This window comes from Heliomicrobium gestii (genome assembly GCF_009877435.1).
In the GTDB taxonomy this organism is placed as follows: domain Bacteria; phylum Bacillota; class Desulfitobacteriia; order Heliobacteriales; family Heliobacteriaceae; genus Heliomicrobium; species Heliomicrobium gestii.
This window is the reverse complement of sequence record NZ_WXEX01000011.1, coordinates 1-57671: the sequence shown is the minus strand read 5'-3', so window position 1 is coordinate 57671 and position 57671 is coordinate 1. Positions and strand designations below refer to the sequence as shown.

The following is a 57671-nucleotide window of genomic DNA, read 5'->3' as shown; positions in this document are numbered from 1 at the left end:
GACGCCCGGCGGGACAGGGATATAACCGGTGACTTGACGGAAGGAGACGTTGCGGAACAGCACGGTGCCGTTGGGCAGGGTGATATCGACGGCAGGGGCGTTCGGTGACAGGTGGGCGAAGCGGATGAAGACGGAGTCAGGCCGGCGGGGCAGTCGGGGGTCGTTGATGGGGAGGAGGCTGAGGTTGGGGAGGAGGCCGACTGCGGCTGCCGTATAAATCGAGCGATCCGGGATATCGACGACGGTGCCGATGACCGGCCTTGTCCGGGTCCCCGTCGGGTAGACGTCGATCCGGTAACGGCCGGGCAGGACGGGGAAGTACTGGGTAAACCGGGCGTAGGGAAGCCTCTGGATGATCAGGACGTCATTGGCGTAGACGTCCACCGGCGGCGCGTTGGGCGCGGCATGGAGCACCCGGAGGTAGGCGCGGCCGTCGACCGACGCGGAGAAGCCGTCGTGAGGGGATTGATACGGATCATCATACATGTGTATGTCACCCTTTCCACCGATATGCGCGCATGTTACACTCATAGCCTTATGCCGCTGCGGTGGAGAGGGTGAATTACTTTATGTGGCGGCCGATCTCCTCCAGAAAGGCGTCGCCGTACCGATCCAGCTTGGTGTCGCCGACGCCGCTGATGGCCCGCAGCGACGCCCGGTCGAGGGGAAGCCGCTGGGACATCTCGCGGAGGGTGCTGTCGGGAAAGACGATGTAGGGAGGGACGCCGTCCCGGTCGGCAATCTCTTTGCGCAGCCGGCGAAGGCTCTCAAAGATGTCGCTGTCGGCTTCCAAACGGCTGGCGCGCTTACGCACCTTGAGAAAGACCTTTTCGTGTCCCTTTAACACAGGGACGGCTTTTTCCAGCAGGCGCACGACGGGGAAGGCGCCCTCAGTGACATAGAGGTAACCTTCGGCGGTGAGGATGCTGATCATGTCGGTGATCTCCTTGATCGTGTACTCTCGCATGATCCCATAGGTGGACAGGCGGTCGCAACCGGACTGGGCCACTTTCTTACTTTTCGATCCCTTGAGAACCTCGGCGACCAGGTTCATGCCAAATCGCTCCTGCATGCGAACGATGCAGGAGAAGATCTTTTGGGCTTCCGTGGTGATGTCGACCGGTTCGACGTCATCGGCGCAACTGCTGCAGTTGCCGCAGCGCTCCGGCGCTTCCTCGCCAAAGTAGTTGAGGATATGACTGCGCAGGCAGCGCGGCGTGTGACAGTAATCGATCATCGACTGGAGCTTGCGATGCTCCATCGATTTGCGCTCCGGTGTGGCCTGGTTTTGTTCGATGAGAAACTTTTGCGTGTTGATGTCGCGGGCGCTGAAGAGCAGGATGCATTCGGCCGGCTCGCCGTCTCGTCCGGCCCGCCCCGCTTCCTGGTAGTAGGATTCCATGTTTTTTGGCATGTTGTAATGGATGACAAAGCGCACGTTCGACTTGTCGATGCCCATGCCGAAGGCGTTGGTGGCCACCATGATCCGGCTGTCGTCGTAGAGGAATGCTTCCTGAGCCTGCTCCCGCTCCGAATCGGCCAATCCGGCGTGGTATTTGCCGGCGCGGAAGCCTTTGCGGAGAAGGTATTCCTGGAGGAGGTCCGCTTCCTTGCGGGTCGCCGTATAGATGATGCCGGCTCGTGTCCGGTTCGCCTCCAGGTACTGGGCCAGAAAATCTTTTTTATTTTCGCCTCGGATGACGCGGAAGGACAGGTTGGGACGGTCAAAGCCGGTGGCGAAGACATGGGGTTGTTGCAACCCCAAGTGACGGATGATGTCTTCCGTCACGGCTTCAGTGGCTGTGGCGGTAAAGGCGGACACGCGGGGTCGGCGGGGGTAGTCAGCGACCAGGGAGGCGATGGAGAGATAGCTGGGGCGGAAATCGTGACCCCATTGGGAGACACAGTGGGCTTCGTCGACAGCGATCAGCGAGACAGGCAACCGCTGCAACAGGTGGCGGAAATGAGGAGATTCCAGCCGCTCCGGCGCGAGGTAAATCAGTTTGAATTCGCCCCGGTTCATCCGGTGGACGCGACTGTCGACCTCCTCGCTGTCGAGGGAACTGTTGATAAAGGTGGCGGCAATGCCGAGGTTTTGGAGGTTGTCCACCTGATCCTTCATCAATGCGATCAGCGGGGAGATGACCACAGTCAGCCCGGGCAACAGCAGCGCCGGAATCTGGTAGCAGATCGACTTGCCGCCGCCGGTCGGCATGATGCCCACGGTGTCGCGACCGGTGAGCAGGCTCTCGATGATCTTTTCTTGGCCGGGTCGGAAGGCGGTGTAGCCGTAGTGCCGGTTCAGCAGTGTCCGGGCCTGTTGCAGCATGCAAGTCACTCCATATCGTTCATCATCCGGTGATGGACGGTCTTACCTTTTACGTGATGGTTTGGAATTCACCGCCCATGCTATCGCTGAACGACGTCGTTAGGCGGTAGGCATTGATCGGTGTATCAATGTCATTGATACATCAAGTTTCGATATATCAATGATCAATGACGACTCGGCTATTCAACATGATGATTTCGACGTAAATAGGCTGCAATCCTGCTTTGTGGCAATAAGTGGAAAATAGTAGCTTGACGATCCTTTCTCCCCATACTACACTTAAAGATGTGTCTGACCCCGGACAAAAAAGACGTACAAGGCGCTTGGCGAGGGGTTGCTCTTGCCATGGGGTTTTTGAATGACAAGATGGAGTCGGTTAATATGCAGATTATCTTCGTCCGCCACGGGCAAACGGACGAAAACATCATACCGCTTGGGGCTCGCTTTACGATTGACACATTTAACGCCATGATGTCCGGATCGCCATCGATGGTGCGGTTGAACACGACGGGAATCGGTCAGGTCGAGGCGGTGGCCCGCAGGCTGCGCCCCGTCCCGGTGGTGGTGGCGAGCCATTTTCAACGAGCCCAGGAGACGGCGACCATCCTCGCCCGAGCATGGGGCGCAGAGGTGGTTACCATGGAAAGCCTTGGCGAAATCGTCCTGTCCAAGTTTCCCGGCAGCGGGAATCGACGAGCGATCCCCTTCTGTCTGCTCATCGCCATGACGGTGTGGCGTCACGCCTGGCCCTTTACGCAGGGCGAGGAGACGCTCTACCAGGCCTTTCGGCGCGCCCGGCTCGCTTGGACACAACTGTTGGATGTGGCGAGGGAGCGGGGATCGATCGTCGTCATCTCCCATCAGGGGTTTCTCCGCATCCTGTTGTGGTATCTCCGGTTGAAACGGGGCTGCCGGGTGCGAAAAAAAGACCTGGGTAACGGCGGCATCTCCATCGTCGAGGTGGGGGAACCGGCGGAGATGACAGGCCGTCACCGGGCGTACGGGGCGGGAAGGACTGAGACGACCCGAGCGGCGCGAGTCGTGCTGCCCCAAGAGGGGGAAGGGCGGGATGAGCCTGCCCCAGTTGCCGGCAGCGCGGCCATCGCCTCGGGTGGGGCGGCGGCGGTCCTGTTGGAAGGGGTTGCGTGCATGGAAGGCGTCTCCGCAAAAAGGATCGCAGCCAAGCGGGCTCTGTTAAGGAGGGACCGGCGATGAACGCTATTGCTGTGGCGATCGGCGGTTTTCTGGGGGCGCTGGCCCGCTTTTTTATGGGAACATGGATGGCGCCTTTGGCCGATCAGACCGGTTTCCCCTGGGGGACCTTGACGATCAACCTGCTGGGCGCTTTTGTGCTCGCTTTCTTTTTGACGGTAGCCATGGAGGTAGTGGCGATCAAACCCGCCCTTCGGCTCGGCTTCGCCACGGGGTTTTTGGGCGCTTTCACCACTTTTTCCACCTTCGCGCTCGAGAGCGTGCGCATGTTGGAGGCGGGCGAGGCTGCCTTGGCGGGGGCCTATGTGTTGTCCAGCCTTGTTCTGGGTGTGCTGGTCAGCGCTCTTGGAACGCGCGGCGCTCGAATGATGAAGGAAAATCGTCCCGCTGCGCTGGAGGTGGACCGATGACGCCGTGGGATTTGTTTTCGATCGGCGCCGCCGGCGCCTTGGGCGCCCTTGCGCGTTATGGCGTCGGCGTCGCTGTCGCGCGACGGACTTCCCTGGCTTATCCGCCATCGACCTTTTTCATTAATATCGCGGGTGCCTTTTTGCTTGGTCTGTCAGCGGCTCATGCAGCAAGCAACCCAGGCATTCAATCGATCGAAAAAAATGTCTTTCAGATCGGCTTTTTGGGCGCCTTTACCACTTTTTCGACCTTCACCGTTGAGGCCGTCCGGCTGATCGAGGACGGGGAATGGTTGCGCTGCGGCGTTTACGTCGGCGGCAGCGCCATTGTGGGGTTGCTGGCCTGCGCTTTGGGGTTTCACGCCCTGTAAGGCCCTGCGAGTGGCTGGAACTGTGGATGTTTTTTTGGAAAATCCATCTTTACAGGCGAACATGTTGCGATTATGATAATAAGCGCAACCAATCAATTTCATAAAGTGTTCACAGGTGCCCGCAAGGGAGAATAGGGAACCGGGTGCGAATCCCGGGCGGTCCCGCCGCTGTATGGGGGAGCCGGCTGCAAGAGGCCACTTCGCAAGAGGGAAGGCGCAGCCAGCGAGGAACCCGAGCCAGAAGACCTGCCTGTGTACGGTCTAAGGGTCTCTTTCCCGGCAAAGGAGACCCTTCAGGGATGATGGCAAAGTCCCCGGATCCGCTATGGATCTGGGGGCTTTTTTTATTTGCCGGACAGTCGGGAGACAGAAAAAAGGAGGCTGAACGGAGTGGAGATTACCCAGCGCGAGGCAGCCCTGCAGGGCATGATCACGCCCGCGATGGCTGAGGCGGCCCAGCGGGAACAGGTGGAGCCCGAGGCGATCCGCCGGGGGCTGGCCGATGGAACCATCGTCTTGCCCTACAACCGCAAGCGGGCCGAAAGACGGCAGGCTGTCGCCTTTGGAAAGGGCTTGCGCACCAAAGTCAGCGCTTCTATCGGACTGCCCCTGGAGGGCGGATCCGAGTCGGAAGAGCGTAAGAAGCTAGAGGTTCTGTTGGCGGCAGGGGCAGATGCGGTCCTGGATCTGTCCATCGGAGCCGGCGTCGATCGCCTGCGGGAACCGGAGGCTGAATTGAAGGACTATCTGGCCCTCTTTCGCCGGCATGTGCTGTCGACATCCACAAAACCCGTTGGCACACTGCCCCAGTATGAGGTCTTTGCCTGCCGGCGCGACGCGAGGCGGGGCGGCATTCTTGCCACAACGGTGGAGGAGATGTTTGACGCCATGGAGCGTCACGCCGCCGAGGGCGTCGACTTCTTTGGCCTGCACTCGGCGATGACCTTAAAGGCGTTGGAACTGGCGCGGCGGCAGGGCCGGCTGACCCATATGGTCAGTTGGGCCGGCGCTTCGCTGGCCGGCTGGATGCTTCATCACCAACAGGAAAACCCGTTTCACCGCCACTTTGACCGAGTGCTTGACATCTGCCGGCGTTATGATGTGACCCTCAGCCTGGCCGATGGGTTGCGACCCGGTTCGGGCCACGACTCGCTGGATCGGGCGCAGGTGCAGGAGATGGTGATCCTGGGCGAACAGGTCCGGGCGGCCCGTGACGCCGGTGTGCAGGTGATGGTAAAAGGGCCGGGCCATGCGCCCCTGCATCACTGCCACACGACGGTTCAACTGCAGAAACAGCTCTGCGAAGGGGCGCCCTACTTCATCTTCGGGCCCCTGGCGACAGACGCTGCGCCCGGTTATGACCATATCACCTGCGCCATCGGCGCCGCCTTGGCCGCCTCTGCCGGCGCCGACCTGATCTGTTACGTCACCCCAGCGGAACATGTTCGCTTTCCGACGGTGGAGGATGTCCGGACCGGCGTCATCTCGGCCCGCATTGCCGCTCATGCCGCCGACGTGGCCAAAGGGTTCGCCGCCGCTGTCGAGCGCGACGCCGCCCTTTCCCAGGCGCGGGGCTGGCAGAACCGGAAGGCGGAACAGAGGCTGGCCCTTGATCCCGATGGGCTTGTGTCGACCAGGAGCGCCGCCGGCACGCCGGTAGGTCCGGCAGCCGAGGCGGCCGCCGGATCGGAAGACATGGCAAAAGAGATCAACTGCCATGCCTGCGGCGATGGCTGTTCCCGCCGAGTTCTGGCCGAGTATTTCAGAACGCCCGTTGAGTTCTGCTAAGACATAGAAGGCGCTCATGTCATGTTAACAGGCAAGGCGACTGACCGGAGCAAACCGGTTCCCAACATAACGAAGGAGGAATCGCCATGACAAAGAAAACCCAAGCTGAATTCGCCCGCAACGGCATCATCACCGCCCAGATGGAATACGTGGCCAACCGTGAAAAGGTCTCACCCGAAAGGATCCGCCAGGCCATCGCAGAGGGAACCATGGTCATCCTGGGAAACAACAGCCGCCCCAATGTGGATCCTGTCGCTGTAGGCAAGGGCATCCGCACGAAAGTCAACGCATCGGTGGGCTCATCGTCAGACCTGATGGAAAGCGAGGGTGAACTGGATAAGCTGCGGGCCGCCGAGAAGGCCGGCGCCGATACGATCATGGATCTCTCCTCAGGCGGCGACATTGAGGGATTCCTGCGCCAAACCATCGCCAGCACAGGGTTGCCTGTGGGCACTGTGCCCCTGTATCAGGTCGCGAAAGAGGCGATTGAACGCTACGGCTCTGTGGTCGCCTTGACAGAGGAGGATATCTTCACCGCCATCGAAAGACATGCCGAAGCCGGCGTAGATTTCATGGCCTTGCACTGCGCCTTGAACATGGATGTGATCGACCGGTTGCGCCGGCAGGGCCGGGTGACGGACATCGTTTCCCGAGGGGGCGCTTTCATGACCGGTTGGATGCTTCACCATGGCAGGGAAAACCCGCTCTACGCCCGATTTGACCGTGTGCTGGAGATCGCCAAGCGCTATGACATCACCCTCTCCATCGGCGACGCCATCCGGCCCGGCGCCATCGCCGACTCACTCGACCGGGCACAGATCCAAGGGCTGATCCTGGTGGGCGAGTTGGTTCAACGAGCGCTGGAAGCCGGCGTCCAGGTGATGGTCGAAGGCCCCGGCCATGTGCCGGCCCACCATATCCAGACGACGATCCAGATGCAAAAACAGCTTTGCCACCAGGTTCCCTATTTCGTTTTGGGCACACTGGTAACAGACATCGCCGCCGGATACGACCATATCTCCTCCGCCATCGGGGCGACAATGGCTACGATGGCGGGCGCCGATTTCATCTGTTACGTCACCCCGGCGGAACACCTCCGGCTGCCGACGGCGGAGGATGTTCATCAGGGCGTCATTGCGGCCCGCATCGCCACCCATGCCGGCGACATTGCCAAAGGCATCCCCGGCGCCGCCGACTGGGACCTGGAGATGTCCCGCGCCCGCAAGGCCCTCGATTGGCGCCGCCAGATCGAACTCTCCATCGATCCGGACCATGCCCGGCAGGTGCGTTCAGCTCGCAATGCCGATGACGCGCCGGCCTGTTCCATGTGCGGGGAACTTTGCGCCATGAAGGTGGTCAGCCAGTACCTGGGCAGCGACGCCGTTGAGGGATGCTAGACGAGGTTGATAGGTAACGAGAGTGATAGGTAAGGACGAGGGAGGATAGGTAAGGACGGGGAGGATTCGGAGCCAGCCTGTCGAATAATCGCAAGATATGTATTTCACGATAAGACAGAGGAGTGCTGATGATGATCGAACAGGCCCAACCGAAGCGGAAACGTCCTAACCGCCTGCTGGCTTTGGCGCTGGCGGCGCTGTTCACCCTCCAGGTGGTTTTGCTGGCCGGCTGCGGCAACACCGGCGAATCCAAGGCCGCCGATCCGAAGTCCACACCGGCCCCGTCCGGCGCTGCCGCTGGACCTGTCAAACTGGGCATCCTGCCCATCGAAGACAACCTGCCCTTTTATGTGGCCGAACAGGAAGGCTTGTTTAAGGCCCGTGGCGTCGATGTGACCCTGGTGCCCTTCAGTTCTGCCCAAGAACGGGATGCGGCCATGCAGGCCGGTCAGATTGACGGCGAGGTCGCCGATCTGGTGGCGGTGGCGCTGTTGCAAAAGAGCGGCACCCCCGTCAAAGTGGCGGCTGTCGGCCTCGGCGTCACCGCCAAAGAAGGCCGATTCGCCCTGCTGGCGTCGCCCAAGTCGCCGGTGCAGCGCCTGTCTGATCTGAAGGGCGCCCAACTGGCCATCTCGGAGAACAGCATCATCGAGTTTGTGGGCGACCAGCTCCTGGCCGAGGGCGGGCTCCAACCGGGCGACGTCAAGAAAATGGCCATTCCCAAAATCCCGGTGCGACTGCAGATGCTCTTGAGCGATCAGATCACCGCCGCCATCCTGCCCGATCCGTTGGCGTTCCTGGCCGAACGGCAGGGGGCGAGGTTGATCGCCGATGATACGCAGAAAAACATCTCCCAGACGGTGTTGCTGTTCCGCAAGGACAGCGTCGAGAAAAACCGGGAGGCGATCAAGAAGGTCGTCGCCGTCTACGGCGAGGCCGGTCAGGCGCTGACGGCCGATCCGGTCAAATACCGTCCCCTCGTTGTCGCCAAGGCGAACATCCCGAAAGAGATCCAGGACAGCTACCAGTCGCCCACCTTCTCCAAGCCTGTTCCCCCCAGCCGGGAGGAGCTGACGCGGGTGATGGATTGGATGGCGGCGAAAAAACTGCTGGAGAAACCCTATGCCTATGAGGATCTGGTCGATCCGTCGTTGGCGCCATGATTGTCGCCAGGGATCTCCGGTTGGCTTACCGCCAACCGGGGAACAATGTAACCATATTGGATGACTTTGACCTCACCGTTCCCGAGGGGGAGCGTTGTGTCCTGATCGGACCTTCCGGTTGCGGGAAGAGCACCCTGCTGCTGCTGCTGGCGGGGTTGCTCCGGCCCAGCGGCGGCCGTAACGACAACGGCGACCGCGGCGACACCGCGAGTAGCAACAAAGCCAGTAGCAACACCGGCGACCGCAGCAACGCCGGCGACCCGAGTGACACCGGCGGTCGCCATGGGGGCGGCCGGTTGGATGTGGGCGGCCGCCCACTGGCCGGCCCCCGGCCCCAAACGTCGCTGATCCTGCAGGACTTCGGTCTCTTCCCCTGGAAGACGGTCGAAGAGAATATCGCCCTGGGCTTGCGGATAAAAGGGTTGGGGGGGCGAGAGGCCGTCGAGCAGGTTCGTCCCGTGATCGAACGGCTCGGCCTGGCGGGAACAGAGCGCCGCTATCCCCGCCAACTCTCCGGCGGGCAACGGCAACGGGTGGCCGTGGGCCGTGCCTTGGCGACACAACCGGACCTGTTGCTGATGGATGAACCGTTTTCTTCGCTCGACGCGTTGACACGGGAGTCGCTCCAGGATCTGATCCTGGAGATCGCCGGCCGCGATGGGCTGACCATCGTCCTCGTCACCCACAGCATCGAGGAGGCCGCCTTCCTCGGCCAGCGCATCCTCATCCTCGACGGCCCCCCGCTGCGGATCATCGGCCAAGTGGAAAACAGCGGCGCCGGCGCGCCGGACTACCGCCGGCAAAAGGGATTTCACGCCGCCTGTGACGAGATCCGCCGGCTCATGGTCACCGCTTCCGAAAGGAGGGAGGGACGATGAGGCGATTGCGCAGCGGCCTGGCGATGGTCGGCGCCGCCCTTGTCCTGATCGCTCTTTGGCAGCTGCTGGCGCAGGCCGTTCACAACCCCATGCTGCCCACGCCGGGCGAGGCCTTCCGTGCTTTTGGCATATCCTTTTCAGGCCCCTTGCCGAGCCACCTTTGGGCCAGTACCTTTCGGGTGCTGGTCAGCCTTTTTCTCTCGATCCTGCTGGCCGTTCCCGCCGGTCTCTTTCTGGGGAGAAACCCGAAGGCCGATCGCTGGGTGGCGCCGGTCGTCTTTCTCACCTATCCCATCCCGAAAATCGTCTTTTTGCCGCTGGTGCTGCTCTTTCTCGGCATCGGCGATGCCTCAAAGGTCTTTCTGATCACCCTGATCGTCTCTTATCAGATCCTGGTGACGACGCGGGACGCCGCCCGAAGCGTCCGCGAATACGACCTGCTCTCCCTCCGTTCCCTGGGGGGCAGCGGCTGGGACCTCTATCGCCATGTGATCATCCCCGCCTGTGTGCCCGACATCCTGACTTCCTTGCGCATCAGCATGGGAACAGCGGTGGCCGTTCTCTTCCTGGTGGAATCTTTCGCGACCACCGAGGGGCTCGGTTACTACATCATGGATGCCTGGAGCCGCGCCGCCTCTGCAGAGATGTTCGCCGGGATCATCGCTATGGGACTGCTTGGATTCGCCTTGATCCTGCTCGTCGATCTGGCCGAGGCATGGCTCTGTCGCTGGCAGGCGGCTGAACAAGATATGGAATAAAATGGATGACAGATTGACAATGCTTTTGCCTTTCCGCTAAAATATTGAGTGTGCAGCCCCGTTTTATTCCATTGTTCAGCGAAGGGAAAGGAAAGGTGAATTCATGTTCTATTCCGCCTATGACCTGATCGTCGTGCCCTTCTTTTTCCTGGCCCTGTATGCGCAGTACAAGGTGTCCAGCACCTTCAGCAAGTACTCAGAAGTTTCCGCACGCGGCGGCAACACAGGCGCCCAGGTGGCCAGAGGGTTGCTCGACGCCAACGGTCTCCATCACGTGCCCGTCGAGATGGTCGAAGGCCGGCTTTCGGACCATTATGATCCCGGAGCAAAAGCGGTTCGGCTGTCGCCTGATGTCTATCACGGGTACTCGGTCGCATCGCTCGGCGTTGCCGCCCACGAGGTGGGCCATGCCATTCAGCATGCGAATGACTATGTGCCGCTATCGCTCCGCCATGCCTTTGTTCCCGTTGCCAACATCGGATCGTCGCTGGCCTTTCCGCTCATCCTGATCGGCTTTTTTCTCCATTGGAGCGGCATGATCTTGTTGGGAATCGTCTTTTTCAGCGCCGCCGTGCTCTTCCAGGTGATCACCCTGCCGGTGGAATTCAACGCCTCGAACCGGGCCATGCAGATGCTCGCTCATTACAATTATGTGGGCCGTGATGAGGTGGGTCTGGTCAAAAAGGTCCTCGGCGCGGCCGCCCTGACCTATGTGGCCTCAGCGCTCGTGGCGGTGGCCGAACTGGTTAAGTATGTGTTAATCTTCTCCTCGTCCAATCGAGACGAATAGGAAAGACGGTTCTCAAAGGCCCTCCGCCGCTGGCGGGGGGCTTTTCACTCCCTGCGCCTTCACCTATAATTGAGACGAGGTGGGACGCGCAATGAAGATACGATTGGCCGGTATTGTGACAGACAGCTTTGTCGACGGCCCGGGGGTGCGGGCCACCGTCTTTGCCCAGGGATGCCCGCATCAGTGTTCCGGTTGCCACAACCCCCATACCCACGACCCGCTCGGGGGTGTCGAAATGGAAGTGGAGGAGGTCCTGGCCGAGATCGACCGGGCACGCCATATCCAGGGGGTGACGTTTTCCGGAGGGGAACCCTTTGAACAGGCGACTGCCTTCGCCGAACTGGCCCGCCGGATAAAAGCGACAGGAAGACATCTGGTTCTTTACTCGGGATACACCTTCGAAACCCTGCTGGAGCGAAGCCGGAACGACGGCGATGTCTTTGAACTCCTTTCCCTGGCCGATTGGCTCGTCGATGGCCCTTACGTCGAATCCCTGCGGGAACTGTCGCTGCCTTTTCGGGGATCCAGGAACCAGCGGATCCTTTTGAGCAAAGAATCGATGGCCGCCGGCCGCGCCTTGCAAGCTATGGCATAGCTTGATTTTTTTTATACAGAGGGGGATATCCATGGCGGAATCTACCCGTTGGGAACAGATCGACGACGGAACGCTCAGCTACTACCGCTTTGGCTGGCCCGCTGGCGCCGTTCACGCCTTTTCCACTCGCAGGGGAGGCTTCAGCGACCCGCCCTATGACGGGCTCAATGTGGCCCTTCATGTGGGCGATGAGCCAGGCCGGGTCAAGCAGAACCGCCAGGCCTTGTCCCGGTCGCTGGGGTTGCCCGAGGGCGACTGGGTTTGTGTCAACCAGGTCCACAGCGACCGGATCGTCTGGGTCGGTCCAGGGGAGGATATTGACGGAGCGATTCCTGCGACGCCGATCGATGCTGACGCCTTGGCCACCGAGGCGGCCGGCGTGCCTCTGGCCGTCTTCGGCGCCGACTGTGGTCTGTTGCTGTTTTATGATCCCCAGGCCCGGCGCATCGGCGCGGTCCATGCCGGGTGGCGAGGCACCGTTGCCGGTTTGCCGAAGAAGATGGTGGAGGCTTTTGTCGCCCGGGGCAGCCGCCCTGGCGACATCCGAGTGGCGATCGGCCCCCAGATCGGCCCTTGTTGTTACCCTGTCGGCGATGATGTGGCCGCGGCCTTTGGCGAACGATGGGCCTTCGCTGAAGCGGTTCTCGGACCGCGCGACAGTGAGGGCAAGCGAGCGCTCCATCTGGCCCTCGCCCAGCGCCTGCAGTTGGTGATGTCTGGGATCGAGGAGGCCCATATCGGGGAATTGGGCCGGTGCACCTCTTGTACAGATACGCTGTTTTCCTATCGCCGCGACAAAGGGCGAACCGGTCGCCAGGCTGCACTGATCATGCTGAAGGCCTCTGGGCAGTCGTAATTTTTGCCGCTGAGGTTTATCGATAAGGAGGAACTATGGCAAAGATCCTGGTTGTGGAAGATGATCAACACATATTGGAACTGGTTCGCTTCAACCTGGAAAAGGAGGGCCACGCCGTCCAGGCGGCTGTCGACGGGGAGGCGGCCCTGGCGTACCTGCAAGAGGAGCTTCCGGACCTGATCATCCTCGATCTGATGTTGCCGCGCCTCGATGGACTTGAACTTTGCCGGCGGGTCCGGTCGCGGAACCATTCCTCCCACCTGCCCATCCTCATGTTGACCGCCAAAGGGGAAGAGGTGGACAAGGTGATCGGCCTCGAGATGGGGGCCGACGACTACATGACCAAGCCCTTCAGCCCGCGCGAATTGGTTGCCCGCATCAAGGCGCTGTTGCGGCGCACCTCCCGGGGAGATGGGCGCACCGGCGGTCCCATGCAGGTAGGCGAGTTGACCATCGACGCCGATCGCTATGAGATCCGAGTGGGGGGCGTCAAACAGGACTTGACGCCGAAGGAGTTTGAACTGCTGCGCTGGCTCGCTTCTCATCCCGGAAAGGTGTTCACCCGCGAGTTTTTGTTGGAACGCATCTGGGGATATGATTTCTTCGGTGACAGCCGGACCGTCGATGTCCACATCCGCCATCTGCGGCAAAAGGTTGAAAAAGATCCGGGCAATCCCCGGTACATTGAAACGGTTCGCGGCGTCGGGTACAAGTTTCGCGACCCGGAGGTCTGATCATGGCCAGCTTCCGGGAGGAGGGGCGCTCCAGGTCAGAAGGTACAGAGTTCGTAGCGGCGCGACACAGCCTGCGGTGGCGAATCACAGCGGCCTTTGTCGTCCTCGTGCTCTTGCCGTTGGGTTGGATTTACTACTTCGCCATCGATGTGTTGGAAACCCATCCAGGTTTGCTGGCCACGTTGGTCTTCTTTTTCGCTTTTTCCACAGGCGTCGTCTTTCAATGGGCGGGGCAACTGGCCAAAACCTTGGAGGAATACACAGGGATTGTTCGCCGGTTGGAGGCGGGCCATGGGGCGAGCCACTACTGGATGGATCAGCCCGATGAGTTGGGTCAACTGGCCAAGGCGATCTATGAGACGACGGAGAGCGTTCGCCACAAGATCCACCAGTTGAGCCAGGACAAAACGAAGTTTGAGACGATCCTGGAATCGATGGTCGAGGGCGTCGTCGGCTTTGATCACATGGGCCGCATCCTGTTGATGAACAGCGCCGCCGAGCAGATGTTGCGGATTCAATCGGACCGTGTCCGGGGCAAGCTGCTTCTGGAGGCCTTCCGCCATCGGGAATTGGAGAGCTTGCTCATCCAGGCCTTGAACACGGGCGAAGTCCAGAAAAAGCAGCTGCAGCTCTGGCCGAACAAACCGCAGACCTTCCGGGTGCAGGTCGTTCCCGTTTGGACTGAACAGCGACGTCTCCTGGGGGCGGCCATGGTGATCGATGATGTGACCGAGGTGCGGCGACTTGAACAGATGCGCACCGAATTTGTGGCCAACGTATCCCATGAACTGCGGACACCGCTCACGTCGATCAAGGGCTTTGTGGAGACGCTCCTCGATGGCGCCCTGGACGACGCCAAGGTGGCCAAACGGTTCCTTTCGATCATCAATGAAGAGACCCAGCGCCTGCAGCGCCTGATCGAGGACCTGTTGCAGCTTTCGCGGATCGAGAGCCAGGCAGGGCGGGCGGTTGAGGACCAAGCCTTCCTGGAACCGGAGATGCAACGGGTGCGCAATCTTTTGGAGCCCATCGCCCTGGAAAAACGAATCACCCTCCAGGTGGATGTGCAAAAAAACCTGCCTCAACTGCCGCTTTCGCCGGACAACCTGAAACAGGTGCTCGTCAACTTGACAGAAAATGCGATCAAATACACCCCCGAGGGCGGTCGCGTCCATGTCCGGGCCTTTCGTCAGGACCAAAACGTCACCCTGGAGGTGCAGGATACAGGGATCGGCATCCCTGAAGAAAGCCTGCCGCGGATCTTTGAGCGCTTCTACCGCGTCGACAAGGCCCGCTCGCGCGAGATGGGCGGCACCGGTCTCGGGTTAGCCATCGTCAAACACATCATCGAACGCAGCGGCGGCCGGGTGACCGTTCATTCTCAGGTGGGTGCCGGATCGATTTTCACCGTTTCCTTTCCCGCCCTCCAGGAATAATGAGCACAATCACAATATATCAATTAACAATAAAATAACATCTCGTTTATCTATTGATAAAATCGAAGTCTTATTCTTCCTTAGGGAGAAGAAGACTTCTTTTTTCTTGCCGCCAATTGATTGAAAAATAGGATGCAGACATGTTTCTCAGGCTGCTTTGTGAAACAGCATGAAAGGGGGAAACGAGGGTGATGACAACGTTTTGTCCGGAGGCTGAAAATGAACTCTCGGTGACCCGCTCCATCGCCGCCTTGCCCATTGGACGTTTTACCGAACCGGTGCAGATGATGGAGCAGCAGTTGAAGCTGCGGGTCATCCAGTTTTTGGCCCAGCAGGCGAGAGCCACAGCCGGTCTGGAAACCGGCGCGGAAGGCATCGTGACCGCGAGCCCGCCCGAAGGGCATGAAACAATCAGGAGGCAAACGGCTTGGGCACCATCGATATGCTAGAAGGTTGGCTGAGAGGCCTTGGTCAGCCTTACTCCCATGAGTTGTGTTTTTTCCCCTCGACTGTGTCCAGCGCCGAGGTCCTCAAGCAGATCGAGCGGGGATTGGAAAATGAAAACGGCATCGGTCTCGTTTTCCTCGACATTGTCGGCTTTACCGCCATCGAACAGAGCTACGGCTTTTCTGTCTGCAAACAGGTGCTGACCAACCTGAGCCGGGCGATCATGGAGGCGAAACCGATCCTGGGCGTTGGTCGCGGTTTGTTCATACATAACCTGAACGGCGACGATTTTGCTGTTTACTACTCCCTGCCGCCGGGGGAAATCGGCAGGGTTCTGGATTTTCTGGAGCGGTTGGCGGAAGACCTGCGCAGTCAGGCCTTGGCCGCAATCAACGAAAGCCTCAGCGGTCTCTTGCGGGAACCCCTCGATCTGCACCTGGGCTGGGCTATTCTTCGCCCCGCCTCCGGCTTGAGCATGGAAAGCCTCGTCTACAATGCCCTCAAGGAAGCGACGGCGATGGCGAAGGGTCACAGCGACGCCAAATGGTCTCGACGGGTATGGGAGTTGAAAGCGGCGATGTCAGCTGAACAATTCCGTGTCGTCTATCAACCGTTGCTTAACCTGGAAAAGGGAGAGCTTATCGGTTACGAGGCCCTCTGCCGGGGTCCTGCCGGCAGCTATTTTGCCTCGCCGAGCGTCCTCTTTCCTTTAGCGGAGAAAGCCGGCCTGCTCTACCCCTTAGAGCGGCAGATAAGGCGAAAGGCGGTCGCCGAATGCGGCGATTTTCTGCAGGATCAACTTCTCTTTCTCAACATCAGCCCCTCAGTGGTGAAAGATCCTGAGTTTGCTCAGGGCAACACACGTCGCCTGATCGCTGAGTACGGCTTGCGTCCCCACAATATCGTTTTTGAAATCACCGAGCGAACAGCCATACATGACTTTGGCAGCTTTCGGCGGACTCTCCAGCATTATCGCAAACAAGGGTTTCAGGTGGCTGTCGATGACGCCGGCGCCGGTTACTCGAGCCTGCAAGCCATCGCCGAACTGCAGCCTGACTATATCAAGATCGACATGTCGCTCGTCCGGGACATCGATGCGTCGCCGATCAAACAGGCGCTCATGGAGACTTTTGTCACTTTCGGGCGTAAGATCGGCGCCAAAATTGTGGCGGAGGGCATCGAAACGGAGAAAGAACTGCGCTTCTTAAGTCAGATCGGTGTGGATATCGGTCAGGGCTATTTTATCGGACGGCCAACGCCGACAGGGGAAGGGGCCAGCGCCGAGTCGATCGCCGTCCTAGCGGAAAAAAAGACCCGCGGGCGTCCGGAGCCGCTTCACGCCGTCACGATCGGCGGCCTGGTGGAGGAGTGCCACACCTTGCAGAAGCACCGGCTAACGCGGGAGGCGATGAAACACTTTCAGCGTCACCCTGATTGCAACAGCCTGGTCATCCTTGACGAGGAAATGCCCGTGGGATTGGTGATGCGGGACAAGATGTACCATCACCTGGCCAACCAGTATGGCGTCGCCCTCTACGCCGATCGGCCCGTGTCCCTGGTCATGGATCATGCCCCGTTGATTGTCGATGGCGCCGTCCGCCTGGATCGCGTCTCCCAGATGGTCACCTCACGACAAGCGCAACGCCTCTATGACCACATCATCGTCACCGGCGAGAACCGATGCATTGGCGTTGTCTCCATCCGGTCGCTCCTCGACCACATGACCCGGATTCAGGTGGAGTTTGCCCTGGCGGCCAATCCGCTCACGGGGTTGCCGGGAAACCCGCGCATCGAACAGGATATCCTGCGGCGGTTTGAGTGGAACCAGACCTTTACGGTCATCTACCTCGATCTGGACAACTTCAAGGCCTTCAATGATCGCTACGGGTTTGAGCGAGGCGACCAGGCGATCAAACTGTTGGCCAAGGTGGCCGGCGACGCTGTCCATGCCTTCGGACGCAGCGATGATCTGCTGGCCCATATCGGCGGCGACGACTTTATCATCTTGACGGGCAGTCCCCACGGCCCCATCTGTGAAGAGATCATCGCCTTCTTTGATAGTGAAATCGGCAATCTCTATTCGTCAGAGGACCGGCAGCGCCAATGCATCGAGTCAAAAGACCGGCAGGGCAACGCCTGTGTCTTCCCGCTCATGTCGGTTTCCCTGGCCGTTGTCGAATGCTGGCCTGGACGGTTCGACCATCCGATGGAGTTGGGCGAGGTGGCGGCAGAGGTGAAGAAGCAGGCCAAGCGGCAGTCGGGAAGTGTATACGTTGTCGACGACAAAGGGCAGGGCTGTTAACAGAATCTTAATCGCGCCGTAATTCGGGGCTAACAAACAAAATGTATAGTTTCTTTTGTGAACTGCGGACATGCGTTGGCATGACGCAAAAAATCGAGGAGGTATCATTACTTCATGAACTCGCTGAAGAAGTTCTCCAAGGTTGTGGCCCTGGCCGCCGTTGTCGGTCTGCTGGGCACTGTGGTTGCCGGTTGCGGCGGAAGCAAACAGGACGCTGCCAAGCCCGCCGCCGACATGGGCATCAAAGGCTCCATCCAGGTGAAAGGCTCGGACACCATCGTCAACCTGAGCCAAGCCATGGCGGAAGAATTCATGAAGAAAAACAAAGACGCCAGCGTCGCTGTCACCGGTGGCGGTTCCGGCACCGGCATTAAAGCCCTGGTGAACGGCACCACCGATCTGTGCAACTCCTCCCGCAATATGACAGCGGAAGAGAAAGCCGAGATCAAAGGAAAAACGCAAAAGGACGTTAAAGAAATCGTCATCGCCAATGACGGCATCGGCTTTATCGTCAACAAAGATAACCCTGTCAAAGAACTGACCATGGAACAGCTTTCTGACATCTACACCGGCAAGGTGAGCAACTGGAAAGAGCTCGGCGGCAATGACGAAAAGATCGTTGTGTATGCCCGTGAAACCTCTTCCGGCACCCATGTCTTTGTCAAAGAGCATGTCATGAAGAACAAGGAATACCGCAGCGACGCCCTGCTGCAAAACTCCAACGCCGCCATCGTCAAAGAAGTGGAAGGCAACAAAGGCGCCATCGGTTATGTCGGACTCGGTTACCTGAAAGACACCATCAAAACCCTTGGTGTGAAGAAAGACGCCGGTTCCGCTGCTGTGATGCCCTCTGAATCCTCTGTCAAAGATAAGAGCTACCCTGTTTCCCGCCCGCTCTTTGTCTATGCCGCCGGTGAACCGCAAGGCGTAGCCAAGGCTTTCGTCGACTTCATCCTGAGCAGCGAAGGGCAAGCCATCGTCAAGAAGATGGACTTTGTGTCCATAAACTAAAAGGGGTTCAGGTTTTGTCAAGGGAGACTGGAGTACAATCGAAAGAGTCGAATGGGCAGAGTGTGAAGTGCTCTGCCCATTTTCCTGCGATGACAGCACCCGGATCAAGGGGGGGCGCGGCATGAGTCCAAACGGCGACAACTCAGCCATCACCAATGACATTGTTGTGCACAAAGAATCACTGAGCAAAAGCGGTTCGAAAAAGAGACGAATCTGGGACTTCACTGAAAAGATATCTGAGGGTCTTCTGTTTATCAGCGCCTTCATCGGCGTCGTCACCGTCATCCTGATTTTCCTCTTTCTATTTAAAGAAGCCATACCGCTGTTGATGGATACGACAGCTTCAAAAACATTGGCATCAAAAAACTGGTATCCCATCTCCAACCCGCCCGTATTCGGCCTGGTGCCGCTGATCGCCGGCTCCATCATCGTCACCTTCGGCGCCATTGTGATCAGTGTGCCTTTGGGTGTCGGCGCCGCCATCTACCTGTCCATGGTGGCCAGCCCCACCGTGCGGGAAATCCTGAAGCCGGCCATTGAGGTTCTCGCCGGCATACCGTCGGTTGTGGTCGGATTCTTCGGTATGGCAGTCCTGGCGCCGCTGATCAAAAACCTGTTTCACCTGCCGACCGGTCTGACGGCCCTGACCGGCGCCATCACCCTGGCCCTGATGGCATTGCCCACGATCACCTCCATCTCGGAGGATGCCATCTCGACGGTTCCTCGCCGCTATATGGAAGCGTCGCTCAGCCTGGGCGCCACCCGCTGGCAGGCGATCCGGACGGTGATCGTTCCGGCCGCCCTGTCTGGAATCACCGCTGCGACGATGCTCGGCATCGGCCGCGCCATCGGTGAGACGATGACCGTATTGATGGTCACCGGCAACGCCGGCATCATCCCCGACTCCTTCCTCGTGCCCGTGCGAACGATGACCGCCACCATCGCCGCCGAAATGGGTGAAGTGGCTCGCGGCAGCGACCATTACTACGCCCTCTTCGTCGTCGGCGCTGTGCTCTTTTTGATGACTTTTGTGATCAACCTCGTCGCCGACATCGTCAGCCGGCGCATGAAGGAGGTCGAGTAACATGTCCCCAAAGGTTGCTGAAAAAATCGCCTTCCATGTCTTGCGCGCCATGGCGGCTTTCATCGTGCTGATCCTCATCGTCGTGCTCTGGGATCTCTTTTCCAAAGGCTTGCCGGCCTTGAACTGGGAGTTCATCACCGAGAACCCGCGCAAGGGGATGACCGAAGGGGGCATCTTTCCCGCCATCGTTGGCACCTTCTACCTCGTCTTGGCGACGATCGTCTTCGCCTTGCCCATCGGCGTGATGACAGCCGTTTACCTGGTCGAGTATGCCCGCGAATCCTGGGCGACCCGCATCATCCGGCTCGCCGTCGTCAACCTGGCCGGCGTTCCCTCTGTCGTCTTCGGCCTCTTCGGACTCGGCTTTTTTGTCCTCTTTTTGGACTTCGGCGTTTCGATCCTCTCCGGATCGCTGACCCTGGCGCTGATGATCCTGCCGGTGATCATCACCACCTCTGAGGAAGCGCTGCGGTCTGTGCCCAACGGCTACCGCGAGGCCAGCCTGGCCTTGGGCGCGACGAAGCTGCAGACGATCCTCTTCATCGTATTGCCCAACGCCATGCCGGGGATTTTGACGGGATCCATTCTGGGCGTTGCCCGGGCCGCCGGCGAGACGGCGCCGATCCTGTTGACGGCCGCCGCCTTTTTCCTGCCCCGTCTCCCCAGCAGCGTCTTCGATCAGGTGATGGCATTGCCCTACCACCTGTATGTGATCGCGACCCAGGTGCCCAACGCCGATCCCAAAATCCCCTATGGTACGGCGACGGTGCTGATGATACTCGTTCTCGGACTGAATCTGGTGGCCATTCTGTTGCGTTCGTACTTCCGGCGCATGCGCAGAGTGTAGGAGGAAAACATGGCAAAGACAAAAATTTTCGCTGAAAACGTAAATCTCTATTACGGCGATTTTCAGGCGCTGAAAAACATCGGCATCACCATCGGCGAGCGGGATGTGACCGCCCTGATCGGTCCCTCCGGGTGCGGCAAGTCGACGTTCCTGCGTTGCCTGAACCGGATGAATGACATCATCCCCACCTGCCGCGTGGAAGGCAGGCTGATGTTTGAAGAGACCGATATCTACCACCCGGACACAGATGTGGTGGCCTTGCGCAAGCGCGTCGGCATGGTCTTCCAGGCGCCCAACCCCTTCCCCAAGACGGTCTACGAAAACGTGGCCTATGCGCCGAAACTGCACGGCCTCAAAGACAAGAGCAAGTTGGACGAAATCGTCGAAACCTCTCTCCGCCAGGCGGCGCTTTGGGATGAAGTGAAAGATCGCCTGCACAAACCGGCCCTCGGCCTCTCAGGCGGCCAGCAACAACGCCTCTGCATCGCTCGCGCTCTGGCCATCCAGCCGGAAGTATTGCTGATGGACGAACCCACATCGGCCCTTGACCCGATTTCGACGTTGAAGATCGAAGAACTGATCCGGGAACTGAAACAGCACTACACCATTGTCATCGTCACCCACAACATGCAGCAGGCGGCGCGCGTCTCCGATAAAACGGCCTTCTTCCTCGTCGGCGATCTTGTGGAGTTTGACGACACCGAGGTCATCTTCACGAATCCAAAGGACCAGCGCACCGAAGACTATATCACCGGTCGTTTCGGTTAAGGCTTCCCGCAGATAAATCAAAAGGGATAAGGGAAAGGGCGGATGGCTCATGACGACGCGTTCAGATTTCGACGTGTCATTGAAAAATTTGCAGCAGGATCTGCTTCGCATGGGCACTCTGGTGGAAGAACAGATCGAAAAAGGGATCGAGGCGTTATCCCGGCAGGATGCCGCCCTGGCCGATCAGGTCGTCGCCAACGACGATGAGATCGATCGCATGCAGCTGGAGATTGAAGACCGGTGCATGAAACTGATCGCCATGCAGCAGCCGATGGCCAAGGATCTGCGGCGGATCAGCGCGGCCTGGCGGATCTCCATCGACCTGGAACGGATGAGCGATAACATCGTTGACATCGCCAAATCAATTCGGCGTCTGGCCCAGGAACCCTATTTCAAACCGCTGATCATCTTCCCCAAGATGGCCCAAATCTGCCAGCGCATGGTCAAGGACGGCCTGGACGCCTATGTCTTTGAAGACCAGGAACTGGCCATCCGCATGAGTGAGCTGGATCATCAGGTAGACTCTCTATATAAGGAAGTTTTTCAAGAACTTTTGTCGATCATGATCCAGGATCAGCAGAAGATCACCCAATCGACCCATCTCCTTTTTGTGGCTCGTTATCTGGAGCGCTTCGGCGATCACGCCACCAACATCGCAGAAACGGTCGTCTACCTGGTCTCAGGTGAACGAAAAGATCTGAACGAATAGGTGGAATAGCAATCGAGAAGGGCGGTTCCATATGGAAACGGACAGTGGCTCCCGGCAGTTGGCTGGGAGCCTGTTTGCGTTGTTTGCTCATGGATCGGCGACGCTTCGGAGAGGCTAAAAAAGCAAGATTCTTTTGCGGGCGATTGTGGAAGGGTTTGAAAAAGGTCGCTCATATTGCTATGATGGGACAAGAGGGCTAAAGCGGGCGGATTTCGCCGGAACGCCTAGGCTGATGCCTGCAAGACGCAGAACGAGGAGAGACACGCATCATGAAACGAGAGATCCAGGTCGATGAACGACTGCCGCTGTTGCAAACGATCCCATTGAGCCTCCAGCACCTCTTCGCCATGTTTGGCTCCACCGTCTTTGTTCCCATTCTGTTCAAAGTCGACCCGGCCACGATCCTCCTCTTCAACGGCATCGGCACCTTGCTGTACCTGTTGATCTGCCGGGGCAAGATCCCCGCCTACCTGGGATCTAGCTTTGCCTTCATTTCGCCGGTGATGATGGTGTTGCCCAAGTACGGCTATGAGGCGGCCCTGGGCGGGTTCATCGTCGTGGGCATCATCTTTACCGTAGTGGCGCTGATCATCAAAGCGACGGGAACCGGCTGGCTCGATGTGATCTTCCCGCCGGCGGCCATGGGCGCCATCGTTGCCGTTATCGGTTTGGAACTGGCGCCTGTGGCCGCCGGGATGGCCGGGTTGATCCCTGACCCGAAAGGGCTCGTTCCGATGGACCCGAAGGTGATCACCGTCTCGCTCTTCACCCTGGCGGTGACCCTGATCGGCTCTGTCGTCTTCCGCGGTTTCTTGGCGATCATCCCCATCCTCTTCGGCGTCCTCGCCGGCTACGCCTTGGCCGGCTTCATGGGCATGGTCAACTGGCAGCCGGTTGCGGAGGCGTCCTGGGTGGCGCTGCCGACCTATTACGCGCCGCGCTTTGACTGGAGCGCCATCGCCATCATCGCCCCGGCGGCCCTGGTTGTAGTGGCCGAGCATGTGGGCCACTTGATCGTGACCGGCAACATCGTCGGCAAAGACCTTTCCCGCGATCCCGGCCTGGATCGCTCCCTTCTCGGCAACGGCTTGTCGACGATCTTCTCCGGCTTTTTCGGATCGACGCCGAATACGACCTACGGCGAAAACATCGGCGTCATGGCCATCACCAAGGTTTATTCCACATGGGTCCTCGGCATCGCCGCCATCATCGCCATCGTCCTTTCCTTTGTGGGCAAGCTGTCGGCGGCCATCCAGGCGATTCCCTCGGCGGTCATGGGCGGCGTATCGCTGCTGCTCTTCGGCGTCATCGCCGCTTCGGGCGTGCGCATGCTCGTCGAGTCGAAGGTGGATTACTCCAAGGCAAGCAACCTGATCCTCACCTCTGTCGTCCTGCTCATCGGTGTCAGCGGCGCCCAGATCCAGTGGGGCGCCATCGCCCTGAAAGGGATGGCCTTGGCAACGGTGGTGGCGATTTTTTTAAGCCTCCTGTTCAAGGTCTTCGAAGTCACCGGTTTGTCCAACGAAGGTCCGGTCGAGAAGCGGCGGGATTCTCACTGATCAATCATTTGAACTGTCGCGGTCTCTATCATTATCAATCCTGTAGGCGCTAGGGGGAAACGGCATGTCCCGGCTGACGATGGTTCCGGTGGGAAAAGAGGCATTGCGACAGCGGCGACGGCAGGCTTTCCTTCGCCTGGCGGCGGTCGCGCTGTTGCTGGCGGTCCTCGGCGCCGGTCTCTGGTGGATGAAAGACAAAATCACCGGCTATCTCGTCAAAGTCACTGTGGATCTGCAGGCGGCCAAAAACGGTCAACTGGCGGAGACACGGGAGTTGCCCGGATGGGTGATCCGAGATGAGAAGGTGGTCCATGCCTCGATGGCCGGACATGTCCAGCGGTTGGTGAAAGACGGCGACCGGGTGCGTGTCGGCGCGCCGGTGGTCCGGTTAAAGGGCGTCAGTTCTGTCGGCGAGGAGATGGGTTCCCAGCAGGATCTGCCATCGCCCAGGGCCGGTTTGATCGTCTACCGGTTGGATGGGCTGGAAGAGGTGCTCGATCCTCGATCCCTCGACGAGTTAAGCACGGAACAGCTTGCCGCGCTGGCGGAGCGTCCGGCGGAGATCCCGCCTGACGGTTTGGCCCAGGCCGGACAAGGGTTGTTTAAGGTCATCGACAATGTGGAGAAAGCCCACTTTCTGACGCATTACAATGTAAAAGACCTGGGCGGCGCCTTGGTGCCCTCGCGGCGGCTGACGCTGGCGCTCAGCGCGTCAGGTCCCACCTTTTACGGGAAGGTTCTGCAGGTCCGCGGCACCGATGACGTCTGGGCGGTCATTCAACTGCTCAACCCGCCGGCGGACGTATTCAAGTCCCGTCGATTGCCCTTGCGGATCGTGGACAAGATCCATAAAGGGATCCTCCTGTCCAAGGATACGCTGGTCGACCGAAACGGAGAAAAAGGCGTCTGGCTGGCAGTGAAAAACCGAGCCGAGTGGCGGCCCGTTCAGATCAAGGTGGCTGTCGGCGATCAGTTGATCGTTGACGGGGTTGCTGAGGGAGAACTGGTTGTCCTAAATCCGGCCCTCGTCCGGGAAGGACAGGAAATTAAATAAAAAACCTGGCAGAAGGTAAAGATTGAAGGTAAGAGTAGCAGGATTTCCTTGCTGAACGGCGAAATACGAAGCGTGGTGAAGGGATTGAGCGATCATGGGCCATTTGGAAGAAAATTTGGACCGTGTGCGCCAACGAATCCGTGAAGCCGCCTTGCGCGCCGGGCGGCGACCGGAGTCCATCCGGTTGCTGGCGGTAACGAAGACGGTTCCGGTGGAACGGATCCAACAGGTTGTGGATGCCGGTGTCGACCTGCTGGGGGAAAACCGGGTGCAGGAACTGTTGGAGAAGTATCCCCAGGTCCACGGCCCGGTCCGCTGGCATATGATCGGCACGTTGCAGACCAATAAGGTCAAGTACATTTATGACAAAGTGGAATTGATCCACTCGCTGGACAGGCTGTCGCTGGCTCAGGCGATCGACCATCAGGCTTCCCGGTTCGGGCGGCCGATCGACTGCCTGGTTGAGGTGAATGTGGCGGGGGAGGAGACCAAGCATGGCGTCGACAGGCGCGATGCGATTTCCTTTATCCGCGACGTGATGACCCTGGAGGGCATACATATCCGTGGACTGATGACGATGGCGCCTTACGCGGAAAAACCTGAGGAGGCGCGACCGGTTTTCCGCGATTTGTATCAGCTCGCCCGCGAGGTGGAGGATTTACGGTTGCCGAGGGTTGACATGGAGCACTTGTCCATGGGAATGTCCAATGACTTTGAAGTGGCAGTCGAGGAGGGGGCGACCATCGTCCGGATCGGCTCCGGCCTGTTCGGCGGTCGCTCGTAAGAGGGGAGGATTTTTTTCGATGGCGAAACTGGTCGAAAAATTTTACAGCATCATGGGACTTGGCGATGAGATCGAGGAATTGGACGAACAGCCCGCGGAAGCAACCCACACGAGTGAGGAACGGGAATCGGCCTTTGCCCGGCGCAGCGCCGAGCGTGCGGAACGGGCAGAGCGGCCGGCGGCTCCTGTCGTTAGTCTGGTGACGGAACGGCAAAAGAAGGAGTTGAAGGTAGTGGTTTGCGAACCGAAGACCTTTGATGAGGCCCGAGCGATTGCCGACCACCTGAAAAACCGGCGTCAGGTGATCCTCAACCTGGAAAAGGCCGATCGGGAGATGGCCCAACGGGTCATCGACTTCATCAGCGGCACCACCTATGCGCTGAACGGATCCTGCCAAAAGGTGGGCGCCAACATCTTCGTCTTCGCACCGAGCAACGTCGATATCTCCGGTGATGTCGCCAACGACGAACTGTCTGCGGTTCGTTCTCCCCTGGCATGGGCAAATAAAGGGTAGGAGGTCTGGCTTCAGTGAAGGGTTCCCAATTGGAAGGACGCCGGATCGGATTCATCGGCGGCGGGGCTATGGCGGAAGCGCTCTTGCGCGGCCTCGTTGCGCACGTGCCGGCCGACAGCCTGACTGTTTCCGATGTATCGCCGGCGCGCCGGGAGATGCTCCATGAGCAACTCGGCGTCACCGTCACCGGCGACAACGTTGACGTTTGCCGCCGCTCAGACATTCTCGTGCTGGCTGTGAAGCCCCAGGTCCTGCCGGCTGTGCTGGCGCCGCTCAAAGATGTCATCGAACCGAGTCAACTGGTCATCTCCATCGCTGCCGGGATCACCTTGGCCCAATTGGAAGACTGGTTGTCGCCAGAGATCCCCATCGTGCGGGTGATGCCCAACACGCCGGCCCTTGTCGGCATGGGCGCGTCGGCTCTCTCGGGCGGACGGGGCGCCGCTGACGCCGATGTGGAGGCGGCGCGCCAACTGCTGGAGGCCGTCGGCGTTGCCGAGGTGCTGCCGGAACCGTACCTGGATGCGGTGACCGGCTTGAGCGGCAGCGGTCCCGCCTATGTGTATCTGTTTATCGAAGCGCTGATCGATGCCGGCGTCAAAGAAGGGCTGCCCCGTGACCTGGCTCGTCGCTTGGCCTTGCAGACGGTGACCGGTTCGGCCGAGATGATCCGGCGCACCGGCAACCATCCCGCGATTGAACGGGACAAGGTGACCTCTCCCGGCGGCACCACCATCGCCGGTGTGCAAGCGCTGGAAGACGGCGGTCTCCGTTCGGCTGTTTACGCTGCCGTTCACGAGGGAACACGTCGCGCTCGTGAACTGTCAGGTTCCCGATGAAATGACCCGGCCCACCGCCGGGTTCTTGCATGAAATGGAGGGTGACTTTTGGGAATCGGAGAGACCTATCAGATTGTCAACATTGCTTTTGAGGTGCTTAAGTTTCTCATCGTCATCCGGGTGATCCTCTCCTATTTCCCCCACAACCCCGATGGGACGATCATCCGCTTTATCTATGACATCACCGAACCCGTCCTGTCGCCGCTGCGCCGGATCATCCCCATGCCGGCGTCGTTGCCCCTCGATTTTTCCCCCATCGTCGCCTATATCCTGCTGGAGGTGTTGGAGCGGGCGCTGCTCCAACTGATGTTCTAAATGGGATCGTCTCGTGAACGACGCTTTTCCCACCTGCCGCCTGGAGAAGGGCGGGAAAAGCTGGCCCGGATCCTCGATCAGGCGGAACAGTGCCGGCGCACCTACCGGCAACAGGTGACCGATTTTCTGGAACCGTACCTGCGCAAAGCCGCTCAGGATCTCCTGCGCGGGCCTGAGGGCGTCCCCCATGTGGCCGACGGGGGCTATGAGGGGGCCGAACGCCAGCGGTTGGTGCTCCTTCCCCATGAGGATGATTGGCCAGACAGCCGGATCTGCTGGCTATTGGGGGAGCCGAGCGGCAATGTCGAAACAATCGGCCACCGGGATTACCTGGGGGCCTTGCTGGGGTTGGGGATCCGCCGGGAGAAGGTGGGCGATCTCAAGTTGACGGAGCGGGGCTGCGCTGTCGCCCTGGACGCGGACGTGGCCCCGTATGTGGAGTCCCAGTGGCGCCAGGTGCGCCAGTCAGACCTCTCGATCCGCCTCATCGATGACGGGAATGTTCCGGCTTTCGTCGATGAGGGAGAGGAACGGACCCTCACGGTAGCTTCCTTGCGTCTCGATGCGCTGATCGCCGCGATCTGGCATCTCTCCCGTTCGCGGGCCGATGAGGCCATCGGACGGGGGTTGTTGAAGGTGAACGGCCTTGAGATGACCGACGGGAGCAAAGGGGCTGATGAGGGGGACATCCTCTCGTTGCGCGGTTTTGGACGGGCCATACTGCGCGGCGTCGGCGGCGAGACGAAAAAGGGACGCATCCGGTTGACGGTCTGGCAACCGGCCGACCGCTAACAGGACAAGGAGGGTAACCATGCTGACACCGCTTGATATCCACCAGAAAGAGTTTCGCAAGGGCGCCTGGGGCTACAAGCCGGAAGAGGTGGAAGAGTTTCAGCGTCAGGCGGCCCAGTCGTTTGAGGAATTGTACAAGGAAAACCTCCTCCTGAAGGAACAGGTTGCCCGCTGCGAGGAAAACCTGTCTCGTTATCGCCAACTGGAGGAGACCTTGAACAGCACATTGGTGCTGGCGCAGAAAACGGCCGATGAACAGCGGGCTTCTGCCGAACGGGAGGCGGAGGTGCGGCTGAGGGAGGCTCAACTCCAGGCGGATCAGATCGTGGCGGCGGCGCGAACGAAACAGCAGGAGATGGAACGCCAGTACGAACACCTGCGCAACCAGTTCCGCCAGTTCCGTGTTCAGTTCCGGGCTATGCTGCTGTCGCAACTGGAGTCGGTCAAGGGAGAGGATTGGGAAGGGATGGCCGGCATGGTGGAGCCCTATGCCGACGCCAGGCCCTGGTCGCAGGCGGCTGTGTTGGATAAAGAGGAGCAGGCCGGCTGATGCTCTGGATCCAGGAACGACCCGGCGGCATTCGCTTCAAGATCCGCCTGCAGCCGCGGGCATCGAAAAACGAGGTCTGCGGTCTCCTCGATGATGCCTTGAAGGTCCGCTTGACAGCGCCGCCTGTCGACGGCGAAGCCAACGCCGCCTGCCTGCAGTTTTTTGCCAAGGCTTTCGGCGTTCCCCGCAGCCAGGTACGCCTGGTGGCGGGCGAGACATCGCGCCTGAAGACGTTGGAAGTGGACGCGATCACCCCGGAGGATTTACGGAAGAAGTTTGACATCTGATCCTGTCTTTCGGTATAATGTTTCTGCGCATTCTGCGTCAAAATGAATTGCCGTGGATAGGATCGAACAGCATTGAACGGGACAGGTGCGTGTATACCGACTTGACAGCGAACCTGGGACGGTGGAAGCCAGGGCAAGGGCGCTATCCGCATATCCCCCGGGAGCTGCGTCGCTGAACAGGAGTAGGCGGCGCCGGCAGCGGCCGTTACGCGCATACAAGAGGTGTCCGCTTGGTGCACGCGCTAAACCGCACTATAGGAAACAGCGCGGGAGCCTGGTTGCTTTGCGCGCCGGAGCGGAACGAACAAGGGTGGAACCGCGAGGGAACTCTCGCCCCTTTTCACAGGGGAGAGGGTTTTTTTAGTTTTAAATGAGGTGAGAGGCAAGTGAACGGGAAGGAAAGCCCCGACTACAGCAAGACGCTCAATCTGCCCCAGACGGAGTTTCCCATGCGGGCGAACCTGCCGAAACGGGAACCCGATATGATCAAGTTCTGGGAAGAGATCGACCTCTACCGGGAGGTGGCCAAGGCCAACGCCGGCAAGCCGAAATTCATTCTCCACGACGGCCCGCCCTACGCCAACGGCGACATCCACTTGGGTCATACGCTGAACAAGGTGCTCAAGGATTTCATCGTCAAGTTTCACTCCATGGACGGCTATGACGCCCCCTATGTGCCGGGCTGGGACACCCATGGCCTGCCCATCGAACAGCAAGCCATCAAAGCCCTCGGCTTGAACCGTCATGCCGTTTCCACTGTCGAGTTCCGCCGCCGCTGCCAGGAATATGCCCTGAAATACGTGGACATCCAGCGCAAGGGCTTCAAACGCCTTGGCGTGCGCGGCGACTGGGATCACCCCTATGTGACGCTGAAGCCGGAGTTTGAAGCCGCCCAGATCGGCGTCTTCGGCGAAATGGCCAAAAAAGGCTACATCTACAAGGGACTGAAGCCGGTCTATTGGTGCGCCTCCTGTGAGACGGCCCTGGCCGAGGCGGAGGTCGAGTACGCCGACAAGGAATCGCCCTCCATTTATGTGAAGTTTCCCCTTCGGGACGCCAAAGGCCTCTTCGATGGCAAAGACGCCTATGTGGTCATCTGGACGACGACGCCCTGGACGCTGCCGGCCAACGTGGCTGTCACCGTGCATCCCGAATTCGCCTATGTCCTCGTTCGTTTCGGTGAAGACCGGCTGCTTGTGGCGAAGGAACTGCTGGCCAAGTTCATGGCTGACACGGGCCTGGAAGGCGGCCAGATCGAGCAGGAGTTCACCGGTAAGGACCTGGAGCGTCTCGTCTGCAAGCATCCCTTTTTCGAGCGCGATTCGCTGGTGATCCTGGGCGAGCATGTCACCCTGGAACAGGGCACCGGCTGCGTTCACACGGCGCCGGGCCATGGCGTGGAAGACTTTCAGGTCGGCAAAGCCTACAATTTGGAGGTCATCTCGCCGGTTGACAACCGGGGCAAGTTTACCGCTGAAGGCGGCCCTTTTGCCGGCATGACGACGACGCAGGCGAACCCCGCCGTGATCGAGGAGTTGAAGGAGCGGGGCCTGCTGATCCGGGCCGGCAAGATCAAGCACCAATACCCCCACTGCTGGCGCTGCAAGCACCCCATCCTTTTCCGGGCCACCGAGCAGTGGTTCGCTTCCATTGACGGCTTCCGCAAAGAGGCCCTGGAAGCGATCGACAAGGTGCGCTGGATTCCCGCCTGGGGCCGCGACCGCATCTACAACATGGTCGCCGACCGGGGCGACTGGTGCATCTCGCGGCAGCGGACCTGGGGCGTGCCGATCCCCATCTTCTACTGCGCCGACTGCGGCGAGGCGATCATCAACGACGAGACGATCACCCACATCCAAGGGCTCTTCCGCAAAGAGGGCTCTGACGTCTGGTTTGCCCGTGAGGCCGACGACCTCGTCCCGCCGGGCCTGACCTGCGGCAAGTGCGGCCACGGCAAGTTCCGCAAAGAGACAGATATCATGGATGTCTGGTTTGACTCGGGATCCTCCCATGCGGCGGTGCTCGAGACACGGGAGGATCTGCATTTCCCGGCCGATCTCTACCTGGAAGGCTCAGATCAGCACCGTGGCTGGTTCAACTCGTCCCTGTCCACGTCGGTGGCGACCAAAGGTGTGGCGCCGTACAAAGCCGTCCTCACCCACGGCTTCCTCGTCGACGAGCAGGGTCGCAAGATGTCCAAATCCCTGGGCAACGGCGTCGAGCCCCAGGATGTGATCAAGGACATGGGCGCTGACATCCTGCGCCTCTGGGTCGCATCGGTCGACTACCGGAACGACGTGGCGGCGTCGCCGAACATCATGCGTCAAACGGCCGACGGCTACCGCAAGATCCGCAACACCTTCCGCTATTTCCTGGGCAACATCGCTGACTTCGACCCGAAAACGGACGCGGTGCCCTTCGAGTCGATGACCGAACTGGACCGCTGGGCCATGATGCTGTTGCACAAGCTGATCCAGCGCATCACCGCCGCCTGCCGGAACTACGAGTTCCACGTCGTCTACCACGCCGTCCACAACTTCTGCGCTGTCGACATGAGCGCCATTTACCTCGATATCATCAAGGATCGCCTCTACGCCTCGCCGGCCAAGTCGCTGGCGCGCCGGTCGGCCCAGACGGTCCTCTACCATACAGCCGACGCCCTGGTGCGGATGCTGGCGCCCTTCATCAGCTTCACCGCCGAAGAGGTCTGGGGCTACCTGCCCGGCGCGAAAGAACGGGCGAAAACGGTCCAGACGGCCGGCTGGCCCGAAGCCGACAGCCGCTTCATCGACGCCGCCCTGGCGGAAAAGGTGGATCGCCTCCTCGACATCCGCGCTGTCGTATCGAAAGCCCTCGAAACGGCTCGCCAGGCCAAGGTGATCGGCCATTCCCTGGAAGCCGAGGTGCGCCTCTTCGTCGACGCTGATCTGCGGAGCTTCCTGGAAGGGGAAGAACTGGCCACCTTCTTTATCGTCTCTTCCGTTCAACTGGCTGGCGCGCCCGATGGGGCGCCGTCCACAGCCTACCGCGAGGCCGATGTGGCCGGTCTGGCCGTCGAGGTCGTCAAGGCGCCGGGCCAAAAGTGTGAACGCTGCTGGATCTACAGCGAAGAAGTGGGCGCCGTTGCCGATCGTCCGACCGTCTGCCCCCGTTGCGCCGCCGCGCTGGAAGGGTAAACCACTCATACGAAGGCCCCGCCCCCGGTCATCCTACAGGATGGAGGATGATGACAGAAGGGGCTGAGACCTTTGTTCGATGCAGCAAAAAAAGAGGTCACCGTGGGCGTGTCCAACCGGCATTTGCACTTGTCCGAGGCGGACATGGTCCGGCTCTTCGGCGAAGGATACCAGCCCGAACGGATGAAGGACCTGTCCCAGCCGGGTCAGTATGCCGCGAAGGAAACGGTGACGTTGATGGGGCCCAAGGGATTGATCGAGGGCGTTCGATTGCTCATGCCGCTGCGCAAGCAGTCCCAGGTCGAGGTGGCCGTGACGGACTGCTACAAGTTGGGGATCCCGCCGGTCATCCGCGACTCGGGCGACCTCGCCGGTGCGCCGGGGATCACCCTGGTGGGGCCGCAGGGACAGGTGACGCTGGAGGAAGGGGCCATCGTAGCGGCGCGCCACATCCACTTGAGCACGGTAGAGGCGGCCCAACTGGGCCTAAAAGACAAAGAGCGCATCGCCGTCGAGGTGGGCGGCGCCCGGGGGTTGCGCTTCGACCATGTGCTGATCCGGGTGCACGGGTCCTTTGCCGCAGAGATGCATGTCGACACTGATGAAGCCAATGCGGCGGTGATCAAAAACGGGCAGACCGTCAAGATGCTCTTTGAACAGCGTCCATAAGCGGATTGCCTGTAAAAGGTTGTTGCTTTGCCAAAGTCATCCGCATTTCGACAAAAATAGACATCAGGCAGGAGATAGAGACGCCGCCCCGAATAATAAGGAGATACCTCAAAATGGGTATTTCCGGGGGCGGCGTCCCTGATTTGCAAGGAGTGGAAAAAGTAATGCCAGAGAAAAAGGACAACCGTGTCATCGTCACCGTCATCGGCGCGGACCGGGTGGGGATCATCGCCAGTGTGGCCACCATCATCGCTGACGCCGGCGCCAATATCCTCGATATCAGCCAGACGATCCTCCAGGGTGAGTTCTTCACCATGATCATGGTCATCGACATGAACGACGCCAAAGCCAGCTTCGATCAACTGCGCAAGGCGCTGGAAGAGAAGGGCAAAGAACTGGGCGTCCAGATCATGGCCCAGCATGAGGACGTTTTCAAATTCATGCACCGCATCTAGCCGCGAAAAAGACACTGGTCGGGAGGGTTCATTCATGCCCCTTTCCATATCGCCCCAGGAGATCATGGAAACCATCCGCATGGTTCAGATGGAGAATCTGGACATCCGCACCATCACCATGGGGATCTCCCTGCGCGACTGCTGCCGCACCGACGCGGCGGCGACAGCGAAGGCCGTCTATGACAAGGTGACCCGCATGGCCGGCAACCTCGTCAAGACGGGGGAGGAGATCGAAGGCCGTTACGGCATCCCCATCATCAACAAGCGCATCTCTGTCACCCCCATCTCCCTCATCGCCGAGAGCATGGGCCTGGATGGCTATGTCACCGTCGCCAAAGCCCTGGACGACGCCGCCAAGACGGTGGGCGTCAACTTCATCGGCGGCTACTCGGCCCTCGTCCACAAGGGGATGACCCCCGGCGACCGGGCGCTGATCGAATCGTTGCCAGAAGCATTGGCCGTCACCGAGCGCGTCTGCGCCTCCGTCAATGTGGCCACCACCAAGGCCGGCATCAACATGGACGCCGTGGCGCTCATGGGCCGGATCGTCAAGGCGGCCGCTGAAGCGACAGCGGACCGTGACGGACTGGGCTGCGCCAAGCTGGTCGTCTTCTGCAACGTCCCTGAGGACAACCCCTTTATGGCCGGCGCGTTCCACGGCGTCGGCGAACCGGAGTGTGTCATCAACGTCGGCGTCAGCGGCCCCGGCGTCGTCCTGAACGCCGTCCGCAAAAAGCCCGGCTGCGACTTCGGCGAACTGGCGTCGATCATCAAAGAGACGGCCTTCAAGATCACCCGCATGGGTGAACTGGTCGGCCGGGCCGCTTCGGAACGGCTCGGCGTGCCCTTCGGCATCGTCGACCTGTCCCTGGCGCCGACGCCGGCCATCGGCGACAGCGTCGCTGACATCCTGGAAGCGATGGGCCTGGAGCGCTGCGGCACCCACGGCACGACGGCCGCATTGGCCATGCTCAACGACGCCGTGAAAAAGGGCGGCGCCATGGCATCATCCTACGTCGGCGGCCTGTCAGGCGCCTTCATCCCGGTCAGCGAAGACGCCGGCATGATCGCCGCTGTCGAGGTGGGCGCCCTGACGCTGGACAAGTTGGAAGCGATGACCTGTGTCTGCTCTGTCGGCCTCGACATGATCGCTATCCCCGGCGACACGCCGGCCGAGACGATCTCGGCCATCATCGCCGACGAAGCGGCCATCGGCATGATCAACCGCAAAACGACGGCCGTCCGCATCATCCCCGTGCCCGGCAAAAAGGTGGGCGATCATGTGGAGTTCGGCGGATTGCTTGGTCACGCGCCGGTCATGCCGGTTCACGGGTTCAGTTCGGCCTCCTTTGTGGCGAGGGGCGGGCGGATTCCGGCGCCGTTGCAGGCGTTGAATAACTAGATCGCTGTTTTCTTTCTTCAATATAAATCAGCAGGCTGCCTTTCAAATGGAGAGGCAGCTTTTTTCTATTTATACGATAGGATTTTACTGGATTGGGTTTAGTTTGGATGGAAGGAAAAAAGATAAAATAATAGAAAGAATGTTACATATTATTTTCAAAAGATGAGAGTAAGTCTATTTATGTTTCTAATCTTTGAGATTTTAGAAAAAGATAGGAGGAACTATGAGTTTTATATTCTATAGCGTTACGGTAACCATAATTGCGTTGTTTTTTTGGAAATATAGTGAATCAAAAGAAACAAGAAAAAATATTTTTTATATTTATCATTGTAATTAACATTGCTTTTCTCGTTGCTCTGGTTTTAGTTTTGTTTGGTTATACAAATCAATATGCTCAATTGATGTTATATGTTTTTGCGATTGCGCTAGCAGATATTTTGAAAAAAACTATATAAGCGATTTAATGCTGTTTGAACAATAAATCCGAAAATATAAATTGGTTGGTTTATCGATGGGATCTCGTAAATGCCTTTCATGAGCAGTAAAATCATGGCACATACTATGCCCAGGCAGGTGGGCAAAATGGAAAGAGAACAGCCACAGGTCGACAGGCGACTCGTCGAATCGCTCAACGAGCGGATCGCCACGCTGGCGGTGGACATGGAAAAGATCCGTGTGGCCGAGTATGTTGACCTCTTTAACGACCCCAAGCGGCTCTTATACCTGAACTTCCTAGCCGGGATGGCGCGCGGGCTCGGCATGACCATCGGCTTTACCGTTCTGGGCGCCGTGGCCTTGCTGATCCTGCGTGAGTTGGTGGTGCTCAATCTGCCCCTGATCGGCGGGTTCATCGCTGAGGTGGTTCGCATGGTTCAGACGCAGTTGGGCATGTAAATCATGGAGAGCATGGAAATGAGGTTCCGACACTGAAGGCAAAGGGGCCGCAAAGGCAGGTTGCCCTTTTTCAAAGGAAAAAAGCACAGGGGAAAGAGGGGATACCGATGCCGGACAGCCATGAGGCCGCCTGGTGGCGACTGAATGCGATGGAGACGGACATCCGGGACCAACTGACCCACATGACCCAGGATTCCCTGGGCGAATCGATGGGCGAGTCGATTCAGGAACTGAGCCTCTATGACAACCACCCCGCCGATGTGGGCAGCGAGGTCTATGAGCGGGGCAAGGACCTGGGGACACGGGACCGCTTCAGCCGGGAACTGGAGGAGATCGCCAACGCCAAGCGGCGCATCAGCGAGGGCATCTACGGGATCTGCGAAAAATGCCATCAAAGGATCCCTGAGGAGCGGATGGAGGCCATGCCGACGGCGTCGCTCTGCATCGGTTGCCAGACCGATGAGGAGGAGCTGCACCCCGACCGCCACCCCCGGCCGATTGAAGAGGATGTGGCGCCCTACCCCTGGGGCGGCAACTCGGACAACCTTTTTTCGATCGGCGAACATGGGACCGACCGCGACGAAAACGACCCGGTTATGTTTGACGGTGAGGACACCTGGCAGATCCTGGCCCAGTATGGCAGTTCCGACACACCCAGCGATGTGGAGTTCACGCCTGAGTACCCCAACATCATGCCAAACCATTTTGAGCGTGTGGGGGGGACGGAAGCGATCGCCATGATCCCCGTTGAGAAGGGAAAGGATGGCGTCTTTTATCAGGACATGGATGGCGTCGATGACGAAGAGGGACCGAAACCGCTCTAGGCCGGCGATCGCCGGCTTTTATGTTTTAAAAAACATCCCAACCCTGTCACGGCATGGGCAGCGCGGCAAGGTCTATGGATTTTAACAGGAGCTTCATAATATGAAGAAGCCCTCGGCGAGACATTCTATGCCTAGACCAGCACGGGAGGAGGTGAATAAAGAGAATGCCGAACCGGAGAAAAGCCGCATTCCCTGGGGCGCAAGGCGCGCTGGACCGCTTCAAGTATGAAGTAGCCTCCGAAATCGGCCTGGCCAACAAGGTTCAGAGCGCTGGCTGGGAAAACATGACCACTCGTGAGGTTGGCTCCATCGGTGGTTTCATGACCAAGAAGATGGTCCAACTGGCTGAGCAGCAACTGGCCCAGAGCAACGGCGTTTCTGCCACCCTGGCCCGTTCTGCCGGGACCGACGCCCAACAAGGCGCGCTTCAAGATTCCGGCCGATAGGTTTTACCATACAAAGGTCAGCCGCAAGGCTGGCCTTTGTCGCGTCAGTTGCGCCCCCGGTCCCTGCGTGCTAAAATATTTCAGATTGGGCACTCTGGGAAAAGGGGGGACCGGCCATGAGTCACGGGCCGTCGAGACGAATCGGCAACGGTGTTTTCTGGATAGTCCTGGCGGCGACGATCGCCGTCGACCAACTGACCAAAGTGATCGTGCAGACCAAGATGGCGGAACAGGAATCGATTCCGCTCATCACCAACATATTTCATCTGACCTACATCCTCAACCCCGGCGCCGCCTTCGGCATGCTGGCCAACAAGACGCTCTTTTTCATCGCCATCACGATGGTTGTCGTCGGCGCCATTTTGTATTTCTACCGTCGCGTGCCGGAGGAGCAGGTCTGGCTGCGCCTCGGCCTGGCCTTACAGGCTGGCGGCGCTGTCGGCAACCTGATCGACCGGATTCGCACCGGCCTGGTCATCGATTTCTTCGATTTTCGCGTCTGGCCCGTCTTCAATGTGGCCGACACGGCCATCACCATCGGCGTAGGGCTGATCATGGTCAGCCTCTTGTTCGCGCCGGAGGAAGAGAAAAAGGCCCTCGCCTCTGGCGAGACGGCGGGTCCGCGCGAATGAGCATTGGATTCTGTAAGATGGGAGCCCAACAGCGATGAATGCCAAAGAGAGCAAGACACAGCACATAGCCCTCGCCGCCGCGTCTGCCCCGTGGGACGTCGAGGCGGAACTCGAAGGGGACGAGCTGGATCCGGGTCAATCGGATCCAACGTCAAGGATGGAAGTGGTTCGTCTCTCCGTCACGCCGGAAGCAGCCGACAGCCGCATCGATGTCTGGCTGGTGCAGAAGGGACTGGTCCCGTCGCGATCGCACGGCCAGAACTGGATCAAGGAAGGCTTGGTCACCCTGGACGGCGGTCCCTTGAAAGCCAACTACCGCCTGCGGCCCGGTGATGTGATCGAGGTGACGCCGCCGGCGCCGGAAGCGGCGGCGATCCTTCCGGAAGACATTCCCCTTGATATCGTCTTTCAGGACGGGGACATTGCCGTCATCAACAAACCGGCGGGCCTCGTCGTCCACCCGGCCGAGGGGCACTGGTCAGGCACGCTGGTCAATGCCTTGCTCCATCACATCAAGGACCTGTCGGGGATCAACGGCGAGCTGCGGCCCGGCATCGTCCACCGCATCGATAAGGACACATCGGGCCTGCTGGTGGTGGCGAAAAATGACCGCGCCCACATTCATCTCACCGAACAGGTGAAGGACCACCGGGTGCGCCGCGAGTACCTGGCCATCGTCCACGGCGTCATCGACGCCGAAACAGGGCGGATCGAGGCGCCCATCGGCCGCGATCCCAAGGACCGCCAGCGGATGGCTGTCACGGCCGGCGGGAAAGGGGCTGTCACCCATTTTCGCGTCTTGGCGCGGTTCCCGGAACAGGGGTTCAGCCTGCTCCATTGCCGCCTGGAGACGGGCCGGACCCACCAGATCCGCGTACACCTGGCCCACATCGACCATCCCGTCGCCGGTGACCCCAAATACGGCCCGCGCAAAGGGGCATTTGGTTTAACGGGACAGGCGCTGCACGCGTGGAAACTGGAGTTTGTCCATCCGCGCAGCGGCGAGCCGCTGCAGTTTCGGGCCGATCCGCCGGCCGCCTTCGTTCAGGTGCTCGAAACGCTTCAGGGGAACCCAACAGACCCAACCCATCCAGGGAGTCCAGCGAGCCAGGGGAACGAGGGAGACTCGCCGTTGACAAAATTCGACCTTTTGAGGTATACTCAATTGAAACAGGAACCCCCCCTTTAATTCGGTCCCGTGAGGCCGGCAAGGTTGGGTATCGCGAGTGAAGGAACATATGCGCGCGCTTCGCTAGCAGGCACCTTTGCCTGAGGTGAAAGGCGCTTCCTTGCATGAGACGATCAGCCTATCTTTGCCGGTGACGGTGGGGATAGGCTTTTTTGCTTGCCCCGACGCGAAAGGAGGACCCCAGGATGAAGCTCCTCGACAAAGCCCTGTTGATGGATGATGACGCCATCCGCCGGGCCATCACCCGCATCGCCCATGAGATCCTGGAAAAAAACGAAGGCATCGAAAACCTGGCCCTTGTCGGCATCCGGCGGCGCGGCGTCCCGCTCGCCAAGCGGTTGCAGGAGAAGATCCAGGAGATCGAAGGGAGCACGGTGCCCTTTGGCGCGTTGGACATCACCCTCTACCGTGACGATCTGACAACGCTCGATGTGCAGCCGGTGATCCACAAGACAGAGGTGCCCTTTTCACTGAACGGCAAAAAAGTCGTCCTCGTCGACGACGTGCTCTATACAGGCCGCACCGTGCGGGCCGCCTTGGACGCCCTGATCGACATCGGTCGTCCTCAGGTGATCCAGTTGGCCGTCCTCATCGATCGCGGTCACAAGGAACTGCCCATCCGGGCCGACTATGTTGGCAAGAACGTGCCCACATCCAAACGAGAAGTGATCTCTGTCCGCGTCATGGAAGTGGATGGAGAGGACGGCGTTTCCATCCAAGACATGGTCGACTGATGGATGCGCCGGTGGCCTCCTAGGCATGCACCGGGAGGTTTTTTTGCGGACATTTTCATTAACAAGGGGGACAAGGCATTCATGGCATGGCAGCACAAAGACTTGCTGGGCCTGCGCGGTTTATCGAAGCAGGAGATCGAGCTGATTCTGGACACGGCGGCGCCGATGAAAGACATCATCGGTCGCGACATCAAGAAGGTCCCCACACTGCGCGGAAAATCTGTCATCTGTCTTTTTTACGAGGCGTCGACACGGACGCGCACCTCTTTTGAACTGGCCGGGAAGTTCATGAGCGCCGACACGGTGAACATCGCCGCCTCCAGTTCCTCTGTCGTCAAAGGGGAGTCGCTCATCGACACGGGCAAAACCCTCGACGCCATGGGCACCGACATCATCGTCATCCGCCACGCCGCCTCGGGGGCGCCTCACCTGCTGGCCAAGCATGTGAAAGCCCGCGTGATCAACGCCGGTGACGGCGCCCATGAGCATCCCACCCAGGGATTGCTCGATATGTACACCATCCGGGAACGCAAAGGCCGCCTGGAGGGTCTGACGGTCACCATCCTGGGCGATGTGCTCCACTCGCGGGTGGCCCGCTCGAACATCTGGGGACTGCGCACGATGGGCGCCGATGTGCGCGTCTGCGGCCCGTCGACGCTGCTGCCGCCGGAACTGGCGACCATCGGAGTGCAGGCCTTCACCTGCATCGAAGAGGCCCTCGACGGCGCCGACGTGGTCAACGTGCTGCGCCTGCAACTGGAGCGGCAGAAGAAAGGGCTCTTCCCGACGATCCGCGAGTATGCCCGCCAGTTCGGCCTCAACCAGGAGCGGCTGAAGCGCTGCAAGCCAGATGTGCTCGTTCTCCATCCGGGACCGATGAACCGGGGCGTCGAGATCGCCGACGATGTGGCTGACGCCGATTTCGCGGCCATTGAGGAGCAGGTGACGAACGGGGTGGCTGTGCGTATGGCCATACTCTACCTGATGATGGGAGGAAGCGGCAGTGGCGCTGTACATTAAAGGCGGGCGGGTCATCGACCCGGCCAACGGCATCAACAAAATCGCCGATATCAAAATTGAAGAGGGCCTCATCGCGGCGATCGGCGACTTCGCCGGCGCGATCACCGAAGCGGACGAGGTCATCGACGCGACGGGAAAACTGGTCACCCCCGGCCTGATCGATATCCACTGCCACCTGCGCGAACCGGGCCTGGAGGCGAAGGAGACCATCGCCACAGGCACCCGGGCGGCGGCTCGCGGCGGCTTTACCGCCGTCTGCGCCATGCCGAACACGAAACCGGTCTGCGATTCCCAGACAGGCGTTGAATTCATCTACAACCGGGCCCAGGCGACCGGCCTGGTGCGCGTTTATCCCATCGGCGCCATCACCAAGGGCTCCGATGGACAAGAACTGGCTGAGATGGCCGACATGGCCGCCTGCGGCGCCGTCGCCTTCTCCGACGACGGCCGACCGGTTCCGCGCTCCGACATCATGCGGCTGGGCCTGCAATACGCCCAGATGGTGGACAAGGTGATCATCAGCCACTGCGAAGACCCGGAATTGGCCAAAGACGGCGTTATGCACGAGGGTTACTGGTCGACGGTGCTCGGCCTGCGGGGCATCCCCGCGGCGGCTGAGGCGATCATGGTGGCCCGCGATATCCTCCTCGCCGAGAGCGCCGGCGCGAAACTGCACATCGCCCATGTCTCGACAGCCCGCTCGGTCGAACTGATCCGCCAGGCCCAGTGGCGGGGCGTCAATGTGACCGGCGAGGTCTGCCCCCATCACCTGGCCCTCACGGACGCCGCTGTGGAAGGCTTCCACACGGCGACGAAGGTCAATCCGCCGCTGCGGAGCGATAAGGACATTGAAGCGCTGCGCTCCGCTTTGAACGACGGCACCTTGACCATTTTGGCCACCGACCATGCCCCCCATACGGCCGAGGAAAAGGCCTGCGAATACAACTACGCCCCCTTTGGCATCTCCGGCTTGGAGACGGCCTGGCCGCTCTTCTGGCGCGAACTGGTTGAAGCGGGGGTCATGACCCTGCCGTCCTTTGTGGCCGCCCTGACAGTGGCTCCGGCCAAGCGGCTCGGCCTGCCCGGCGGGACCCTCTCGGTGGGTGCGGCGGCTGACGTGACTGTCATCGACCCCGAGCACACCGAGACGGTCACCCTGGAGAACTGGCAGTCAAAAGGCAAGAACACCCCCTTTGTCGGTCAGATCCTGCGTTCTTGGCCGGTGACGACGATTGTCGGCGGCCGTGTGGTCATGCGGGACCGGCAGGTTATCGGGTAACGTACGCTCTTCAACCGACCTAACATCGCGTGCGTCGCTGTTGACGGGGCGGCACACTGAACTGCCTTCAATCGGCCTTGCCTACAACGCGGAAAGATAGGTCTCACTACACTTCACTGGGCCGGCCTCACCGGCCTCACGCCAGCGCGGCGGCAATACAGGAGGTTTTTATGGAAAAGGGTTATCTCATCCTGGAGGACGGCTCTGTCTGGGAAGGCGAGGCCTTTGGCGCAACGGGGCAGCGACCCGGCGAGGTCGTTTTTAATACGGGCATGACCGGTTATCAGGAACTGCTCACCGACCCCTCTTACTGCGGGCAGATCGTCGTCATGACCTACCCGCTGATCGGCAACTACGGCATCAACGAAGAGGACTTTGAATCGCGCCAGCCCTTCCTGCGCGGCTTCGTCGTCCGTGAATGGGCGGAGATCCCCTCCAACTGGCGCTGCCGGGACACGATCAACGAATACCTCAAACAAGCCGGCGTCGTCGGCCTCGCCGGCGTGGACACGCGCGCCCTCACGCGGCGGCTGCGCAGCCACGGCACCATGCGCGGCATCATCGCCACCGGCGATGTGGATGCGGCGGCGCTGGCCCAGCAGGCCCAGCAGGCGCCCCACATCTCCGGCCAGCCTCTTGTCGACGAAGTGACGGTGCAGCAGCCTTCTGTCATGGAGAACGACGGCTTCCATGTGGCCCTCCTCGACTTCGGCGCGAAAGACAACATCGCCCGGTCGCTGCACCTGCGCGGCTGCAAGGTGACGATCCTGCCGGCTCGGACGACGTCCACCGAGGTCCTCGCCCTCAACCCCGACGGGATCATGCTCTCCAACGGGCCCGGGGACCCTCGCGATGTGCCTTACGCCGTCGAGACCGTGAAGGAACTGCTCGGCAAAAAGCCGGTCTTCGGCATCTGCCTGGGCCACCAGATCATCGGCCTGGCCGTGGGCGCAAAAGCCTATAAGCTGCCCTTCGGCCACCGCGGCTCCAACCACCCCGTCAAAGACCTGGCGACAGGCCGCGTCTACATCACCAGCCAAAACCACGGCTTCGTCATCGACGGCGACAGCGTCCCCGCTGGTGTGACCGTCTCCCACATCAACATGAACGACGGCTCTGTCGAGGGCCTCGCTTTTACCGATATCCCCGCCTTCTCTGTCCAGTACCACCCCGAGGCGTGCCCCGGTCCCGACGATTCGGGTTACCTCTTTGACCGGTTCATCGACCTCATGAAGCAAACGGAAGGGAGGGCCTAAGCATGCCGAAGGATCCCACACTGCGCCGGGTCATGGTCATCGGTTCCGGCCCCATCGTCATCGGCCAGGCGGCCGAGTTCGACTACGCTGGCACCCAGGCCTGTGGCGCCCTCAGAGAAGAAGGGCTGGAAGTCATCCTCGTCAATTCCAACCCGGCCACGATCATGACCGACGCCAACATCGCCGACCGGGTCTATATTGAGCCCCTGACCCCGGAATTCGTCACCCGCATCCTGCGCAAGGAACGGCCTGACGGCCTGCTGCCGACCCTCGGCGGCCAGGTGGGCCTCAACATCGCCCGCTCCCTCGCCAAGAGCGGCATCCTCGACGAACTGGGCGTCCGTCTCCTCGGCACGCCCCTGACGGCCATCGAAAAGGCGGAAGACCGGGAACTCTTCAAAGACATGATGGAACAGATCGGCGAACCGGTCCCTGAATCGACCATCGTCGAATCGGTCGAGGACGCCCTGGCTTTCGGCGAAAAGGTCGGCTTCCCGCTGATCATCCGCCCCGCCTACACCCTCGGCGGCACCGGCGGCGGCATCGCCACCGATATGGAATCCCTGAAGACCATCTCGATCAAAGGCCTCAAACACTCGGCCATCCACCAGATCCTTGTCGAGCGCAGCGTCGCCGGCTGGAAGGAGATCGAGTACGAGGTCATCCGTGACGGCGCCAACAACTGCATCACCATCTGCAACATGGAAAACATCGACCCTGTCGGCATCCACACAGGCGACTCCATTGTCGTGGCCCCTTCGCAGACCCTCTCCGACAAGGAGTACCAGATGCTGCGGGCGGCCTCCCTGAAGATCATCCGTTCGCTGGGTATCGAAGGCGGTTGCAACGTCCAGTACGCCTTAAACCCCAAATCCTACGAATACATCGTCATCGAGGTCAACCCGCGCGTCAGCCGTTCATCGGCGCTGGCGTCGAAAGCCACCGGCTACCCCATCGCCAAGGTGGCCGCGAAAATCGCCATCGGCAAAACCCTCGATGAGATCAAAAACGCCGTCACCGGCAAGACCTACGCCTGCTTCGAACCGGCCCTCGACTACTGTGTCCTCAAGATCCCCCGCTGGCCCTTCGACAAGTTCGCCGACGCCAAGCGCACCCTGGGCACGCAGATGAAGGCCACCGGCGAGGTAATGGCCATCGACCGCGCCTTCGAGCCGGCCCTGATGAAGGCCGTCCGCTCCATGGAGATGGGCGTCGTCGGCCTCTGGCACAAGGACATTGCCGACTGGAACGATGACGACCTGGAAACTGGGCTCGTCGAAGCCGACGACCGGCGGCTCTTCGTCGTCGCCGAGGCGATGCGTCGCGGCTGGACGCTGGAGCGGCTCCATAACCTGACCAAGATCGATATGTTCTTCCTCGTCAAGATCAGCAACCTCGTTCGCATCGAACAGGAATTGGCCCGATTCGCCGGTCAGGGATTGGACAAACTGCCCGCCGACCTGCTGAAAAAAGCCAAACGGATGGGCTTCGCCGACGCCGACCTCTCTCGCATCACCGGCATCGCCGAAATGGATCTGCGCGCCTACCGCTTTGACAGCGGCATCAAGCCGGTCTACAAGATGGTCGACACCTGCGCCGCCGAGTTCGAGGCCGAGACGCCCTACTTCTATTCCTCCTATGACCGGGAAGACGAAGCGGCGCCGACGGCGCGGCCGAAGATCGCTGTCATCGGTTCCGGCCCGATCCGCATCGGCCAGGGCATCGAGTTCGACTACTGCTCCGTCCACTCCGTCTGGGCCATCCGTGACGCCGACTACGAGTCGGTGATCATCAACAACAACCCCGAGACGGTCTCCACCGACTTCGACACAGCCGACCGGCTCTACTTCGAACCGCTCCTGCCGGAAGACGTCGTCCACGTCCTGGCCAAGGAACAGCCCCAGGGCGTCATCGTCCAGTTCGGCGGCCAGACGGCCATCAACCTGGCCGGCCCCCTCGAAAAGGCCGGGTTTTCCATCATCGGCACCTCGGTCGATGACATCGACCGGGCCGAAGACCGGGATCGTTTCGACCAGGTGCTGATCGAACTGGGCATCACCAAGCCGGCCGGCCATACAGCCACTTCGGTTGAGGGCGCGCTGGAAGTCGCCCGCGAGATCGGCTACCCTGTCCTCGTCCGTCCTTCCTACGTCCTCGGCGGACGGGCCATGGAGATCGTCTACACCGACGAAGACCTGGAATCCTACATGGCCAACGCCGTCAAGGTCAATCCGGACCATCCGGTTCTCGTCGACAAGTACCTCATCGGCACGGAGATCGAGGTTGACGCCATCGCCGACGGCGAGCAGGTGCTCATCCCGGGGATCATGGAGCATGTGGAGCGGGCCGGCGTCCACTCGGGCGACTCGACAGCCGTCTTCCCGGCCCAGGGCCTGACCAAAGAGCAGACCGACACGATCATCGACTACACGACCCGCCTGGCCTTGCACCTGAATGTCCGCGGCGTCGTCAACATCCAGTATGTCCTCCATGAGGGGCAGATCTATGTCATCGAGGTCAACCCCCGTTCCAGCCGGACGGTGCCCTATCTCTCCAAGGTGACCGGCATCCCCATCATCAAGATTGCCACCCGCATCATCCTCGGCGAGACCCTGGCCGCCCAGGGCTATCAGGGCGGACTGGCCCCGGCTCCTGCCTACACGGCCGTCAAGGCGCCCGTATTCTCCTTCGGCAAGCTCCTCGATGTGGAAACCTCCCTCGGTCCCGAGATGAAGTCGACGGGCGAGGTCATGGGCGTCGACGCCGACTTCCACAAAGCCTTCTACAAGGCCCTCGTGGCGGCGGGGATGGACATCCCGGTCAAGGGCACCATCCTGGCCACCATCGCCGACAAGGACAAGGAAGAAGCGATTCCTCTCTTAAAAGAGTTCTCCGAACTGGGCTACAACCTGGTGGCCACCTCAGGCACCGCTGACGCGTTGCATAGCGACGGCGTCGTGGTCCAGCGGGTCAACAAGATCGGCGAGGGCTCGCCCCACCTGATCGACCTGGTGCGGGAAGACCAGGTCCAACTGATCATCAACACCCTCACCAAGGGCAAACAGCCGGAGCGGGACGGCTTCCGCATCCGCCGGGCTGCGGTGGAGCACTCCATCCCCTGCCTGACCTCCCTTGACACGGCCCGGGTGATCCTCCAGACCCTGCGCACCATTCACGGCGGCGGCGACTTCGCCATGGTGCCGCTGCAAGAGTATCTCGCCTAAGAAGGAGAGGGAGTGAAAACGGTGCCTACGCAAAAAACTTCCTCTATTAATAGTTCTGCCGTGCTGGCCGACGCCGTTATCTTATCTCAAGAGGAACTGAAAGCAGGCTTTTTTCGCCTCGTCCTGGCAGCGCCGGAACTGGCCCGGCGCTGCCAGCCCGGCCAGTTTGTCCAGGTCCGTGTCAGCGACGGCGTCGCTCCCCTGTTGCCCCGCCCGATCAGCATTCACAGCTTTGACGGCGAGTTGGGCATCCTCTCCCTGCTCTACCATGTGGCCGGACAGGGCACCGGGAAGCTGTCCCGCCTCCCGGCCGGGGAATCGCTCCGGATCTGGGGACCCCTCGGGAAAGGCTGGAGCCTGCCTGAAAACCTGACCGATGGGTCGGCTGCAATGCCGGCGTATGTGGACATAGACAAAGAAAAAACGCTGCCCGTCTTTGTCGCCGGCGGCATCGGCATTGCGCCGCTGCCGCCCCTGGCCAAGGCCTGGCGCAACGCCGGTTCAGAAGCGCTCCTGCTCTACGGCGCCCGCTCTGCCGGCCAGATCGTCACGGTCGATGAGTTCACCGCCATGGGTGTCGATGTGCGCATCGCCACAGAAGACGGCTCGGCGGGCGTGACCGGCCGCGTCACGGAACTGCTCAAGGAACTCGATAGGAAGGGCAAAGAGCCCCTGCTCTACGTCTGCGGTCCCAAGCCGATGCTACAAGCGGTGGCCCAACTGGCTGACGAGCGGGGATGGCTCTGCCAGGTCTCGCTGGAGGAGCGCATGTGCTGCGGCCTCGGCGCCTGCCTCTCTTGTGTCTGCAAGAAAAAAACCGATGACCAAAAAGAGGGCGGCAAAGGATGGACCCATGCCAAGGTCTGCACCGACGGCCCCGTCTTCTGGAGCAGGGAGGTGGTCTGGAATGGGTAAGCTGAACCTGCAGGTCAACCTGGGCGGGCTGGCCATGAAAAACCCAGTCACGACCGCCTCAGGCACCTTTGGCTTCGGCCTGGAGTTCGCCCCCTTTATCGATCTCGCCCGCCTCGGCGCCATCGTCGTCAAGGGAACGACCCTGGAGCCGCGAGAAGGCAACGCGACGCCGCGCATGGCCGAGACGCCGGCGGGCATGCTGAATGCCATCGGCCTGCAAAACCCCGGCGTCGACGCCTTCCTCCGCGACTACCTGCCGCCGCTGCGTGAAATCGAGACACCGGTGATCGTCAACCTGAGCGGCAACAGCGTGGACGACTACGGTCGACTGGCATCGATTTTGGACGGCGCCGACAGTGTGGCCGCCCTGGAGGTCAACATCTCCTGCCCCAACGTCAAACAGGGGGGCATCCAGTTCGGCACCCTGCCCGCCTCGGCGGCGGCGGTGACCCGGAGTGTCCGGGAGAACACGAAAAAACCGGTCATCGTCAAGCTCTCGCCCAATGTGACCGACATCACCGAGATGGCCCGGGCGGTTGTCGACGCCGGCGCAGACGCCCTGGCGCTGATCAACACCCTGCTGGGCATGGACATCGACATCCGCACCCGCCGTCCCGTCTTGGCCAACATCTTCGGCGGCCTCTCGGGCCCTGCCGTCAAGCCGGTGGCCTTACGCATGATCTACCAGGTGCACAAAGCCGTCAAGGTTCCCATTCTGGGAATGGGCGGGATCATGAACGGACAGGACGCCATCGCCTTTTTGCTGGCCGGGGCGACGGCCATCGCTGTAGGGACAGCCAACTTCACCAATCCGCGCGCCACGATGGACATCCTGGACGGGATCGGGGAATACTGCATCCGTGAAGGCGTTCGAGACGTCAACGAATTGATCGGCGCCGCCCATTGAAAGCGGTGAAGGGATGGGCCCATTTGATGGCGGCAGCAAAAGATAGTAACGAATGGGACCACGAATTGTTTCGACAAATCACCTGCCCATTTACGACAGCGTTCTTTTCGGATATCATATAGCTGTGTCTCACCGATAACCAATCTCGTTTGAATGATTTCATGCAGCTGGAGGTGGGGGAGCAGTGCGTCGGAAGAAAGTGATCATGTTTATCATCGATTCCTTGCATCCGCAGGTCCTCGATGACGTGACCCAGGATGGTTCCGCGCCTGTCCTCGCCTTTTTACGGAAAAAAGGCATCAGTCACTCACGGGTCGTCTCGGCCTTTCCGACGATGACCCCGACTGCGTTAAGTTCAATCGCTACCGGGGCCTATGCGGACAAGCACAAGGTTCCCGGTTTCATTTGGTTTTCCGAGATGAGCCAGCGGCTCGTCAACTATGGGGCCACGCCAGGCGCCATCATGAAGCTTGGCGTCTTTCAGACCGTCAAAAACCTGCTCTACAACCTCAACCAGGAACATATCAATCCCCGGATCGAAACCTTCCACGAAATCCTGGAAGACCGGGGATACACGTCCGGCAACATCAACTTTTTCATCTACCGGGGACGCAAAAAGCGGGAGCCCCACCTGCCCCTGCTGATCCGCCTGGCCGCCTGGCTGCGGTTGCGCGGGCCCGTCTTTGGGCCGGAGAACCTGGCCCTCGGCGAATGCTGCCTTTCCCCAAGCCTGCAGGGATTTCGCGGTCCTGCCGGACCCTTCAACAAGTTCGGCTTCAACGACCGCTTCTCATGCATGGCCGCGTCGGAACTGATCCGCCGGGGCAAGCAGCCCGATTTCATGATGGTCTACCTGCCTGACAATGACGGCTACTCCCACCGCGTCGGACCGCTCAACACCCACCCCTGCGTCCGCAAGGCTGACCGGATGATCCAGACGGTGCTCAACGCCTTCCCCTCCTGGGAGCGCGCCCTGGAGGAGAACGCTTTTCTCGTCGCTGGCGACCATTCCCAGTGCCCTGTCGACGCCAACCATTCGACGGTGCTGCTGGACAAGATGCTCGCCGGTTTTCGACGGATGGAGATGCTCTCTTGGGGATCGGCGCGACGCTATGACATCACCATCTGTCCCAATGAGCGAATGGCCATCGTGTATGTCCTGCGCAACCAGGAGTCGGTGCTGCCAGCCGTTGTCGACACCCTGTCCGGCGATGAGCGCATCGCCCAGATCATGTGGCGGGAAGGGGAGCGCATCCGCGTCATCCAGGGCGGCTCCCGCAAATCGCTCACCTTCTGGCGCGAGGAAATCTATAAAGACACCTTTGGCGCCGCTTGGAATTTCTGTGGCGACCTGTCGGTCGTGGACGGTGAAGTTCGCGACGGCCTGCTGCACTTTGGCGAGTACCCTGACGCCTTCTCCCGCATCGCCTCGGCGCTGGAGAGCCAGGTGACGCCACGGGTGCTCCTCTCGGCCCGGCCGGGTTTTGAGTTTTACGCCGACGATTCGCCGATCTATCCGGGCGGCGGCAGCCACGGCTCGCTCCATGAGAGCGACTCCATCGTCCCGACACTGCTGGCCGGCACAGACTTCGACCTGCCCAACCTGCGGGTGAGCGACTTCTTCCACTGGTTGATGGAGTTGTTGCCGGCGTCGTCGCGGTAAGGCTGCTACGGTAAGCCGTCGTATAGGGCTGCCGTAGGGCTGCCGTGATAAGGCTGTCAATGCAAGGCGCTTGACCTGGTGAAAGGCGAATAAGCGTAGAATTTATTCAGCAAATGGATCAAAGGCAAGGGTCCCTTCGCCGGAAGCATAACCGGCAAAGGGACCCTTTTGGTGTTAACTCGGCAGAGGGACTCGCATAGGGGAACGAAGGGGCGCATAGGGTGCCTATGATGATGGAACAGACAGACACGGGGCAATCGGGGGGAGAAGGGAGTCTGAAAGGATGATGGCGGAGTCGACAACAACGGTGAACCAAGGGGCGAGTCATGGGGAAGCGCTAAAGACGGCGCCTGAGGCAATGCCTGGGACAATGGGGATAACGCCTGAGGCAATGCCTGGGACAACGGCAATATCCATTGTCGAACAGGTCGTTTGTCGTTCCCTCGCCGATGTGTGGAGCGACTGGACCGAGAAACGAGAACGGGTGACGCAAGCATGGCTAGGCAGCCGGGTGGAGGTTGTCGCGGGTGAGCAAGAGCCAAGGGATGGCTGGCGCAAGGTTCGCCTCCCCGACCAGGGCGATTATGACGGCTGGATGCGTGTGGAAGATGTGACGCACCTCGCCATAACTGACCCCAGTCCTCTGTGTGTCATCACCGAACCGGTCGTTAAGGTGGCGCCGAGCTCCCCGACCCTGCAAGGCGGTTTCTTTTCCGACCGGCAAGGCCCGACTCCCTTCAGCGAACTGTCGCGGGAAGGGGAAGACGAAGACTGGCTGCCCATGGGCGTTCGATTGCCCTTGATGGAATGCAGCGGAGGAGCGGCGGCGCTGCAGATGTTCGACGGTTCCCTTCGCTGGGCGCCGGAAGAGGCGATAGGCCGTTGGCCGAGCGCAGACCGTCAATCGGGCCAGGGCGTTCTCCATCTAGCGGCGAAGTTTCTTGGCCGCCCCTACCTCTGGGGGGGAATGGGCTGGCCCGGCATCGACTGTTCCGGCCTCGTCTTCATCGCTTTTTGGACGTCAGGGATTCAGATCCCCCGGGACGCGGGGGATCAGTGGGCGGCGTCAGAGGCAATCGAGGAGGAAGAGGCCAGTCCCGGCGATCTCATCTTCTTTTCCAGCCAACCACCCCAACTGGATCATGTGGGTTTGGTGGCCGGGGAAAGAACATTTCTCCACGCATCGAGCAGTCTGGGCGGTGTCTGCTATTCGAAATGGGATGAAAGCCGCTGGAGGGATATGCGGGTAGGCTTTCGAAGGGTAGCCGGTTTACGACAAAAATAAGTTAGAGTCCAATGACAGTCTTCGATAAAATAGAATAATGTGCTATGATATTATTATTCTGAAGCAATGAAGTAAACGATCCAGTTCAGGAGTGAATCATGGCTTATTTTTTTGATTTTGAAGGTCAGACCGTAAAGGTTCGCATAGAGGGAAGTTTCACCATCACGACGGCCAGTCGTTTTAAAAATGAGATTCTGCAGCTGATTGATGAGGGAAGGCATTTTGTTACAATCGACATGAGCGGTGTTGATTTAATCGACAGCCTTGCCCTTGGCACCTTGGTGTCGGTGTTGAAACGCACACACAGCCACGGCGGAAATGTATCTATTCAAAACCCGCAAGGCGCGGTCCGTGAGGCGTTGACGATCACCAAGTTGAATCAGGTGTTTGTCATCGAGTGACAGGCGAGAGGGGACGCGATACGTAACAGCCCGTTCCCTTTCCCGTTCTCTTTTCCGTTCCCGTTTCAGTCAAAGTCAAAAACCTCGATTTCACAAGAGGAATCGGGATTTTCATGTCGAAGTATGCAATTGCTCTTTTAAGCGCATATGGAGGGAGTGTGATTCCGATGGCCTATCGGATTACCGCCGATGACTGCATCGCTTGCGGCGCCTGTGAAGGCGGCTGTCCCGTCTCCTGCATCACTGAAAAGGAAGACGGCAAGCGTGTCATCGATGAGAGCGCCTGCATCGACTGCGGCGCCTGCGCCGACGCCTGTCCCGTTTCCTGTATTCATCAAGCCTAACGATTGAAAAACCCGCCGGATTTACCGGCGGGTTTTTTATTCCATCAAGATCTTCAGCATCCGGCTGCGGTTACAGATAAACTCCTTTGTCACCCGGTAGTGCTCGGTCTGCTCATAGTCGATCGCTTCGATCCCGGAATCAGAGAACTGAAGAATCATCGCCTCCGGGTAGGCCATGAGGATGGGGGAGTGGGTGGCGATGACTGGGACTCCTGTTGAACCAAATCGTGGATACGGGCGATCATGGCCATCTGGCGAGTCGGCGAGAGAGCGGCCTCTGGTTCGTCGAGGATATAGAGGCCCCGACCGCCAAAACGATGCATGAATACGGAGAAGAAAGCCTCCCCATGGGATTGCTCATGGAGGGACTGGCCGCCGTAGGAATCGATGATGGAATGGCCCATCGGTTGTCGATCCAGTTCCTCCACTTTCGTCGATAGGTTGTAAAAACTCTCGGCCCGCAGGAAAAATCCGTCTTTGTGCTTCCTGGCGTTGCGGCAGAGCGTGAGATAACGATGCAGTTCGGAGTGGGATTGGCGGGTGGAGAAATTGAAATTGATGGTGCCGCCTTCCGGGTTGAAGCCGGCGGCAACGGCGATCGCTTCCAGCAGCGTCGACTTGCCTGTCCCATTCTCGCCGACGAAGAAGGTGACCTGGCGAGGGAAGGGCAGTTCTTGCAGGTCTTTGATGGCGGGCAGGCAAAAAGGGTAGGCCGAAAAGGACGCCACTTCGTCCCGGCGCAGTCGAATGCTGCGGATATACGGGGCAGGGCCATCGAACATCGTCATGGCTACCTCTCCAAGGATTCGCAGAAGCGATGAGTGGGCTCCTCGCTGGATGAGCCCCTTTTGATATATTTTGCCGTAATTGTATGAGCAAGGCAATCCCTCAACGCATAGGATACTCCAGCTTTGACGGGGGAGGGAGTATTATGCGTGCCCAGTATGGCGATGTCAACGGTGACAGGATCGCCGATCGCGTCTATCTTGAGTGGAATAAGCCCTATCCGGACAGCGCCTTTGTCGATCAGGTGACACTGGTCGTTCAAGATGGACGAACCTTGGCGACCTATCGCATCCCCTTGCCAGGCGCCGCTGCCGGGTACAATCCGACACTGTTTTTGGGCGACTTTACCGGCGACGGCGTCATGGATATCCAGGTGAGCATCGACACAGGCGGTTCCGGCGGAACGACCTACGAGTATGTCTATTCCTTCTTGAATAACCAAGCCCGACTCCTCTTTGATTCCGAGGTGTTCAATGAGCATTTTCGCTATCAGGTGAACTTCCGGGACAATTACAAAGTGGATGTGGTCAGTGAAAATCTGCAAAAAACCTATACGATCGACATCAGCGATAAAGGGGCTGAATACCTGGCGGAGATCTATAATCCCGATGGGACGCTGAAGAAGCCGATTGAAGGATTTGTGGTGGCCATCAGCGGATTGTACCCCGTGGACTTTGATCGCAACGGCGTCTATGAGTTGCTGGCCTTTCAGGGGATCGCCGGCAGGTACAACGCTGACCGGCTCGGCTATGTGCTAACCGCGCTCAAGTGGGATGGGCGCCGGTTTGGGGTGTTCAATCAATGGGTTGCGATTTTTGGAGGATGAGGTCGAGGTATCGGCGCCGGTTACAAGGAAATAACTGTAGGAGGCCCTCGATGGCCGCTCTTTCCTCATAATCAGTCGAAAGATAGATGAAAAGCGCAGATATGCTGTGTTACGATCAGTGATAAGAAAAAGTCCAATATTTCACATGAGGTTTTTGGTCATTAGCGGGCGAAAAGGGTGGTCCTTTTAGCAGAATCATCCATAAGAGGAGTATGGGGAAGGGCAGGTGAATAGATGCGTGGAGACCTGCGAGTTCAGGAGCGATAGAGTAGTCATCTTTGAGTTTAACGGAAAAAAGTACAAAACTGCATCGACTCATCAGAAAGAGTGGGGAACAGGGCTGATCGCCGAAATTCCCCTGACCGGAAATGAACGCATCCTCGACCTTGGCTGTGGTGACGGGGTGTTGACGCAGCGACTGGCAGAACTTGTTCCCAAGGGAAGTGTGTTGGGTATCGACGCGTCGGCCGGGATGATCGATGCGGCAAAAGAATTGGAACAGGGGAACCTGGCCTTCCGGCGCCTCGACATCAATGAGATGGTTTTTGAAAACGAATTTGACCTGGTCTTTTCCAATGCGGCTCTGCACTGGATTCTCGATCATGAACGGCTGCTCGGGAAGGTCTATCGGGCGTTGAAGCCGGGGGGGATGGCGCGGTTTAACTTCGCCGGCGACGGCAACTGCGTGCACTTTTTTGCCGTCGTGCGAGAAGTGATGGGGGAACCGCTTTTTCGTGAACACTACAAGCTTTTTTCGTGGCCTTGGTATATGCCGGCTGTGGACGAGTATAAGGCGCTGGTGAACCGGTATGATTTCCGAGAGGCGCTGATCTGGGAGGAGAATGCCGACAGGTATTTTTCCGACCGGGAAGGGATGATTCGCTGGATCGATCAGCCGTCGATTGTGCCCTTTCTTCAATATTTACCAGATGACAAAAAGGCTGCTTTCCGGTTCGCTGTCGTAAAGGGGATGATTGAGCAGACGTTGCAGGCCGATGGGACATGCTTTGAGACGTTCCGGCGGATCAATCTGCTCGCATGGAAGTAACGCTGTTCAGTTCATCCTGTCCGACACGGCGACAGACCAAGATGCCGCTGATCGAAAACCCGCTGATAAGAAACGTTCTGATAAGAAACCTTCTGATAGGAAACCTTCTGATAGGAAACCTTCTGATGGGAACCCTTTAGATCGGAACCCCCCAATGACGCCGCGCAGTTCAGCGCAAAGGTCATCGGGGGGTTCTATTAGTTCGACATAAACTGGGGGTGGGGGCAACGTCCCACGTGTAGCCCATAGCGCAACGGTGTAGAACAGCCGCTTCTAGGTAGAAAGTGTAAGTAGAATGTGTAAGTAGAAGTGAAAACACCTACCTGAAGCGTACAGAACACAAATGCAGGTATTTTTAGCAGTTTAACCCTATATATGGATGATGTGGCGGATATAGTATGTTACAATCAAGACAAGGTAATATCCGATTTCAGCGATCGGCGAGAAACGGGGCGAGCCGGTGTTTACGTCCGGGGAAAGGGTGGAAGTCCCTTTGGAGAACAGGAAGGCAGGGGAAAAGACGTGCTTAGCTATGAATTTGACGGCCACAGGTACAAAGAAGCATCGCGGCTGATGAAGGAATGGGGCAGGCGGCAGATCGCCGAACTATCCCTGACTGGAAGGGAGCGCATCCTTGACCTCGGGTGTGGTGACGGGGTACTGTCGAAGCAACTGGCCGATCTGGTTCCCCAGGGGAGCGTACTCGGCGTCGATGCATCAGTGGGGATGATCCGAACGGCCAAGGAACTCGAAGCAGGCAACCTCACCTTTCAGTTGCTGGACATCAACAAAATGGTCTTTGAAGAAGAATTCGACCTGATTTTCTCCAACGCAGCGTTGAATTGGATCTTTGACCATGACCGGTTGCTAAAAAGTGTCTACCAGGCCTTAAAGCCGGGGGGAAAGGCGCGGTTTAATTTTGCCGGCCAAGGCAATGGCGCCCACTATCTGGCAGTCATCACTGCGACGATGGCTGAGCCGGCCTATCGCCCCTATTTTGAGAACTTCCAGTGGCCTTGGTTTCTGCCAAGCGCTGATGAGTACAGACAGGTGGTGGCGCGCCAGGGGTTCCGGGAGGCGACGGTATGGGGAGAAGCCACCGACAGGCGTTTTATCGATACAGAAGAGCTTATTCGCTGGCTTGACCAGCCGGCGCTGGTTCCCTTTATCAAACACATCCCTGACGATAGGAAAACGGTCTTTCGTGACACGGTGGTCAACCGGATGATCGAGGGAACGCGACAACCCGACGGCAGTCACAGGGATTCGTTTCAGCGGATCAACCTGTTGGCGCGGAAATAGCGCTGTTCCTCCTGCCCGGTAATGCCACAGACAGGAAAGCCGTAGAAAGAAAAACCACAGACAGAAAAACCACAGACAGAAAAACTGCGGATAGAAAAGCCATAGAAAGAAAAAACGCGGATAGAAAAACCCCGATGATACTGCGCCGGTTAACGCAACGTGTCATCGGGGTTTTTCATTCGATCCCTTGATCTCACCTTTTCATGGGGCAGACGGATTAACGAATCGGAACAGTCAACAAATCGGCCAATTCGGCGTAAGGGATGGTGAACTGGGGAAACCCAGCGGCATAGGGGGCGATGTCGTAGAGTTGGTAGTAGACGACCAGGCCGTTGGGGCTCAGGTAATAGGCCTGTTTGGGGTCGATGGAGGTGAAGGGAGTCCAAAGGAAGTAATCAGAGCCTTTCAGTTGTTCGATTCGTTGGTTGATTCGTTCGATATAGGCCGGGGAGGAGAAGAGGTCAGGCAGTTCGTAGACCTTGCCGTCGGTGATGTCAAAGGTGAGGGAAGAGGCGTAAGACATGCCATGGGCGCCGCCCAAGTAGTTGGAATCGATAAAGTAGAGGCTGACAAGGTTGTTGGCGTTGTATTTGACGGCATAGTTGCAGATGATGGAAAAGGTGCGCAGGGGGACATTCGAATCCAGGAAGGATTCTCGCATCTCCTTCGCATCGGTGAGGGTTTTTTGTTTGAACTGGGCGACCTGTTCTTGAATCTTGCGATTGATCCCTTCCTGGACGGCCGGATCCTGCATGCCAGCGAACTGCGGGTATTGGATGTTGATGATCATCTCTTTGGTTTCGGAAGATTCTTTGGCTGTTTTGATGGTAATGGCATTTTCTTTGAGACGATTCAACGCCACCGTCTTCGTGGCTGGATCCATGGATACGGAGGCGGCGAGGTTTTCTGCGACGAAACGGAGCGGCACATAGACATTGTGGCCGATCAACTGCGGAGGAGTATCGAGCGACAGTTGATGGTCGTTCACGGTGGCTTTGTATTCATTCATTTTCATGGTGATCGTCCGGTCGGCTTTTTTCAAGCACACCGTCTGATCCGATGGCGTCCAGGTCGGTTCGGCCCCAAGGGAATCGCTGATGGCGTTGAGGGGAACAAGGGCGCTTTCTTCAAGGAGCAGGCCAGAATATGGCATGGACTTGCCGTCGAGAATGATATCGAGCGTGTCGCCGTGACTGGCGCAGGCGGTTGTGGTCGTTGCAAGCCAGAACAGCGCTGCGACGGCGAGGAGGAAGGGTTCTTTCATGGAGAACGGCATCGAACACACGTCCTTTTTTTCGTCATTCTCCTGATCAGTGTACCACAGTTTGTACCGGTAGGTCCAAAATATCGCAAAGTCGAGGAATAATATAGTATGGTAATATTGGCATTGCCGCGTATAACGGCTATAACTTGTTTAGCGAGCGGGGGATTGCCGCCTGGGAGGTGGACTTTCCATCGAATCCCGGGGATGGGAATTCCCTGGATTTCGAGAAGAAAATTCGGAAACTGGAGGGGCTGGGACGAGACGGCTTAATCAGTGAAGAGGAGTATCTGCGAAAGCGCCGCGAGATCATGGATGCGAAATGGTAGGGTGTGTTTTGGTTGCGGCGCAGCGGAAGCGGTAGCATGGCAGGCAAGGTGCGGCTGCGCGGATGAATCGCGTGGGGAATAGGAGGGCAACTGATGCTGAAAGACCGGTTTCATGGTGTGTTGAGCATTGGGATCATCGGACTGTCGTTCGTCCTGGGATTCGCCGCCATCTTACCGTTCTCATCATCGCTCGCGTTCGGTTACCTCATAGTGCTGGTCGTCGCTGTTCCGGTGATCGTCTTTTCCTATTGTTCGAAATGCCTGTGCAGGGGGCATGCCTGTGGGCATGTGTTCCCGGGGAAGTTGACGCGCTGGTTGCCGGAAAGAAAGACGCGCACGTACAGGTTGGCCGATTATTTGGGGGTCATCGTTCCGTTTTTGCTGATGGTCGGAATTCCCCAGTACTGGCTCTGGAAGAACGCATTTTTGTTCGGCGCCTTTTGGACACTGCTGGCGATCGCTGTGGCGGAGATCCGGGCATTTGTATGCAAGGGATGCGGGAATGAGCATTGCCCGCTGGTGACAAAGTGAACCGTTTTTCACGAATTCGTCCCTCTCAGCACCGATGGCGTGCGCAGTAATTGATATTTCATGGAGGCAGGTTTGATGAAGAACCACATAAACCACATGAATCACATGAACTGCAGAACCGTAGGAACTACAAGCACCATAGGAGCTACAACGTGATCGCAGTCGGTCTGCTCGTTCTCATGTTGCTTTCGGGATGTTCGGTTAGCCAGGAGAAAAACAGTGAACTGTTATCGGTTCTGTAGAGGATTGCGCCGCCATCAAATTCCAGAACCCATGTAAAAAGCGTTAATAATCTAA

General features: G+C 59.3%; 56 protein-coding genes, 1 pseudogene and 1 riboswitch (1 of these 58 running past the window's edge). Of the genes and pseudogenes, 53 read left to right on the top strand and 4 right to left on the bottom strand.

Annotated features, from left to right (window positions below; translation table 11 throughout):
• Together GTO89_RS12835 and recQ are read right to left on the bottom strand one after the other, a co-directional pair.
• On the bottom strand, positions 1-486 hold the 5' portion of the coding sequence (locus GTO89_RS12835; RefSeq protein WP_161262487.1) for a DUF4397 domain-containing protein. The gene continues 255 nt to the left of window position 1, outside the view; the window shows 486 of its 741 coding nt (coding positions 1-486); it begins with the start codon at positions 484-486; the stop codon falls past the left edge of the window.
• Positions 487-562: 76 nt separating this feature from the next.
• Positions 563-2329 (bottom strand): DNA helicase RecQ, encoded by a 1767-nt coding sequence (gene recQ / locus GTO89_RS12830; protein ID WP_161262486.1) that lies wholly within the window; start codon positions 2327-2329, stop codon positions 563-565.
• Positions 2330-2674: 345 nt separating this feature from the next.
• Between recQ and GTO89_RS12825 the strand changes: the two genes are divergently transcribed.
• The 49 genes from GTO89_RS12825 to GTO89_RS12585 all read left to right on the top strand — a co-directional run bounded on the left by GTO89_RS12825 (position 2675) and on the right by GTO89_RS12585 (position 51291).
• On the top strand, positions 2675-3544 hold the full coding sequence (locus GTO89_RS12825; protein WP_161262485.1) for a histidine phosphatase family protein: 870 nt from the start codon (positions 2675-2677) through the stop codon (positions 3542-3544).
• Complete coding sequence (crcB, locus tag GTO89_RS12820; protein WP_161262484.1) at positions 3541-3951, top strand: fluoride efflux transporter CrcB; 411 nt, start codon at positions 3541-3543, stop codon at positions 3949-3951. Before GTO89_RS12825 ends, crcB begins: the two co-directional genes overlap by 4 nt.
• Complete coding sequence (locus GTO89_RS12815) at positions 3948-4319, top strand: fluoride efflux transporter FluC (protein WP_161262483.1); 372 nt, start codon at positions 3948-3950, stop codon at positions 4317-4319. The genes crcB and GTO89_RS12815 overlap by 4 nt, the downstream gene beginning before the upstream one ends.
• Before the next feature lie 96 nt (positions 4320-4415).
• Positions 4416-4587: riboswitch (cobalamin riboswitch) on the top strand.
• A 122-nt stretch (positions 4588-4709) separates the two neighbouring features.
• On the top strand, positions 4710-6107 hold the full coding sequence (thiC, locus tag GTO89_RS12810; protein ID WP_161262482.1) for a phosphomethylpyrimidine synthase ThiC: 1398 nt from the start codon (positions 4710-4712) through the stop codon (positions 6105-6107).
• An 86-nt stretch (positions 6108-6193) separates the two neighbouring features.
• Complete coding sequence (gene bzaB / locus GTO89_RS12805; RefSeq protein WP_161262481.1) at positions 6194-7504, top strand: B12 lower ligand biosynthesis ThiC-like protein BzaB; 1311 nt, start codon at positions 6194-6196, stop codon at positions 7502-7504.
• A gap of 131 nt (positions 7505-7635) precedes the next feature.
• Positions 7636-8667, top strand: coding sequence for an ABC transporter substrate-binding protein (locus GTO89_RS12800; RefSeq protein ID WP_161262480.1), 1032 nt, complete (start codon positions 7636-7638; stop codon positions 8665-8667).
• A complete protein-coding gene (locus GTO89_RS12795) occupies positions 8664-9545 on the top strand; it encodes an ABC transporter ATP-binding protein (RefSeq protein WP_235920456.1) in 882 nt (293 codons plus the stop codon). Before GTO89_RS12800 ends, GTO89_RS12795 begins: the two co-directional genes overlap by 4 nt.
• Positions 9542-10303 carry an ABC transporter permease gene (locus tag GTO89_RS12790; RefSeq protein WP_161262478.1) on the top strand — a complete coding sequence of 254 codons (762 nt, stop codon included), beginning with the start codon at positions 9542-9544 and terminating at the stop codon, positions 10301-10303. The genes GTO89_RS12795 and GTO89_RS12790 overlap by 4 nt, the downstream gene beginning before the upstream one ends.
• 103 nt (positions 10304-10406) lie before the next feature.
• Positions 10407-11093 (top strand): zinc metallopeptidase, encoded by a 687-nt coding sequence (locus tag GTO89_RS12785; RefSeq protein ID WP_161262477.1) that lies wholly within the window; start codon positions 10407-10409, stop codon positions 11091-11093.
• A gap of 91 nt (positions 11094-11184) precedes the next feature.
• A complete protein-coding gene (gene nrdG, locus GTO89_RS12780; RefSeq protein WP_161262476.1) occupies positions 11185-11688 on the top strand; it encodes an anaerobic ribonucleoside-triphosphate reductase activating protein in 504 nt (167 codons plus the stop codon).
• A 31-nt stretch (positions 11689-11719) separates the two neighbouring features.
• On the top strand, positions 11720-12544 hold the full coding sequence (gene pgeF / locus GTO89_RS12775) for a peptidoglycan editing factor PgeF (RefSeq protein ID WP_161262475.1): 825 nt from the start codon (positions 11720-11722) through the stop codon (positions 12542-12544).
• Between the two features lie 35 nt (positions 12545-12579).
• Entirely contained in the window at positions 12580-13278 is a 699-nt protein-coding gene (locus tag GTO89_RS12770; protein WP_161262474.1) for a response regulator transcription factor, read from the top strand.
• Positions 13279-13280: 2 nt separating this feature from the next.
• Positions 13281-14714 (top strand): two-component system histidine kinase PnpS, encoded by a 1434-nt coding sequence (pnpS, locus tag GTO89_RS12765; RefSeq protein WP_161262473.1) that lies wholly within the window; start codon positions 13281-13283, stop codon positions 14712-14714.
• A gap of 191 nt (positions 14715-14905) precedes the next feature.
• On the top strand, positions 14906-15163 hold the full coding sequence (locus GTO89_RS12760; RefSeq protein ID WP_204758238.1) for a hypothetical protein: 258 nt from the start codon (positions 14906-14908) through the stop codon (positions 15161-15163).
• Positions 15142-17463 carry an EAL domain-containing protein gene (locus GTO89_RS12755; protein WP_161262471.1) on the top strand — a complete coding sequence of 774 codons (2322 nt, stop codon included), beginning with the start codon at positions 15142-15144 and terminating at the stop codon, positions 17461-17463. The genes GTO89_RS12760 and GTO89_RS12755 overlap by 22 nt, the downstream gene beginning before the upstream one ends.
• 114 nt (positions 17464-17577) lie before the next feature.
• Positions 17578-18474 (top strand): phosphate ABC transporter substrate-binding protein, encoded by an 897-nt coding sequence (locus tag GTO89_RS12750; protein ID WP_161262470.1) that lies wholly within the window; start codon positions 17578-17580, stop codon positions 18472-18474.
• 121 nt (positions 18475-18595) lie between these two features.
• Entirely contained in the window at positions 18596-19558 is a 963-nt protein-coding gene (gene pstC / locus GTO89_RS12745; protein ID WP_161262469.1) for a phosphate ABC transporter permease subunit PstC, read from the top strand.
• Position 19559: 1 nt separating this feature from the next.
• The gene (gene pstA, locus GTO89_RS12740) at positions 19560-20405 is read left to right on the top strand and encodes a phosphate ABC transporter permease PstA (RefSeq protein WP_161262468.1); all 846 of its coding nucleotides are present in this window, start codon (positions 19560-19562) and stop codon (positions 20403-20405) included.
• A gap of 9 nt (positions 20406-20414) precedes the next feature.
• Entirely contained in the window at positions 20415-21173 is a 759-nt protein-coding gene (pstB, locus tag GTO89_RS12735; protein ID WP_161262467.1) for a phosphate ABC transporter ATP-binding protein PstB, read from the top strand.
• Positions 21174-21222: 49 nt separating this feature from the next.
• Positions 21223-21882 (top strand): phosphate signaling complex protein PhoU, encoded by a 660-nt coding sequence (gene phoU / locus GTO89_RS12730; protein WP_161262466.1) that lies wholly within the window; start codon positions 21223-21225, stop codon positions 21880-21882.
• Between the two features lie 266 nt (positions 21883-22148).
• Positions 22149-23441: a uracil permease gene (uraA, locus tag GTO89_RS12725; protein ID WP_161262553.1), complete on the top strand. Its 1293-nt coding sequence runs from the start codon at positions 22149-22151 to the stop codon at positions 23439-23441.
• A 64-nt stretch (positions 23442-23505) separates the two neighbouring features.
• Positions 23506-24495, top strand: a complete 990-nt coding sequence (locus tag GTO89_RS12720) for an HlyD family efflux transporter periplasmic adaptor subunit (RefSeq protein ID WP_161262465.1) — start codon at positions 23506-23508, stop codon at positions 24493-24495.
• Positions 24496-24589: 94 nt separating this feature from the next.
• Positions 24590-25279, top strand: coding sequence for a YggS family pyridoxal phosphate-dependent enzyme (locus GTO89_RS12715; RefSeq protein ID WP_161262464.1), 690 nt, complete (start codon positions 24590-24592; stop codon positions 25277-25279).
• A 19-nt stretch (positions 25280-25298) separates the two neighbouring features.
• Positions 25299-25793 (top strand): cell division protein SepF, encoded by a 495-nt coding sequence (locus GTO89_RS12710; RefSeq protein ID WP_161262463.1) that lies wholly within the window; start codon positions 25299-25301, stop codon positions 25791-25793.
• A 14-nt stretch (positions 25794-25807) separates the two neighbouring features.
• Complete coding sequence (gene proC, locus GTO89_RS12705) at positions 25808-26632, top strand: pyrroline-5-carboxylate reductase (protein ID WP_161262462.1); 825 nt, start codon at positions 25808-25810, stop codon at positions 26630-26632.
• 48 nt (positions 26633-26680) lie between these two features.
• A complete protein-coding gene (locus tag GTO89_RS12700; RefSeq protein WP_161262461.1) occupies positions 26681-26947 on the top strand; it encodes a YggT family protein in 267 nt (88 codons plus the stop codon).
• A complete protein-coding gene (locus GTO89_RS12695; RefSeq protein ID WP_161262460.1) occupies positions 26948-27739 on the top strand; it encodes a YlmH family RNA-binding protein in 792 nt (263 codons plus the stop codon).
• A 19-nt stretch (positions 27740-27758) separates the two neighbouring features.
• A complete protein-coding gene (locus tag GTO89_RS12690) occupies positions 27759-28289 on the top strand; it encodes a DivIVA domain-containing protein (RefSeq protein WP_161262459.1) in 531 nt (176 codons plus the stop codon).
• Positions 28289-28576: a DUF167 domain-containing protein gene (locus GTO89_RS12685; protein ID WP_161262458.1), complete on the top strand. Its 288-nt coding sequence runs from the start codon at positions 28289-28291 to the stop codon at positions 28574-28576. Before GTO89_RS12690 ends, GTO89_RS12685 begins: the two co-directional genes overlap by 1 nt.
• A gap of 449 nt (positions 28577-29025) precedes the next feature.
• On the top strand, positions 29026-31752 hold the full coding sequence (gene ileS / locus GTO89_RS12680; RefSeq protein WP_235920463.1) for an isoleucine--tRNA ligase: 2727 nt from the start codon (positions 29026-29028) through the stop codon (positions 31750-31752).
• A gap of 72 nt (positions 31753-31824) precedes the next feature.
• Positions 31825-32421: a phosphate propanoyltransferase gene (locus GTO89_RS12675; protein ID WP_207708928.1), complete on the top strand. Its 597-nt coding sequence runs from the start codon at positions 31825-31827 to the stop codon at positions 32419-32421.
• A 164-nt stretch (positions 32422-32585) separates the two neighbouring features.
• The gene (locus tag GTO89_RS12670; protein WP_161262551.1) at positions 32586-32876 is read left to right on the top strand and encodes an ACT domain-containing protein; all 291 of its coding nucleotides are present in this window, start codon (positions 32586-32588) and stop codon (positions 32874-32876) included.
• Positions 32877-32910: 34 nt separating this feature from the next.
• Positions 32911-34278, top strand: a complete 1368-nt coding sequence (locus GTO89_RS12665) for a PFL family protein (protein ID WP_161262456.1) — start codon at positions 32911-32913, stop codon at positions 34276-34278.
• Between the two features lie 582 nt (positions 34279-34860).
• Positions 34861-35172, top strand: coding sequence for a DUF5665 domain-containing protein (locus GTO89_RS12660; protein ID WP_161262455.1), 312 nt, complete (start codon positions 34861-34863; stop codon positions 35170-35172).
• Between the two features lie 107 nt (positions 35173-35279).
• Positions 35280-35996 (top strand): TraR/DksA C4-type zinc finger protein, encoded by a 717-nt coding sequence (locus GTO89_RS12655; RefSeq protein ID WP_161262454.1) that lies wholly within the window; start codon positions 35280-35282, stop codon positions 35994-35996.
• Positions 35997-36160: 164 nt separating this feature from the next.
• On the top strand, positions 36161-36442 hold the full coding sequence (locus GTO89_RS12650; protein WP_161262453.1) for an alpha/beta-type small acid-soluble spore protein: 282 nt from the start codon (positions 36161-36163) through the stop codon (positions 36440-36442).
• Between the two features lie 116 nt (positions 36443-36558).
• Positions 36559-37074, top strand: a complete 516-nt coding sequence (lspA, locus tag GTO89_RS12645) for a signal peptidase II (RefSeq protein WP_161262452.1) — start codon at positions 36559-36561, stop codon at positions 37072-37074.
• 157 nt (positions 37075-37231) lie between these two features.
• Positions 37232-38263, top strand: coding sequence for an RluA family pseudouridine synthase (locus GTO89_RS12640; protein WP_161262550.1), 1032 nt, complete (start codon positions 37232-37234; stop codon positions 38261-38263).
• Positions 38264-38448: 185 nt separating this feature from the next.
• Positions 38449-38997 (top strand): bifunctional pyr operon transcriptional regulator/uracil phosphoribosyltransferase PyrR, encoded by a 549-nt coding sequence (gene pyrR, locus GTO89_RS12635; protein ID WP_161262451.1) that lies wholly within the window; start codon positions 38449-38451, stop codon positions 38995-38997.
• Between the two features lie 81 nt (positions 38998-39078).
• Positions 39079-40017: an aspartate carbamoyltransferase catalytic subunit gene (locus GTO89_RS12630; protein WP_161262450.1), complete on the top strand. Its 939-nt coding sequence runs from the start codon at positions 39079-39081 to the stop codon at positions 40015-40017.
• Positions 40001-41296 (top strand): dihydroorotase, encoded by a 1296-nt coding sequence (locus GTO89_RS12625; RefSeq protein ID WP_161262449.1) that lies wholly within the window; start codon positions 40001-40003, stop codon positions 41294-41296. Before GTO89_RS12630 ends, GTO89_RS12625 begins: the two co-directional genes overlap by 17 nt.
• A gap of 170 nt (positions 41297-41466) precedes the next feature.
• The gene (carA, locus tag GTO89_RS12620; RefSeq protein ID WP_161262448.1) at positions 41467-42552 is read left to right on the top strand and encodes a glutamine-hydrolyzing carbamoyl-phosphate synthase small subunit; all 1086 of its coding nucleotides are present in this window, start codon (positions 41467-41469) and stop codon (positions 42550-42552) included.
• A gap of 2 nt (positions 42553-42554) precedes the next feature.
• Positions 42555-45776 carry a carbamoyl-phosphate synthase large subunit gene (carB, locus tag GTO89_RS12615; RefSeq protein ID WP_161262447.1) on the top strand — a complete coding sequence of 1074 codons (3222 nt, stop codon included), beginning with the start codon at positions 42555-42557 and terminating at the stop codon, positions 45774-45776.
• 21 nt (positions 45777-45797) lie between these two features.
• A complete protein-coding gene (locus GTO89_RS17855; RefSeq protein WP_161262446.1) occupies positions 45798-46691 on the top strand; it encodes a dihydroorotate dehydrogenase electron transfer subunit in 894 nt (297 codons plus the stop codon).
• Positions 46684-47598: a dihydroorotate dehydrogenase gene (locus GTO89_RS12605; protein ID WP_161262445.1), complete on the top strand. Its 915-nt coding sequence runs from the start codon at positions 46684-46686 to the stop codon at positions 47596-47598. Before GTO89_RS17855 ends, GTO89_RS12605 begins: the two co-directional genes overlap by 8 nt.
• Positions 47599-47782: 184 nt before the next feature.
• Positions 47783-49261 (top strand): alkaline phosphatase family protein, encoded by a 1479-nt coding sequence (locus tag GTO89_RS12600; protein ID WP_161262444.1) that lies wholly within the window; start codon positions 47783-47785, stop codon positions 49259-49261.
• Between the two features lie 286 nt (positions 49262-49547).
• A complete protein-coding gene (locus GTO89_RS12595) occupies positions 49548-50546 on the top strand; it encodes a C40 family peptidase (RefSeq protein WP_161262443.1) in 999 nt (332 codons plus the stop codon).
• A 98-nt stretch (positions 50547-50644) separates the two neighbouring features.
• Entirely contained in the window at positions 50645-50947 is a 303-nt protein-coding gene (locus GTO89_RS12590) for an STAS domain-containing protein (protein ID WP_161262442.1), read from the top strand.
• A gap of 167 nt (positions 50948-51114) precedes the next feature.
• Positions 51115-51291, top strand: coding sequence for an indolepyruvate ferredoxin oxidoreductase subunit alpha (locus GTO89_RS12585; protein WP_161262441.1), 177 nt, complete (start codon positions 51115-51117; stop codon positions 51289-51291).
• Positions 51292-51327: 36 nt separating this feature from the next.
• Here GTO89_RS12585 and GTO89_RS12580 read toward each other — a convergent pair.
• Positions 51328-52073: pseudogene (locus GTO89_RS12580) on the bottom strand (AAA family ATPase).
• Between the two features lie 149 nt (positions 52074-52222).
• On the opposite strand from GTO89_RS12580, the gene GTO89_RS12575 reads away from it, so the two are divergent.
• The 3 genes from GTO89_RS12575 to GTO89_RS12565 all read left to right on the top strand — a co-directional run bounded on the left by GTO89_RS12575 (position 52223) and on the right by GTO89_RS12565 (position 55253).
• Positions 52223-52903, top strand: a complete 681-nt coding sequence (locus GTO89_RS12575) for a VCBS repeat-containing protein (RefSeq protein WP_204758239.1) — start codon at positions 52223-52225, stop codon at positions 52901-52903.
• Between the two features lie 226 nt (positions 52904-53129).
• On the top strand, positions 53130-53951 hold the full coding sequence (locus GTO89_RS12570) for a class I SAM-dependent methyltransferase (protein WP_328793915.1): 822 nt from the start codon (positions 53130-53132) through the stop codon (positions 53949-53951).
• 522 nt (positions 53952-54473) lie between these two features.
• Positions 54474-55253 carry a class I SAM-dependent methyltransferase gene (locus GTO89_RS12565; RefSeq protein ID WP_204758240.1) on the top strand — a complete coding sequence of 260 codons (780 nt, stop codon included), beginning with the start codon at positions 54474-54476 and terminating at the stop codon, positions 55251-55253.
• Between the two features lie 217 nt (positions 55254-55470).
• Here GTO89_RS12565 and GTO89_RS12560 read toward each other — a convergent pair whose 3' ends face one another.
• Positions 55471-56529 (bottom strand): stalk domain-containing protein, encoded by a 1059-nt coding sequence (locus tag GTO89_RS12560; protein WP_161262438.1) that lies wholly within the window; start codon positions 56527-56529, stop codon positions 55471-55473.
• A gap of 407 nt (positions 56530-56936) precedes the next feature.
• Between GTO89_RS12560 and GTO89_RS12555 the strand changes: the two genes are divergently transcribed.
• Positions 56937-57374 carry a hypothetical protein gene (locus GTO89_RS12555; protein WP_161262437.1) on the top strand — a complete coding sequence of 146 codons (438 nt, stop codon included), beginning with the start codon at positions 56937-56939 and terminating at the stop codon, positions 57372-57374.
• Positions 57375-57671: the final 297 nt, after the last annotated feature.

Bases quoted from the DNA above. Each gene is read 5' to 3' on its own strand.
- recQ (WP_161262486.1), bottom strand. From the start codon at position 2,329: ATGCTGCAACAGGCCCGGACACTGCTGAACCGGCACTACGGCTACACC.
- GTO89_RS12825 (WP_161262485.1), top strand. From the start codon at position 2,675: ATGGGGTTTTTGAATGACAAGATGGAGTCGGTTAATATGCAGATTATC.
- crcB (WP_161262484.1), top strand. From the start codon at position 3,541: ATGAACGCTATTGCTGTGGCGATCGGCGGTTTTCTGGGGGCGCTGGCC.
- GTO89_RS12815 (WP_161262483.1), top strand. From the start codon at position 3,948: ATGACGCCGTGGGATTTGTTTTCGATCGGCGCCGCCGGCGCCTTGGGC.
- bzaB (WP_161262481.1), top strand. From the start codon at position 6,194: ATGACAAAGAAAACCCAAGCTGAATTCGCCCGCAACGGCATCATCACC.
- GTO89_RS12800 (WP_161262480.1), top strand. From the start codon at position 7,636: ATGATCGAACAGGCCCAACCGAAGCGGAAACGTCCTAACCGCCTGCTG.
- GTO89_RS12795 (WP_235920456.1), top strand. From the start codon at position 8,664: ATGATTGTCGCCAGGGATCTCCGGTTGGCTTACCGCCAACCGGGGAAC.
- GTO89_RS12790 (WP_161262478.1), top strand. From the start codon at position 9,542: ATGAGGCGATTGCGCAGCGGCCTGGCGATGGTCGGCGCCGCCCTTGTC.
- GTO89_RS12785 (WP_161262477.1), top strand. From the start codon at position 10,407: ATGTTCTATTCCGCCTATGACCTGATCGTCGTGCCCTTCTTTTTCCTG.
- nrdG (WP_161262476.1), top strand. From the start codon at position 11,185: ATGAAGATACGATTGGCCGGTATTGTGACAGACAGCTTTGTCGACGGC.
- pgeF (WP_161262475.1), top strand. From the start codon at position 11,720: ATGGCGGAATCTACCCGTTGGGAACAGATCGACGACGGAACGCTCAGC.
- GTO89_RS12770 (WP_161262474.1), top strand. From the start codon at position 12,580: ATGGCAAAGATCCTGGTTGTGGAAGATGATCAACACATATTGGAACTG.
- pnpS (WP_161262473.1), top strand. From the start codon at position 13,281: ATGGCCAGCTTCCGGGAGGAGGGGCGCTCCAGGTCAGAAGGTACAGAG.
- GTO89_RS12760 (WP_204758238.1), top strand. From the start codon at position 14,906: ATGACAACGTTTTGTCCGGAGGCTGAAAATGAACTCTCGGTGACCCGC.
- GTO89_RS12750 (WP_161262470.1), top strand. From the start codon at position 17,578: ATGAACTCGCTGAAGAAGTTCTCCAAGGTTGTGGCCCTGGCCGCCGTT.
- pstC (WP_161262469.1), top strand. From the start codon at position 18,596: ATGAGTCCAAACGGCGACAACTCAGCCATCACCAATGACATTGTTGTG.
- pstA (WP_161262468.1), top strand. From the start codon at position 19,560: ATGTCCCCAAAGGTTGCTGAAAAAATCGCCTTCCATGTCTTGCGCGCC.
- pstB (WP_161262467.1), top strand. From the start codon at position 20,415: ATGGCAAAGACAAAAATTTTCGCTGAAAACGTAAATCTCTATTACGGC.
- phoU (WP_161262466.1), top strand. From the start codon at position 21,223: ATGACGACGCGTTCAGATTTCGACGTGTCATTGAAAAATTTGCAGCAG.
- GTO89_RS12720 (WP_161262465.1), top strand. From the start codon at position 23,506: ATGTCCCGGCTGACGATGGTTCCGGTGGGAAAAGAGGCATTGCGACAG.
- GTO89_RS12715 (WP_161262464.1), top strand. From the start codon at position 24,590: ATGGGCCATTTGGAAGAAAATTTGGACCGTGTGCGCCAACGAATCCGT.
- GTO89_RS12710 (WP_161262463.1), top strand. From the start codon at position 25,299: ATGGCGAAACTGGTCGAAAAATTTTACAGCATCATGGGACTTGGCGAT.
- GTO89_RS12695 (WP_161262460.1), top strand. From the start codon at position 26,948: ATGGGATCGTCTCGTGAACGACGCTTTTCCCACCTGCCGCCTGGAGAA.
- GTO89_RS12690 (WP_161262459.1), top strand. From the start codon at position 27,759: ATGCTGACACCGCTTGATATCCACCAGAAAGAGTTTCGCAAGGGCGCC.
- GTO89_RS12685 (WP_161262458.1), top strand. From the start codon at position 28,289: ATGCTCTGGATCCAGGAACGACCCGGCGGCATTCGCTTCAAGATCCGC.
- ileS (WP_235920463.1), top strand. From the start codon at position 29,026: ATGCGGGCGAACCTGCCGAAACGGGAACCCGATATGATCAAGTTCTGG.
- GTO89_RS12670 (WP_161262551.1), top strand. From the start codon at position 32,586: ATGCCAGAGAAAAAGGACAACCGTGTCATCGTCACCGTCATCGGCGCG.
- GTO89_RS12665 (WP_161262456.1), top strand. From the start codon at position 32,911: ATGCCCCTTTCCATATCGCCCCAGGAGATCATGGAAACCATCCGCATG.
- GTO89_RS12660 (WP_161262455.1), top strand. From the start codon at position 34,861: ATGGAAAGAGAACAGCCACAGGTCGACAGGCGACTCGTCGAATCGCTC.
- GTO89_RS12655 (WP_161262454.1), top strand. From the start codon at position 35,280: ATGCCGGACAGCCATGAGGCCGCCTGGTGGCGACTGAATGCGATGGAG.
- GTO89_RS12650 (WP_161262453.1), top strand. From the start codon at position 36,161: ATGCCGAACCGGAGAAAAGCCGCATTCCCTGGGGCGCAAGGCGCGCTG.
- lspA (WP_161262452.1), top strand. From the start codon at position 36,559: ATGAGTCACGGGCCGTCGAGACGAATCGGCAACGGTGTTTTCTGGATA.
- GTO89_RS12640 (WP_161262550.1), top strand. From the start codon at position 37,232: ATGGAAGTGGTTCGTCTCTCCGTCACGCCGGAAGCAGCCGACAGCCGC.
- pyrR (WP_161262451.1), top strand. From the start codon at position 38,449: ATGAAGCTCCTCGACAAAGCCCTGTTGATGGATGATGACGCCATCCGC.
- GTO89_RS12630 (WP_161262450.1), top strand. From the start codon at position 39,079: ATGGCATGGCAGCACAAAGACTTGCTGGGCCTGCGCGGTTTATCGAAG.
- carA (WP_161262448.1), top strand. From the start codon at position 41,467: ATGGAAAAGGGTTATCTCATCCTGGAGGACGGCTCTGTCTGGGAAGGC.
- carB (WP_161262447.1), top strand. From the start codon at position 42,555: ATGCCGAAGGATCCCACACTGCGCCGGGTCATGGTCATCGGTTCCGGC.
- GTO89_RS12605 (WP_161262445.1), top strand. From the start codon at position 46,684: ATGGGTAAGCTGAACCTGCAGGTCAACCTGGGCGGGCTGGCCATGAAA.
- GTO89_RS12595 (WP_161262443.1), top strand. From the start codon at position 49,548: ATGGCGGAGTCGACAACAACGGTGAACCAAGGGGCGAGTCATGGGGAA.
- GTO89_RS12590 (WP_161262442.1), top strand. From the start codon at position 50,645: ATGGCTTATTTTTTTGATTTTGAAGGTCAGACCGTAAAGGTTCGCATA.
- GTO89_RS12585 (WP_161262441.1), top strand. From the start codon at position 51,115: ATGGCCTATCGGATTACCGCCGATGACTGCATCGCTTGCGGCGCCTGT.
- GTO89_RS12575 (WP_204758239.1), top strand. From the start codon at position 52,223: ATGCGTGCCCAGTATGGCGATGTCAACGGTGACAGGATCGCCGATCGC.
- GTO89_RS12560 (WP_161262438.1), bottom strand. From the start codon at position 56,529: ATGCCGTTCTCCATGAAAGAACCCTTCCTCCTCGCCGTCGCAGCGCTG.
- GTO89_RS12555 (WP_161262437.1), top strand. From the start codon at position 56,937: ATGCTGAAAGACCGGTTTCATGGTGTGTTGAGCATTGGGATCATCGGA.